Raw genomic sequence first — 56,421 nt, 5'->3', positions numbered from 1 at the left:
GAATTCCGCCAAGGCATCAGCGAGATCTGGCAATTTTGCCAGAGCCGCATCCGTCGACTGACGCGCCGTCACAAGCGGTTGCTTGTCCGTCCTGCCCTTTGATCCGATGTATCCAGCGCTGTGTCCCCGCTCTCCTTGAAGGACGTGGATCAGCTCGCCCATCGCCGCGATGTTCTCGCTCACTTTGACGACGGTCTGCATCTGCCGGTAGGAACCCCACAAGCTTAGAAACTCCATCGAGGCAAGGGTGAGTGCTGCAACCAGGGGGATCATGATCGCTAGCCAGAGGCGTTTGCTGATCGAAAAGTCGGTGATGCGCATCTTACAGGTTGTCCTGAGCTGGGGCATCATGCCGAATATCGTAACATCATGATACGATGTGATTTTAGCGAGAATTGAGGTGATGAGGTAAAAACCCGCCTAACGCATTCTGGCTCGGTTTGACGAATGCCAAGCGTCGAACAAATAAACCTCAGCGTGCGTCAATCCAACGCAGGTTTGATGGGGATTTGAAGCGCGAACTGCACATTTACGCGCAAACTCCAGGCGCAATTGAGCGGATGGCATGACGGGCCGATCATCGCCTGCCGCCTGTATATCGAGGATCAAGTGACAGCAGTCGTTCCATGAGATAGGCGACCGCCTCGGGTCCGGCGCAGCCACTGATTACGCATTCATGCATGTCGCAGATGGTGTCACAGGCTCGCTCACGCCGCGATCTAAAAACGACTGGAGAATGAAACCTGTCGCGGTCTATACCTCGGTCCGGCTTTCGGTTCTTCCGCATGATCCCTCATCCTCGATAGGTTTGTTTTAGAGGGTCCCGCCGGTAAAGCGTGGAAAGAGGACTTCATTTTCCAGATGCATGTGCTGGACCAGATCGTCGGCGAATTTCTTCGCCCCTGCGTAAAGCGCGCGCCATGAATTGCATGCGCCGTCCGGCAGATGAAATCCGCCTGTCACGTGCTCGAGTTCTGCCAGATGCCCGGCCTCTACGTCATGTTCGTGGCGCATCTGTTCGATGGGTCTCGTCAGAGCTTGATGGTCGCCGCGTTCCATGAGCGGGAAGAGCATGAGCTCCTCGCGATGCATGTGGCTGTGTAGGTCGCTCTGGATGCGCTCCAGCAGATTTGCCAGGCCGATCGGTGCATCGGGGTGGTCGCCATGCACCCGCTCGACCTTTGCCGCAAGCGGGATCAGCGAGATGAGTTCTGCGCGGTGGGTGTCGTGGTAGCGTGTCCTGAGGTGCTTGATCAGATCGGCAGTTCCATCCGGTGCTTCTGTCGAGGCGGCGTCGACAAGGCCCTGCAATTCGTCCACCAGGGTTTCCGGCGAGAGTCCTGCGGCTTCAGCCGCAACCTCGATGCTATCTGAGCCACCGCAGCAGAAACTGATGCCGTGACGGCGGAAAAGTGCGGCTGCACCGGGGAGGGAGGTCGCAATCTTTCCGACCGTCTGGCTTGCGTAAAGTTCCATCGAGTTCACCTTGCTTTGCGCTTCAATGCGTGATCGCTGTGGTGCCGACTATGGTGAGGAATGCCTATCTGGTCGTTGCGCTTTCGCAAACAAGATGTGCTCGCACTCCCTCGCGCGTTATGGCGCATGGGCATTGCTTTTCGCCTGCGATACCCAGCCAGCTCCCTCTCGCCCGTGATGAAAGCCGTTGGAGAACTTGGCTTTGGGATAAGTATGCCCGATCAGTTCGACGGCCTCTTGGGGTTCCATGCTGCCCGACAGCGTTTCGTGGAAGATGGCGGCGATGCGCGCCATGTCGCAGTCCTGTGGTGAGAGACGGAAGGCATTGACCCCGGCCTCTTGCAAGTCCTTAAGTTCGCTGAGCAGGAGTTGGCACGTATGCGACATTGTCTGCACGCCATTGAGCACCAGGAATGACTGGCGATCGAGTGTCCTGATTGACAGGCCGTCCGGCTCCTCGCCACAGACGAACTGGCAGTTGTCCTTGATCCTGCCCTTGGAACGGGCATGGGCGCAGCGAGCCGATATGGCAAGCGGCATGCGACCGAATACCATCACTTCGAGAGCCACATCCGGCGCGTCGGCGGCGATCCTGGCGATCGAGCTAAAGGGAAGTTCCGGCGGAAGACAGATACGGTCTGCCCCCCGTTGTGCTAGCAAGCGCGCGGTTGGGCCATTATAGACATTGACCAAGGGTCCGACGAGGTGCCGGCGGCCCTTGATCAGGCCGATGGCGGAGAGGTCGTTTACCTCGATGGGGTAGTCCGACGTCTCGATCAGCTCTTTCACGATCCGACTTTCTCGCTCCAAGGTGATTAGCGCCAGCGAGGAAAAGGCCACCGACTTTCCCGCCCGTTCCAGGCGCTCCACCACGTCTGCCAAGTATGGCTCGATGAAATGCTGCCGTTTGGAGCAGATAGTCTCGCCGAGGATAATGTGATCCACGGGCGCTTCGTCTGCGATCTGATAATAGAAATCCCGCCATTTCGGGCCGTCCCAGAGATAGTAGACGGGGCCCAGTGTCAGTTCAGTCATGCTCATCTCCAGCGCTTATCATAGGCGCCGACCGTGGTCTTCTGCCCTTCGCTCAGCGCCCTCAGCCGGGCCAACAACGGGCCACGCCCCGAGGGGGCGGTTGCGAGTACCTGGCGCAGCGTTGATACGACTTCGGCCACGTAGGCTTTGCCGCGCTGGCGTCCTTCGATTTTCAAGGCAGAGACGCCGGCATCCTTCAAGGCTTCGATTTCACCCATGACATCGAGGGACACGGGGTCTTCGAAGGCGTAGCCACGCGCATCGCCGATGTCGAAGCGTCCCTTGCACAGTGTGGGATAGCCGGCGGCCTCCCCATGGCTGAACCGGTTGATCGTATAAGTGCCGAGCTCCGACACCATGTCGGAGCCGTCCTGTCGGTACCGCACATGGCTCGCCGGGGAGCAGACGCCGTTCATGTTGGGCGATTTGCCGGTGGCGTAGGAGGAGAGCGAGCAGCGTCCCTCGGCCATGACGCAAAGCCCCCCGAAAACAAAGACCTCGATCTCGCATTTGACCTTGCGACCAATGCGGGCAATGTCGCCGATCGTCAGCGTTCTCGGCAAGACGACCCGTTTTGCGTCGAAGGCTTCGACGAGAAAATTGATCGCTTCGGGATTGGAAGCAGACGCCTGGACCGAAACATGCAAGCGCTGCTCTGGATAGTGTTCCCTGACATGGGCCATGAGGCCGAAATCGGCCAGGATCAGCGCATCGGCGCCGAGCCTTACCGCGTCGGCCGCCGCTCCATACCAGATCTCTTCGTCGCCAGCCCGCATGAAGGTGTTGAGTGCGACGAATGTCATGCAGCCTTTCTTGCGGGCATAGGCAATTGCGTCCTGCAGCTCGTCGCGGCTGAAATTGAGGCCGGGGAAATTGCGGGCATTGGTCTCGTCGCGGAAGCCGCAATAGACCGCGTCAGCGCCTGCATCGACGGCTTCACGAAAGGCGGCTGGCGTTCCTGCCGGACAGATCAGTTCCATCACTGGATCCCCTTAAGCGACTGGCGTCGGATTTCCTCGGCCAGCCTGTGAACGATGGGCGCGACCGGTCCTCCGATCCGCGCGAGATCACGCGGAAGGTCGATATCGCAGTCATCGAGTGCGTTTCTCATCGCAAGCATGGCCTCCATGTCCCCGATCACCTTCAGGTCGCGGGAAAAGAATAGCGCATCAGCATCACAACGCCCCTCAAGGAGTGCCAGCAGCATGACCAGCGGGGCCTCGACACCCGCATCCGCTGTGAAGGTATCGCCTTTGCGCACCACCTTGAGACGGAGGAGGTGAGGCTCGATCAGGAAGTTGAGTGGCAGATCAGTCGGAGCAAATGAGAAGCGGTTGCTCTTGTATGTGCCAAGGCGCTCGAACATGTCGCCATGAGCCGAGAGTAAGAGCTTGAAGAGGCGACTTGCCACGAGCTCAATTGACACGAGAGGCATGAGCGGCACGGCTTTCAGCGGGAGAGCCAGAATGGATGTTATCTGCATTGCGCCAATTTGAGTGGTTTGAACCGGCGCAAACCTATGGGAACGGCCGACAATCCAGATTGCTCCAGCGCAAAGACGCAACCGAATTCACAGGTCATAGCGGTCCGCATGACACAGAACGCACCGCCTCGTCGCTACGACGGTCTTCAAGCTTTCATGACCGAACTGGAAAAGCGGGGACGACTTCTCCGCGTCGCGCAGCCGGTGAGCCTTGTTCATGAGATTACCGAAATCCACAGGCGCGTCCTGGCAGAGGGAGGCCCGGCCTTGCTCTTTGAGCGCCCGGTCCGGTCGGATGGTGCAGTGTCAGAGATAGCGCTGCTTGCCAATCTGTTCGGCACGCGCGAGCGGATCGAACTTGGCTATGGCATTCCTAGCGGCAAGATCGGCGATCTCGCGGATCTTCTTGCCGAATTGCGCGAACCGAGGCCGCCGGCGTCGCTCCGGGATGCCCTGAAGAAACTGCCTGTGCTTCGCTCCGCCATGGCGCTGGGATGCCGCAGGGTTTCTCACGCCGAATGCCAGGATATCGTGTTCGAAGGCGAGGCCGTTGATCTCAACCGACTGCCGATCCAGTGGTGCTGGCCGGGCGAACCGGCACCGCTCATCACCTGGGGGCTTGTCGTCACCGCATCGCCCTCCGACCCCAGGGATGTCAATGTCGGCGTCTACCGGCTGCAAGCGCTGGATCGCAAGAGATTGATCACGCGCTGGCTTGCCCATCGTGGTGCTGCAAAACACTTTCGGCAGTGGCAGGCGGTGGGGCAGGATATGCCCATTGCGGTCGTGATCGGCGCTGATCCGCAGACAATCCTCTCCGCCGTCATGCCGCTGCCCGAGACAATGAGCGAGCTTTCGTTCGCCGGTGTGCTCAGAGGAAAGCGCGCCCATGTGGTGCGGGCGCTCACCCAGCCCCTTGATATTCCAGCCACTGCAGAAATCGTTCTGGAGGGGGCCGTTTCGATCGCGGACACCGCACTTGAGGGTCCCTATGGCGATCACACGGGCTACTATAATTCCGTAGAGCCGTTTCCCGTCATGACCTTGAGCGCGATGACGATGCGCCGAGATCCCGTGTATTTGTCGACCTTTACGGGGCGCCCCGCAGATGAACCTTCTGTGCTCGGAGAGGCAATGAATGCTCTCTTCCTTCCCCTCGTGAAGCGCCAGTTTCCAGAGATTGTCGATCTCTATCTGCCTCCAGAAGCCTGTTCCTACCGGGCGATCGTCGTCTCGATCGACAAGCGCTATCCGGGGCAAGCCCGCCGGATCATGCTCGGGCTTTGGTCGATGCTGCCGCAGTTCAGCTACACCAAGCTCATCATCGTGGTCGATGCCGATGTTGACGTCAGAAACTGGAGCGATGTCATCTGGGCGCTTTCCACGCGGTTCGACGCCTCCCGCGATCTGGTGGTGGTGGATAACACACCGATCGACTACCTCGATTTTGCCTCTCCCAAGCCTGGGCTAGGTGGAAAGCTCGGTCTCGATGCCACCAACAAGCTTGGCGCAGAAACCGATCGGGAATGGGGCCGCGTGCTGCAAATGACGCCGGAGGTCTCGGCGCGCGTCGATGCGATCTGGCGCGAACTTGGACTTGGATCCCTCAAGACAAGCGAAGTTGAGCCATGATGAGGCGTGTCATTCTCGGCATATCGGGTGCTTCGGGGGCGGCGATCGGTCTTCAGGTCGGCCGGCTCCTGGCGGCCATGGATGATGTGGAACTGCATCTAGTCGTCACGTCAGCAGCGCGCCGGACAATCGCACATGAGGCGGGCAACGAGGCGCTGGGGCGGCTGATCGGGCTCGCCACCCATTTCCATTCGGAAAGCGATATCGGTGCATCGATTGCCAGCGGATCGTTCCGCACGGCCGGTATGATCGTCGCCCCTTGTTCGATGCGGTCTCTTGCCGCGATCTCGACCGGGATCACAGACAATCTTCTCACTCGCGCCGCCGATGTGCAGCTCAAGGAGCGTCGCAGGCTGGTTCTCCTTGCCCGCGAAACGCCGCTTCACCTCGGGCACCTGCGCAACATGGTGGCGGTGACCGAGATGGGGGCCGTGGTGATGCCGCCAGTCCCCTCTTTCTACCGCAATCCAGCGAGCGTGGAGGATCTCGTCGCTCATATTGCGGCTCGTGCCGTGGATCTGCTCGGGTTGACGGACGCACCCTTGATACCGGAGTGGAGAGGGTGAGGGCGCTCATGGCTCCCTCCTATCCCCTTCGCGCTATCAACGGCATGTAGAAGACCACGTAACCCAGGAATGCCACGATCCAGGCAAGGCCTGCGATCGGCAATAGCAGCATGGTGTGCTGCGGCCAAATTGCGACCAGGATCCTCAGCAGTGCCGAGAGGATGATTGGTGCATAGATGAGCCAGGTTGTTGAGTGCGGGGACGTCAACGCCTGGCCCGTATGGCCTCTCGTGGCGCGGGTCATCACCGCCAGTGTCACGACCCCGACCCCACCTGTCGTCCAGGCGTGGATGCCTGCCGAAGCGGAGCCGGAGTGGTCCAACAGCATCGACAGGCCGGTCAGCAAAAAGCCTAAGGGAATGAAGAGATAGCCGACATGCAGGATGGTCACGAGGGGCTCCCCGAGCGTGCGCTCGGGGCACCATCTTGCCTGTCGCACGAGATGAGCAAGGCTGGCGACAAGCATCAGCAGTCCCGTGGGAAACCGGAGGCTTTCAAGACCGCCGCCGACAGCGATCCACATCGCCATTGAAAGGCTTCCAAGGATCATGACGGCGAGATCGAAAGGGGCGAAATTCTGCGGCAGCCGCCCTGGATTGTTCGCCTTCAGCCAGTTGCCGGTAAATGCCGGAATAATGCGCCCTGCAACCAGAGAGATGAGGATGAGGATCGCAGACAGCGCCAGACGGTCGGCCATTTCGACGCGACCGTAGCGCTCGATCTCGTGATGGAAAAGCATCTGAGCGGCGCTGAGGAGCGCGAGAACGGCGACGATCTTGTAGTTGCGTTGGTTCGAGGCAGCGACAAGTTCTTTCAGAACGAAGATGGCGAGCACTGGCAGGAAGGCCAGCGCAACGAGTGTCGCGCCGAGCATGCCGGTCCATTCTGAAAAACTGATCGTCAGCCGCCCGGCGACCCAGAGAAGAAACAACGCCAGAAGCGGTATGCCCTTCAAACCGGGCCTGCCGGTCCAGTTCGGCACGGCGGTGAGAAGAAACCCTGCTACCACGGCCGGGACAAAGCCGAAGAGGAGCTCGTGCTGGTGCCAGGCAACCGGGGGCAAGAGGGTCGGAACATGCATGAAGCCGAGGAACCACGGGACCCAGATAGCGATGGAGACGGCGGCCAAAAGCGCGCTGCCCGGAAAGAACAGGCGGAAGCCTCCAGACAGGAGACGCTGTGGGATGGACGGGCCTGGAAATTTGGTCATGTCAGCACCTTTCCTGATCGACCGTTTCCGGTGACCAGAGCAGAGGAATATAGGCCTTGGCCCAAAGGAGAAATGAGAGCGAAAACAGCGCAGAGGTCAGACCGTAAGCGCCGAAGGGCAGGGAGAGGGACGACGCGAATTCCGGGAGGATCCGGAGAAGCACCGACAGGACCAGAAGCTGGATCGCTATCCGGGTTGTCTTCGAAAAGCGCAGCGGTTGACCGGTATGGAGCAGGCCTGCAATCGACAACACCTGCAGGACGCCGAGACCCAGCCCCCCCATTAGCGCCAGATGCAGCCCACCCAGCCAGGGCAGAGGCAGGCCAATGAGGCTAAGGCCGCAGATGAGAAGGCCGGTGCCAGCCAGCGCACTCGACAGCCAAAGACCGCCAAGTTCGAACGAAAAGCCTTCGGGCCCCACAAACCCCTCGGCGACCCGATCGAGAAAGGCTGCACCGGCAGCCAACATCAGATAGCCGCGCACGGCGTCCGAGAGCGTGGCTGCCTCTGCCACGATCACCAGCATGGTCAACCCCGCTGAGAGATGGACCCGGCCCGGATGCGGTCTGTAAGGGGAGGTCTTTTCCGTCGGATCAAGGATCAGGTTGGTCACTGGGACGGTGATGCGGGCAAGGGCGAGACCCAGCAGGCCTAGAAGCGAGAGCCCAAGAATTCTGATTGCACTTTCAGACAGATCGTAAAGTTCAAAGGCCATTGCGATCCGCAGCGTGGCCGCAGCCGCAGCAAAGGTGGCGACAAACAGGATGAAGCCCAGGAGATCTGTGCTCTTCTTGTTCCAGGACAGGCGCAGCGCATAGGCGAGCAGGAACAGTATCCAGGCCTGATCGAACATCAGGCCGATCAGCCAGCCGTTCTCGACTGCAAGCAAGCCGAGCACTCGTGCGCCGGCCCAGAGGCCCGCAAACAGGAAGAGTGGACGACCGCTGATCCGCCGCATGTCCGTCCATTCTGGCAGTGCAGAGGTGAGGAAGCCTAAAAGCGCGCCTCCAAAGGAGCCGACCAGCATTTCCTGCGCGTGCCAGTGACCGCTAAGGGACGAGAAAGCAAAAGGCAGATCGAGAGACCAAACGACCACCCAGAGAAACGGCCACAGTGCCGCATGCAAGGCGGCAAGGGGAAACATCAACCTCAGACCTTCGGCGGACATGGCCCTGGCGAGATCGGCCGAGAAAAGTATCCGTATGACTGGAAGCACACTCATGCCAGCCTCCGCTCGTCATGTTCGTCCACGACAGCAAACAGCGGATGATCTGAGATGAGCCGTCGCGCCGTCTCGTAGATCATCTTTTCGCTGCGGTTTCCGGGCCTCTCGGGAACCGTGACGCAGTCAAGTATTCCTTGGCCGTGACGATCCAGAACCGCGATCCGGTGGCAGATCCGCAGCGCTTCATGGATGTCATGGGTAATGAAGAGCCCGCCCTTGCCGTTGTCTAGGACCGTGGCGACAACGAGATCTTGCATTCGTCGTCGCAAGGCGGCGTCGAGCGCAGTGAAGGGCTCGTCGAAATAGAGGAAATCGGGTTCACCGACGAGCGCGCGGGCAAGCGCCGTGCGCTGGCGCATGCCGCCCGACAACTGCGATGGAAACTTGTGCCAATCGCTTTCCTCCAGGGCCACCCGATGACAGGCCGCTGCAATTCTCGCCCTTCGCTCTGACCGCGCGAATGGGAGGCCAGATAGGCCGAGCGCCACGTTGGCCTCGACCGTCGCCCATGGGAGGAGGCGCGGTTCCTGAAAGACGAAAGCGCAGCGTGAATAACCTCGCGCTACTTCGCCGTGGCGGGGGATAATCAGCCCGGCGGCGATCTGGGCAAGCGTGCTCTTGCCGCAACCGGATGGTCCGACCAGCGCGACCATTTCCCCTTGTACGACATGAAAGCTGACCTGTTCGAGGACGGCGCGGCCGAGAAAGACGTGGCCCACGGCCTTGAGCTGGAGAAGGCTCATCGGCGCACGCCCCAGGGTTGGCCCGCTTCCCGCCATGCCTCGGCTTCAGCGCGCAAAGGTTGGACAATTCCATATTCGACCGTGAGAAGAGCGATGACCGACAGCAGGATCCAGGCAAGGGCTGCTTCCAGGTCGAGTGCGGATCGGGCATTGGCGAGCGCGCCTCCTATGCCGCCGGCATTGGCCAGAAGCTCGGCCATGACGGTTGCCTTGAAGGCCGTGCCGAGGGCCATGACCAGAGAAGGGAATAGGGAGTGCAGCATTTGGCGCAGCGATATTCTGAACAGACGGATGAGCGGCGACAGGCCGGCCATGCGAGCCATGTCTTCCAACGACCGGTCGCGTGTCTGGATGCCCTCGGCTGCCCCCACAAAGACAAGCGGCAAGGCGGCGATAGCTGCGGTGGCAATAACCGTTCCTGCCCCCATGCCGAACCAGATCATCAGAAGGACGATCCATGCGATCGGCGGGACGCCGATCAGCAAGGTCACCTGCGGACGCGCAAGGCGCATGATCGCCGGATGATATCCGGCCACCACGCCTGCCATCGTTCCAAACATGGCGGCGAGTGAAAAGCCGGCGAGCGCCCTCAGGCTCGTTGACAGCACCAACATACGGTTGTCGGGATCTGCCGCCAGCTTGAACAGGGTCTGGATCGTCTCTGCCGGTGCAGGCAACACGAAGCTGCCATAGGCTTCGGCTCCAAGCTGCCAAACGGCCGCAAAGACAGCAAGGCCGCCGAGACCCGCCCAGCCGGACCAGAGAAAGCGCGCCACCCTTCCCGTACGATAAGCCAGGCCCATATGATCCCACCTTACAGATAGAGTGACGCGTTAGGCATGCGACCGCCCACCATATTGGGATGCCTCTGTGCCACGGCTTTCAGCAATGTCTCGATCGATCCGCGCGCATCACGCGCGGCAATGGCGACAAGGTTCGAGTGAGGGATTGAGGCCTCGAGCACAGGCCATGGGAGTTCAAGTGCCGATGCGGCCTGGCTGGCAGCCGCTGCCGGACCGGCGTTCACCTCGACTGCTGCCCGTGCAAGTCCCGCAAGAAGCGCGGTCGTCTGTTCCGGATGATCGTCCAGGAAGCTTTGCGTCAGGGCGAGACCTGCCTGGGGCATGACCGGCGTACTTGCGGTGACCGTACCCCATTCCTTCTGCATGTCGATGGCGCGGTGAAGAACCATACCATCGGTACTGGCCTTGAAGATGGCGGCAGAGACTGCCGGTTCGGGTAGGAGCGCCGTGTCGATACGCCCTGCGAGCAGCATCTGCACGGCTTCGATCGGCGTGCCAGCCCGCTCCACCTTGACCTTGCCCGTCATCCGATGATGGGCAAGGGCCGCATCGAAGATGAGTTCCGGCGTGTCATTGGGGAAAGGTACGGTAACACTTTGACCTTCGAGATCGGCGAAAGCCACGATTCTATCGTTGCGTGACACGATATAGAGAAGGCCATTGGTCATGACGCTGGCCAGCTTCAGGCCAAGGCCGCGCGTATGGAGATTTGCCGCTGTCGTTGTCGGCATGACCAAGGCTTGCATCGTACCGGACGACAGGCCCGCCCGCATTTCATCGGGCGTGCGCCAGACTCTGAATTCCACCTTGTCGGCGACATCGCGCAGCAGGCCTTTGCCAACTGCATAGGCAAGCGTGATAGACGGTCCGGCAGGAGGGCCGTAGAGGACGAGGTGGTCAAGGGCAGCGCGTGCCCGCGTGTTGAGAAAAGGGAGGGCAAGGCTCGCTACGATGCCAGCGCATAAAGTGCGACGGGTTGTTGCATAGCCTGCCGCGTCGGCCTCAATGGTATTCGTCTCGCTGACCTGTTTCAGGGTTTTGGGCATCCCGCCTCCGAAAATTGATTAAGTTACTCATGTTATAACAGTCCGCGTGCGGATGTTTGACGTAGAGCAAGTAGTGTGTGGAATTACGGGCTGGAATCGTTCTCAAATGTCGAGCGCGAGGATCGGGTCTGCGCCAAACAGGGCGGCATGGCCTCCCGCGAGCAGCCAGAGTGTGACAAGCAGCGTCACGGCGAGTCCGGCTACCAGATGTCCATCCAGGCGCAGCTTGGCGCGTCCGGAGAGCAGGGCGATCAACGGAAATATGGATGTTGATCTCTCGACTGGTGACCAGTCTTCTCCCATCCTGCGTCTCGCGCGCTTTTCCGCGACAAGGATACCGACAGCAGAAAACAGACCGAGGCCACCGAAGACAAGGAGCGATCTGGTATCACCGTTTGCTGCGAGGTGGCCGAGAGACCAGAGGAAAAATCCCCACAAGACCGGATGGCGGGTGAGAGTTGTAATCGCGCCAGGTGTAGTGCCTGTCATGAAGCTGATAGATGCGGGATTGGGGCTGATCAGGCCTGCCGTGACCAGAAAAAGCCCGACTGGCGACAACACAAGATTGGCGAGGATGCTCCGGGAATCCGGCCGCCAGATCTCTGCATACTCGGTGTTCCAGGCGGCATGCAGGACCCATATAAGTAGTGCTACGGATGTTGTCGAATAGACTAGAAGGTAGAGCCGTAATCCAAGCGCTGCGGTCAGCCTTCCGCGGATGGTTGGTAAGGCAGGCACCGAATGCAACAACAAGAATGCTGCAAGCGCAAGAACGATCTGGGTCATGTTGGGAACAACTGCGTTTCGGGTTCCACGTTTAGAAGCTGCTGCAGCAGCATCTGCTCCGCAGTGATATGGCGCCGGACAGCTTCCTGAAAACCGCGAACCATATGGGCCACCGTTTCCAGGCTCAGTCTGCATCGTTTGCGAGCGACAGCGGCCAAAGTGAGAGATAGCTCACGGGCCGCGCGACGGTCGATGCGATGTTCGGACTTGACCTGATCGAGAAGAAGAGAGCCGAAGCAGGAGCCGGCATGCAGCTCGAGGTCGGGGTAGAACTTTTGCTCTTCCAGAGTGTGGGCGGCTGCCACCAACGGTTCGATGTGCTTGGCAACCTTCTGGATACCACGGGGAATCCCACCCGTGTCAAAGTCCGCGGCCAACTCCTCCAGCTTCAAGCAGAGAATGAGAAGATCGCGGTGCTTGTCCTCAAGCGCCCTGACCTCGGAGGCCGTCAGGCTGGATCCAGTCGTTTCCATGGTTTTTCCCTTATTGGCCGATGAACAGGATGACGCCGATGGCAAGCGAAGTCAGAACGGCGGCTAGAGTGCCTCCGCCCTGGAGTACCCCCATGCGTTTCAGCATCAGGGCAAAGCCCATGATGACAGGTGTCGCAACGACAAGGCCGATTTGTGCATCCGTCATTTCAGTCAATCCCTTCTGTTGTGGAAGCACTCTGCCTTGTCTTTCGTCAGTCTTCTTTGCGCTCCCACAAAGAGCGCTTCGGATTTTTCTCTAGAACCGATCCCGACCAACGGGAGATCTGACCATGGCCATGCAAACGAGCCTCCAGCAGGAGGCAAAGGACGACCACCTGCTGCTCTGGATCCTGGTGTGGAGCGAGTTGATCGCTTTCGGCATCCTGATCCTTGGCTTCCTCGTCGTCTCGACCTTCGATGCAGAAGCCTTCGAACTGGCGCGTCTGCATTTAAGGCCGGGGATCGCCGGCGCGAATACGCTTGTCCTGCTGGTTAGCGGGTACTTTGTCGCCGTGGCGATGCGAAATCGGCTTGAACTTCAGGCGGTGAAACGGCCGTTAACCATTGCAGCCCTGCTTGGCTTCTGCTTCGTGGCGGTCAAGCTCTTCGAATATTGGGGTGAGGTTCGCTACGCCCATGATGCGACGCTCGATACCTTCTTCGAGCTCTATTTCATCATTACCGGCTTTCATCTCCTGCATGTCTTCTTCGGCGCCATTGCGCTTCTTCTCGTCGCCTGGCGTCCGGCACGGGAGAACCTCGTTCTGATCGCCACACTCTGGCACGTGATCGACCTCGTCTGGCTGGTCATCTTTCCCATTCTCTATCTCGCGTGAGGCTTCCCATGACCCGCAGACAGCACGAGGAATTGGTGGGTGTGCTCGCCATGCTGATGACCTTCGCCATTGGCGGCGCAATTGTTACGACGCTCGCTGGTCCAACGATCGTACCGATTGCCGCCGTTCTTGGGATTGCCTTTGCCAAAGGACGGCTTGTGGTGCTCGACTTCCTCGAACTCAGGGGCGGAAATCATGCCATGCGAATCGCACTGATCTGCTGGTTAAGCATCATTCTGATCGCCGCACTCTCTCGGTCGCTGGTTGTCCTTCTGTTGGGATGAAGATTCGCGCGGTTGCTTGCCGAAACGCAAAGAACAACTCCGCTCACTCTCTATGAAAAGAACATCCCGCAGAGCCGGCGAGGGGATCGCCGGAGCCTTCGAGGCGGGGAAACCAGGTCGGGCCTTTTCAGCCCGGCAGACGGAAGGACAAGGGCATGGCAGAGCGCCTGACCAAGACCGGAGCGCGCAACGTCTTTTACGGCGGCTCCATATTCTTTTTTGCGATCTTCGTGGGGCTCACTGCCCACAGTCACTACTATATCCGCACCACTTCCACGGATGAATCGACGCTGACTGACAGCGTCGCACGCGGCAAGCATATCTGGGAAAAGCACTCCTGTATCAACTGCCACTCGATCCTGGGTGAAGGCGCCTATTTTGCGCCCGAACTTGGCAATGTCTGGACGCGCTGGGGTGGCCAGGACGATCGCGACGGTGCACGCGAGACGCTTCGTTCTTGGATGGCTGCACAGCCCTCTGGTGTCGAAGGTCGTCGCCAGATGCCGCAATTCAACCTGACCGACGAAGAGATCAACGATCTCGCCGACTTCCTCGAATGGACCAGCAAGATCAAGACACAGAACTGGCCGCCGAACGAGGCGGGCTGAGCCCTTCGTGACCCAAGGAGACAAACCTATGAAATATCAAAGCCAGAAGGTCGCGATGCTGTATTTCTACGGCGCGCTTGGCCTCTTTGTTGCCCAGGTCCTGTTCGGGGTCGTTGCGGGCACGATCTACGTCCTGCCCAATACGCTCTCCGAGCTCCTGCCGTTCAACATCGTGCGCATGATCCACACCAACGCCCTGATCGTCTGGTTGCTCATGGGCTTCATGGGCGCGACCTATTATCTGCTGCCGGAAGAGGCGGAGACGGAGCTTTACAGCCCAAAGCTTGCCATCGTGCAGTTCTGGATCTTTCTGATCGCCGCCGCCGCAGCCGTCGTCGGTTACCTCTTTGGCATCCATGAAGGCCGCGAGTTTCTTGAACAACCCTTCATCATCAAGATCGGCATCGTCATTGTCGCATTGATGCTGCTGTTCAACGTCACCATGACTTCGCTGAAGGGCCGCAAGACTGTCGTCACCAATATCCTGATCTTCGGCCTCTGGGGGGTGGCGATCTTCTTCCTCTTTGCCTTCTACAACCCGATCAATCTCGCGCTCGACAAGATGTACTGGTGGTATGTCGTCCACCTCTGGGTCGAAGGCGTCTGGGAACTGATCATGGCCTCGGTGCTCGCCTTCTTGATGATCAAGCTCAACGGCATCGACCGCGAAGTGGTCGAGAAGTGGCTCTATGTCATCATCGGCCTGGCGCTGTTTTCGGGCATTCTCGGCACGGGCCACCACTATTACTGGATCGGTGCCCCGGGCTACTGGCAGTGGATCGGCTCGCTCTTCTCTACCCTCGAAGTTGCCCCCTTCTTTACCATGGTCATCTTCACCTTCGTGATGACCTGGAAGGCCGGCCGCAAGCATCCGAACAAGGCAGCACTTCTGTGGTCGATCGGCTGCTCGGTCATGGCCTTCTTCGGTGCCGGCGTCTGGGGGTTCCTGCACACGCTATCCTCGGTCAACTATTACACCCACGGCACGCAGGTGACGGCAGCTCACGGACACCTCGCCTTCTTCGGCGCTTATGTCATGCTCAACCTTGCGATCATGGCCTACGCCATTCCGGAACTGCGCGGCCGCCAGCCCTATAATCAATGGCTGTCGATCGCGAGCTTCTGGATGATGTGCACGGCGATGTCGGTGATGACCTTTGCGCTCACCTTTGCCGGTGTCCTGCAGGTGCATCTGCAGCGCGTGCTCGGCGAAAGCTACATGGCTGTCCAGGACCAGTTGGCGCTGTTCTACTGGGTGCGCCTCGGCTCCGGTGCCGTCGTGCTGGTCTCGGCCCTGATGTTCGTCTGGGCCGTGTTGATGCCGGGCAAGGAAAAAGAGCCTGCCTTCGGCGGCTATGTCGAGCCCGCCGAGTGAAACAGCGGCCCCGCTGTTTCACAAGCGGCGGGGCTCTCCCCAATTTTGAGGATCAGCAACATGAATATCATCGCCCGCAACATTCAGCCGGATATCCCGGCCTATTCTCCAGCCGGCAACGAATGCACTCTCTTCGAGACAGCCTGGACGCGGCAGTTGCCGCTTCTCCTCAAAGGACCGACAGGCTGCGGAAAGACCCGGTTCGTCAGTCATATGGCGCAAAAGCTTGGCTTGCCGCTGACCACCGTCTCCTGCCACGACGATCTGGCGGCTGCCGATCTCACGGGCCGTTTTCTTTTGAAGGGAGGTGAGACGGTCTGGGTCGACGGACCGCTGACCCGGGCAGTCCGTGAGGGCGGCGTCTGCTATCTCGACGAGGTGGTCGAGGCGCGCAAGGATGTCGCCGTCGTGCTCCACCCGCTCACCGACGACCGGCGCATCCTGCCATTGGAGCGGACAGGCGAAGAGCTTGAAGCACCGCCGGCCTTCATGCTCGTTGTCTCCTACAATCCTGGCTATCAAAGCCTCCTCAAAGCGTTGAAGCCCTCGACTCGCCAGCGTTTTGTCGCCATCGAGTTCGACTTCCTGCCCAAGGCGAGGGAGATCGAGGTTGTCTCGGCAGAAAGTGGACTGCCTGCCACGGCTGTAGAGCCATTGGTCGAACTGGCGCGGCGGCTGCGGGCATTGAAAGGTCATGACCTGGAGGAGGGCGTCTCCACGCGTCTGCTGGTTTACTGCGCGAGCCTCGTCGATGCCGGTCTTGCGCCACGGGACGCCGTTCGTGCCGCCATGATCGAGCCGCTGACCGACGAACCTGACGTGCGTACCGCACTCCTCGAACTGGCACAGGCGGTCATCCGCTAGGAGCATGTCATGCTGGACTTTCTGGAGCTTGAGGAGACGGTCGGGCGCGCCTGGCACAGGTTGGCAGGTGATACCCGCACCTGGCCGCGTTACCCCGAAGCGGCTGTCCTGCTGGAGGACATGCTTCCGGTACTCTCTGTCTGCTTTCGTGGCTTCGGGGGTGAACGGACGGTTCAACTGGTACCGGCGCGGGGCAAGACCTCGCAACACCGGCTGAAGTTCCGGCAACGCATGGGGCTGGGCGAAGAAAAGCTCATTCATCCGGCGCGGGACGAAGCTAGCGTGATGTTGCCCCCAGTCTTGGATCTCATGCCGGAGCAGTCGCTCAATCTTGACCTTTATGTCTGGCTGGCCGCCGCCATGGCCGTGATGCCGCTTCAACCGATGACCGAGACAGATCCCCTCAAGGCAGATCTTGCACTTTTGGATGCGGCGTCGGCGCTTGAAGCGCAGGTCCTGGAGACCTTCCCCGGTCTGGTCGATCGTTATAGTCGGCTTTGCCGCGCCCTTCTGTCGGAGCGCCGCCGCGGCTCGCTGCCTCGGGTTGAGGGGCTGCTGGAGGACTGTATCATTGATCTCCTGCGCTGTGGCGCGGGGCTTGCCCCGCTCTCTGCAGGTAATGATATGCCGACGCAGGCACCTGCGGGCTATCTGCCGATGTTGCCCGTGCCACTGTGGCCGCAGGCGGTCGTTAGAGAAGAATGGGCCGGCCGCCAGGAAATCGATCAGCCAGTTGGCTCCAGCCAGGCGGATGCGCAGGCGGCCGGACGCCATGTGGCAATTCGCGAGAAGGATTCCGCCGCCAAGGGCGAGCGCAGCCCCTTCATCCTGAATCGCTTCGAGAAGATCCTCGCCATGGCCGAGATGGTTAATGTCGACCGTCCCGCCGACGACAGTGACGATCACGATGCGTCGGCCGCTGACGAACTCGATGAGATGGTGCTTGGAGAACGCAAGGGCCGGCCAGCCGCGAAATTTCGGTTCGACCTGGACCTGCCGCCCGAGGCGCTAATCCATTCCGAGATCGAAGCGGAACTGACCTATCCGGAATGGGACTACAGACAAGGGGTCTATCTGAAGGACCACTGCCGGGTCTTTGCCGGTCCGGCCTGCGAACAGGACAAGGCGCCGGTCCAGTCATCCGAGATGAAGGCGATGATTCGCCGGGTGCGGCGGCAGTTCGAAGCGATGCGTCCGCGCCATGAGCTGCTGCGTGCACAGGTCGACGGTGCCGATCTCGATCTCGATGCGGTCGTGCGCAGCCGCACCGAGCTTGCTGCGAGCGGTGAATGCTCCGACCGCATCCACCTGGCAAGTCGGCCGCAGGCCCATGATCTTGCGGTGACCCTGCTGGTCGACGTCTCGCTGTCGACCGACGCCTGGTTCAACGACCGACGGGTACTCGATGTCGAGAAGGAGGCGCTTCTGGTTCTGGCCGAAGGGCTTGCCGCCTGCGGCGACATGCATTCTATCTTGAGCTTCACGTCCAGACGGCGGGACTGGGTGCGCGTTGAGACGATCAAGGACTTTGATGAGCCGATGAGTGCGTTGGTGCGCCATCGCATCGCCGCGCTGAAGCCCGGTTACTATACCCGCATGGGAGCAGCCCTACGCCACGCGACGGCCAAACTTGCCGAGCGTCCCAATCGCAAGCACTTGCTTCTTGTCCTGACCGACGGAAAACCGAATGATGTCGATCACTATGAGGGACGTTTTGCGCTTGAAGACACACGTCGGGCAGTGAGCGAAGCAAGGCGGCGTGGCATCCATGTCTTCGGCGTCACGGTCGATCAGGACGCTAAAACCTATGTGCCGGCTGTATTCGGCCACCATGGCTATGCCGTCGTTCCCGACATTCGCCGCCTTCCAGCGGCCTTGCCACAGATCTATCGCGCGCTCGTCCGCTGATCCGCGAACGCGCAAAGGGAAAGCCCGGACCGAGCGATCGGACCGGGCTTTCTCTTATTTCGTCGCTTTGTCTCAGGCCGCCGTGGCGTGTGTTCTGCCCGTTTCGCCGAGATAGGCGTCAAAGCACGACGCCACCGTTCGAACGAGGAACCTGTGCTTTGTGTCCACGCTCAGCACATCGCCACGCCAGGTGACAATGCCTTCCTCCAACAAGGTCTTCAGCGGTAAATTGGCTTTTCCAAAGCCCTCGTCCGGAAGTTCAAAGCCATCCGGCATGGTTGAAAAATCCACCTGGAAGTCGCACATCAGCCGTTCGATGATCCAGGCTCGGACGCGGTCTTCTTGGGTAAGGCGATAGCCTTTCGACGTGGCCAGTTCACCGGATGAGATAAGACTTGCATAGCGTCCGATGGCAACGTCGTTTTGCGCGTAGCCTTCCGTTAGGCGTCCAATCGCCGAGGAACCGAACCCGATCAGCGTTGATGCAATGTCGGTCGTATATCCCTGGAAATTGCGGTGCAACGCCTGGCAATCGGCGGCGATCGAAAGTTGATCCTCAGGAAGCGCAAAATGGTCGAGACCGATCCGTCTATACCCGGCTTCGCACAGGGTTGCCGCGATGGCTTCCGCCTGCGCATGTCGTTCATGGGCATCGCCGAGCGCTGCCGTGTCGATCAGGCGTTGATGCTTCTTGAAGGCCGGGACATGGGCGTAGCCGAAGACGGCGAAGCGTTCAGGGCGCATGGCCGAGGCCAACCGGGCAGTTTCAATCGCAGAGTCGACATTCTGATGTGGCAAACCATAGATCAGGTCGAAGTTGACACTTCTGGCTCCTGCCTTGCGCAGGTTCGAAAGGGCTGTTTCGGTCTGTTCTGCTGACTGGATGCGATTGATCGCTTTCTGCACCTTGGGATCGAAACTCTGAACGCCAAGGCTAGCCCGAGTTATCCCCGCCTTCCCCAGTGCCTCCGACATTTCTACGGTCAGTGTTCTGGGATCTATTTCCACCGCAAATTCGGTCGCGCCGCTCATGCCAAAAGCTGCGGCGAGCGTCGCAGTGAGGTCGAGGAATTCCTCTGGCGTCATGATCGTCGGAGTGCCGCCGCCGAAGTGAATGTCGCTGACATCCTGTCGTCGCCCAATGGCTTTCGCCACCAATCTAATTTCCTGTTTGAGCACTGTCAGATAGTCGAGGATTGGCGCATCTTTCTGGGTGATGGTGGTGTGGCAGCCGCAATACCAGCACATGGATCGACAGAAGGGCACGTGAAGGTAGAGTGACACCGGATCGCTTTTCGGCACCGCGGCCAGCCAGTCCCGATAAGTGCCGGCTCCGATACTGGGCGAGAAGCGGGGGGCGGTCGGATAGCTCGTGTAACGGGGCAAGCGGCTTTCGCCGTAGCGGCGGATAATCTCTGCGTTCATGATATCGCTCCGGTTTCATGCCGCAACGATAGGCGCTCGCCGAAGGACTTCGTTGTCGAAAGGCAAAGAGGACAGGCTTTCGGGGATTTGCTTGTCACAGCACAACGAAGCCTAGGCGCGGGTGTTTCAGTATCCTGTGGTGCAGCCGAGCTGCATGCGACCCCGCAAACCCGCATCGAAGAAAGCCAGCGAATGACTGTTGTAGACGATCATATTCTCAAGCTCGACGTGCGCGAAATTCCGCGCGTGGAAAGGCACCCTCGTATTTTCGGAATGTTGAATTCGCTGCTTCCGGATTATCAGTTGATCTTGACCGTCGATCATGATCCGGTTCCGCTCTACTACCATCTCGAGATGCATTATGATGGGGTGTTCGGGTGGGAATACCTTTCCCGCGGTCCGGAGATATGGGAAGTCCGCATTCGCCGGAAGAAACACGAAGGCTGCAACTGCAACTGCGGTGGTGGTCATTGAACTGCATGGGAGCGACCTGTCGACAGCGGCCGCTCCCATGCACATTCATCGTGGTCGGACAGGTGAAGTCGAAAATTGGGAGGTCACGTGTCGAAAACAGCCAACTTCAAAGAACTCGACGTGCGGCCCATCCTTCGTGACGGAGGTGAGCCATTTCCTGCGATCATGCATGCGGTTCAGTCGTTGAAGCCAGGGGAAGGTTTGCGCCTGCTTGCAACCTTTCGCCCGATGCCGCTGTTGAGCGTCATGGCGCGCCGCGGCTATTCGGCCGAACTCAAGGAGTTGGATGGCGGCGAGTGGGAGGTTCTGTTCATCCCGGCGCCAGACATTTCTGCAGAAATTCTCCATTCGATCGGTGCAGAGGAAGCGGCGGCCTGGCCCGATCCATTGTGGCGGCTCGACCTGACAGAACAACAGCCACCGGCTCCCATGGAAAAAGTTCTCTCGCTGATCGAGCTCATGGAGCCGGGCGAAGTGCTCTTCGCGGTATTTTCTGAGGAATCGCGCTTTCTCGGCGCGGAGCTGGAAAAACGCGGTCACCAATGGGTCGGCAATCTCGATACGTCAAAGCGTGCCTATCGCATGTTGATCCGCGTGGGCGGTGAAGGTTGACGACCGGGTTGCCGCTGAACTTGGCAAAGTAGACCGGCATTGTCGGCGAGAAAGAAGACAAAGGCGGCAATCCAGAACAGTCCAGACGCAGACATCAACGGCGCATAGTATCCGGGAATGAAATCGGCTGTTATGCGCAAGCTTGCCGCGATGAGCAGGCATGGAACGGACAGCCGCTGGCACCAGGAGAATTTCTCATTTCGACCGGTATGAAGCCGGATCGAACGCATCATTATTGAAAGCATCATTCCCGTCACGGCACCGATGGCCAAAAGATGCATTGCAGCGAGCGGGCCCAGCATGCCGAGCGCTGTTGCTGCAATCCCCAACAGCCCGATAGCCAAAAAGCCGTAAGACACCTGCATCGCTGCGATCATGGACGATCGCAGAATGATTGGCCTGAACCATTGTGCTGCGCGCACGAGGTGTAAGCTGGCTGCGACAAGGGCCATGATGGCGGTGAGCGGGCCAAACGGTTCAAAGGTCCAGATCATCGCTGCAAGGATAGTGGCGATCAGGACAAAACGATCAATCATGCGACTGGTAGGCGCGAGGCGTGACCTGCCTGCCTGGGCAAGCCAGTTGTTTGTAAAGCTCGGGATGAGCTTGCTCGCGGTCGCCGTGATCAACAGGATATAGACGGAAAGGCCTGCCCGCGCGCAGACCCCCACATCCCCTCCGTCCATGGCAACGATGTGGAACCTGCCATTGATCAGGGCGAGACACGTGAGGCAAAGGATGGGCTTCGCATCCGCAATCCGCCTGGCGACCCAGACTTCTCTCACGCAGAAATAGGCGAAGAGTGGAAGGAAGATCCAGTCGATCAGGAGGGTGATGAGAGCCGATGTATCTGCGATCAACAGCATGGAAATGCGACCCGCGATCCAGATGAAGGCAAGTCCCGCAAGCGGGCTACCGGACAGTGGAAAGCGACCGGTCCAGTTTGGAACTGTTGTCATCAAGTATCCGACGAGGACCGCTGGCATGAAGCCGAATAGCAATTCATGCGCATGCCAGGCGGATTGGCCGTAGACTTGCGCCACCTCAAGCCAGCCGTTCATCGCGCAAATCCAGATTGTGATGGTCGCGATGGCCCATAGAGGCGCCCCGAGATAAAAAGGCCGGAACCCATAGGACAGCAGGACGAGGCCGTCGCGCCTCAGGCCCCGCGGGATCCCGCCACTCGTCGGTCGTTCCTTATCCTTCATAAAAACAGCTCTCCAAAATACTCGATCGTTCCTGCGCAATGATTTCCAAGCAAAGTAATTGATCTCGATCAAAGGGCGCCGACAATTCTATTGTTTGGTAGGCGGCTCAATGACGCACTCTCCCTCATGAGTTCTTTGTTCTGGAGCAAATAAAACTGGGCGTCTTGAAGTAAAACAGTCTCAACAGTTCGGGCGAAACGCTCACTGCACGACAAGGAGAGAAGATTATGACCCAGAGCCTGAATTTGACCAGAAGAACAATGCTTGCGGGGGCTGTTTTTGCAAGCGCGCTTATCCCTGTTCTGACAGGGACTGTGGCACGCGCCGAAGGTGGCGACATTAAAACGAATGCCGCCGCCGTTGCCGGTGACATCGCCAAGCTGGAGCGGGTGAAGGTCGATCTCGTCGCACCTCCCTTCGTCCATGCGCATAGCCAAAAGGCCGAAGGCGCGCCCAAGGTCGTTGAGTTCACGCTCACCATCGAGGAAAAGAAGATCGTCGTTGACGATGCAGGCACCGAGGTCCATGCCATGACCTTCAACGGCTCGGTCCCCGGTCCGATGATGGTCGTCCATGAGGGTGACTATGTCGAGGTGACGCTTATCAACCCCGATACCAACAGCCTTCAGCACAATATCGACTTCCATTCGGCAACTGGTGCGCTAGGCGGCGGTGCTCTGACCCTGGTTAATCCGGGCGAAACAGCCGTCTTGCGCTTCAAGGCTACCAAGGCTGGGGTCTTCGTCTACCATTGCGCACCTCCCGGAATGGTGCCGTGGCATGTGACCGCCGGCATGAATGGCGCGATCACGGTCTTGCCGCGCGACGGTCTCAAGGACCACAAGGGCAATGATCTGCCTTATGACAAGGTATATTATGTCGGCGAGCAGGACTTTTATGTCCCCAAGGATGCCGACGGCAATTACAAGAAATACGAGAGTGCCGGCGACGCCTATTCGGATGTGCTCGAAGTGATGAACACGCTGACCCCGAGCCACATTGTCTTCAATGGTGCGGTCGGAGCTCTGACGGGCGACAATGCGATGACGGCAGCAGTCGGCGACCGGGTCTTGATCCTGCATTCGCAGGCCAATCGTGACACCCGTCCGCACCTGATCGGTGGCCATGGCGACTATGTCTGGGCAACCGGCAAGTTCGCCAACCCGCCAGAGCTCGACCAGGAAACCTGGTTTATCCCTGGTGGTGCTGCGGGTGCTGCCTACTACACCTTCCAGCAGCCGGGCATCTACGCCTATGTCAACCACAACCTGATCGAAGCCTTCGAAAAGGGTGCGGCCGCCCACTTCAAGGTAACCGGCGACTGGAATGACGATCTGATGACCGCCGTGGTCAAGCCGGAAAGCTGATCCTTGCGAAAGCACGGGGTGCTCGATGAGCACCCCGTGGACTTTTCCTCTCAAACTCGTTGGAAATCGCCATGTCCGGCGCCGTTCTCACTCCCAGGCAGCCCAATTCGGTCGGCTCGGTGCTGCTGCCGCTTCTGCTCGTCAGCGCTCTGTCTACCGCCGTCGCGTTTCAATCGGGCATCGTGCAGATGAGTGGTGGCGCCGATCTGCCACCACCTCAAACTATTTCGGTGGCGGCGGGACGTTTCGCCTACCGTCAACCTGGCGAGTTTTACCGCGCCGGATACGCCGTCGATGGGCCGAAGGCAGAATACGTGATGACGGCTCCTCTCACGATTATGAAGTATCAAGTAAGCACCCAGGACTACGATGCCTGCGTCGCCGATAGAGCCTGCCCGGCTCGGGAATCGGCCACTCCATCGCGCTCTGACATGCCGGTAACCGGCGTCAGCCACGACGACGCGACAATGTTTGCCCGGTGGTTTTCGAAAAAGAGTGGTGGAATCTGGCGACTGCCAAGTGACATGGAATTGGCCTTTGCCGCTGGTCAGAAGTTTCCGGATGACGCCCTCGGAATCGACCCGGACAATCGCAACCCGGCATTGCGTTGGCTCGCCGACTATGAGCGCGAGGCGGCTCGCAAGAGATCCAAGGAACCGGCACCGCTTGCCCATGGAAGCTTCGGCGAGAACGAGCATGGACTTGCCGATTTTGCCGGCAACATCTGGGAGTGGACAACGACCTGCAATCGGCGTGTCGACCTCGTCAATGGAGGGCAGCCGGTCACAACCGAAGCCTGCGGCGTCTACATCACCGCTGGCAAACACAGATCGCCATTAAGCTCGTTTATCCGAGACCCGAAAAGCGGAGGCTGCTCTGTCGGAGTTCCCCCTGACCACGTCGGTTTCCGGCTGGTCGAAGATCGTCGCTGGTACGCTCCTTTGCTCTTTTCGATCGGTGCCTTGTGAGGTAGGCTGCCCCTCGAATGGCACACTCGCCATAATGGCCACTATTGGGCTCTTCGAGCCCTGAGAATGTGGGCTGGTGGCGGGAGAGGGATATATTTTGAAACTTGATCGGACGATCATCAAGTCTTTGTCTTTGTTCGACAAGATGACCGATGATGAGTTGGACGCGCTACTTGTTCCCGCTCAGACGAAGCGACTGCCGATCGGCGAGTCCGTGTTCGAGCAAGGCCAGCCTGCCGCCTATTTCTTTCTCCTCCTGCATGGCCGCCTAAAGGTCACGCAGGTCACCAGCGCCGGTCAACAGATCATCGTGCGCGTGGTGCATCCCGGTGACCTCTTCGGCTTCGCCAAGGCGCTGCAGCGACAAGACTATCCGGGAACAGCCCTTGCTGCTGCCGAAAGCATAGTTCTGTCCTGGCCCACAGAGATGTGGCCGAAATTCGTGGAGCGAAATCCAAGGCTCGCTGTCAGTGCAATGGAGACGATCGGACAAAGGCTCGAGGAAGCCCATGTCCGCATTCGCGAAATGTCGACGCAAGAAGTCGAAAAGAGAGTAGCACATACCGTATTGCGGCTGGCACAGAAGGCTGGTCGCCCAGAGGCTGCGGGAATACGGATCGATTTTCCAATCTCTAGGCAGGATATTGCCGAGATGACCGGAACGACAATTCATACGGTCTCGCGCATATTCAGTTCTTGGGAGAGCAAGGGCCTGATCGAAGGTGGTCGGCAGAAACTCCTTGTGCGGGATATGGCCGAATTGGCATCGCTGGCGGATTCTCTCCCCGAACGTCGCTAACTGGATGAAGCGTTCTCTTACTTGATATTGCGCAAAGAAGGCTCGCCCATCCTGGCCTATCTCTTTTGCAACGGAACGAGGTGTTCTGTCTAAGGAGATGAAAATGCAACTTCGTAGTGTAACCATGGCAGCCGTTCTCTTGCTTTCGGCCCCAGCCTTCTCAATCGCTGCTGATTTCGAAGTCAAGATGCTGAACAAGGGAACCGAGGGTGCCATGGTCTTTGAACCGGCCGGCCTGAAGATTGCCCCCGGCGATACCGTCACCTTCGTCGCTACCGACAAGAGCCACAACGCCGAAGCCATCAAGGGCATGATTCCGGACGGTGCGGCGGAGTTCAAGGGCAAGATGAACGAGACGATCAAGGTGACCTTTGACGTTCCCGGTCTCTACGGCGTGAAATGCGCGCCGCATGTCGGCATGGGCATGGTCGCCGCCATCCTCGTCGGTGATGCGCCCGCCGCCAATCTCGATGCTTTCAACTCCGCAAAGCTACCGAAGAAGGCGCGCGAGCGGATTGATGCAGCCGTCGCTGCGGCCCAGTAAATTTTCCCACTCGTTCATATTGCTTAGTCGACGCCGCCAGGGTGCTAACCCCGGTGGCGTCGCCAATTCTAGTGCGCTTCAAACGTCAATGATCGCAGGGATCAGATCCCGCCATCAACCAGCAGGCCGCTATGCGCTCGGTCGATGGCATTGCGCAGTTCATCGACCGGAGATGCGGTGGGAAGCTCTTCGCCTTCCAGTTCTTCCGGCATCCGCCAACCGGGATCAATTCCCTGCATGTTCGGTAGTTCGTGGGCGATGCCCTTGTGGCAATCAATGCACGTCGCCTTGCCGTTCAGGAGATAACGCGTGTGGATTTCAGCTGCACGTTCCGTCTGTTTCGAAAGGTCCATGGCGACCGAGGAGTGGCAGTTTCTGCACTCGAGACTGTCATTGGCTTTCAGTCTCGCCCATTCATGCTGTGCCAGCCGCAATCTCTCATCGAGGAATTTCTGACGTGTATTGATCGTGCCAAAGATCGTGCCCCAGACTTCCTTGGAAGCCTGCATCTTTCGGGCAATCTTATCCGTCCATTCGTGGGGTACATGACAGTCCGGACAGGATGCCCTGACACCGGAGCGGTTGGAGAAATGGACGGTCCTCGTCATCTCCTCATACACGTTGGTCTTCATTTCGTGACAGCTGACGCAGAACTCCTCCGTATTGGTCAGTTCAAGTGCTGTGTTGAACGCGCCCCAGAACATCACACCGCCGACAAAGCCGCCGAGCGTCAGGAAGGCGAGGCTGAGTGTCGCCGCTGGCGTCGTCAGAACGCGCCATGTCCATGAGAGCAGGTTGCGGAGCCTCTGCATTTCTAATGCTCCTCGCCCATCAGCTTGACCCCCATGTCGCTCATGTCGCGGAAGGTGTTGCCCACCAGAGGATTGGTCTGCGCCTGGGGAACGTGACAGGCAGTGCAGAAATATCGTCTCGGCGAGACGTCTGCCAGCATCTGCCCTTCACGTGTGATGTAGTGGGTTACGCTGATCATCGGCGCACCGGACCCCTCCGTGAACTCGCGCTTGTGGCAGGAGAGACATCGGTTGGTGTTGACCGACAGTTGGTAGCCTTCGATCGAGTGAGGAATGACTGGAGGCTGGTCCGGATAGGCGCGCATCTTGCGCACGTCATCCACATTCCATTTTGGCAGGGGCTTTGCCGGAACGCTTTCCATCTGCTGGGGCGGGCCGGACAATTGCGGAACCGATTGTGCGACCACGCCGCTACCGATGAGACAGGCTGCAAAAAGGGCACCAACACCAAGTCGGCCTCTTGTCAGGCCACGGGAACGATCTTGACTGCGCATTTTTTGAAATCCGTTTGTTTGGAGATCGGATCGGTGGCGTCAAGCGTCACCTTGTTGATCAACTGGCTGGCATCGAACCATGGAACGAAGATCACGCCGGGTGGCATGCGGTTGCGGCCGCGGGTCTCGACGCGCGTCCGCATCTCGCCGCGACGCGAAACGATGGTAATCTCTGCCCCTTGGTTGATCCCGCGTTTTCGCGCGTCGTCGGCGTTCATGAAGCAGCGGGCGCCGGGAAAGGCCTTGTAGAGTTCCGGCACTCTCATGGTCATCGAACCGGAATGCCAGTGTTCCAGCACGCGACCCGTCACGAGCCAGAAATCGTATTCTTCGTCAGGTGACTCTGCCGGCGGTTCATAGGGCACCGCAAGGATGACCGCCCGCCCATCGGGCTTGCCGTAGAAACGCACCCCCTCGCCGGGCTTGACATAGGGGTCATAGCCCTCTCGGTAGCGCCACTTCGTCTCCTTGCCGTCAACGACCGGCCAACGAAGGCCCCGTTCCTGATGATAGACGTCGTAGGGCGCCAAATCATGGCCATGTCCACGCCCAAACTCCGCATATTCCTCAAAGAGGCCCTTCTGGAGATAAAAGCCAAATGCTTCGGCTTCGCGATTGGCATAATCGGCGTCCACCTCGGAGAGGGGGTATCGGTCCACTTTGCCATTGGCGAAAAGCACCTCGAAAAGTGTCTTGCCGCGATAATCAGGGTTTTGCGCCAAGATCTCCTCAGTCCAGACTTCATCCGTCGTGAACCGTTTGGAAAACTCCACCAATTGCCATAGGTCCGAGCGTGCATCTCCTGGCGCATTGACCAGTTGATGCCAAACATGTGTTCGGCGCTCTGCATTGCCATAGGCTCCTTCCTTCTCGACCCACATGGCGGCTGGAAGAATGAGGTCGGCAGACATGGCGGTGATCGTGGGATAGGCATCGGAGACGACAATGAAGTTGTTCGGGTTCCTGTAGCCGAGATAGGTCTCGTTGCTGGTATTGGGAGCTGCCTGGACGTTGTTGTTGACCTGAACCCAATAGAAGTTCAGCTTGCCGTCCTTCAGCATCCTGTCCTGTTCTACGGCATGGTATCCCGGTTTGTCTGGAAGAAGGCCGTCCGGTAGTTTCCAGATTTCCTCTGCATGATGCCGGTGCTCCGGGTTGGTTACCACCATGTCTGCCGGCAGGCGATGCGCGAAGGTGCCGACTTCGCGCGCCGTTCCACAGGCCGATGGTTGGCCTGTCAGAGAGAAGGGGCCGTTGCCTGGCTCAGAAATCTTCCCGGTCAGCAGATGCAGATTGTAGATCATGTGGTTTGCCCAGACACCGCGCGTGTGCTGGTTGAAACCCATGGTCCAAAGAGACATGACCTTGGTGTCGGGGTTGGCATAGAGTTCGGCGAGTTGCTCCAGAAAGCCGGGATCGGATCCAGTCAGCTCGGCGACTTTTTCTAAGGTGTAATCTGCGACAAAGGCTTTGAAACTGTCGAAGTCTATCGGCTCCATCTTGGTCGGATCACCGGCGTTCTTCGCCTTCATCTCCAGCGGATCGTCGGCGCGAAGACCATAACCAATATCGTCCACCCCCTTCATGAAGGTCGTATGCGCGCGGACAAAGTCCTCGTTCACCCGACCGGTCGAGATGATATGATTGGCGATATAGTTCATGATCGCCAGATCCGTGCTCGGCTTGAAGATGATCGGAACGTCGGCAAGATCCATGCTGCGATGGGTGAAGGTCGAGAGCACCGCGACTTTCACATGCTCGTGGCCCAGGCGCCGGTCTGCAAGGCGTGTCCAAAGGATTGGGTGCATTTCCGCCATGTTCGAGCCCCAGAGCACGAAGGCATCGGCGTGCTCGAAATCGTCGTAGCAGCCCATGGGTTCATCCATGCCGAAGGTGCGCATGAAGGCGTAGGCAGCGGATGCCATGCAATGGCGGGCATTGGGGTCGAGGTTGTTGGACCGGAAGCCGGCACGCATCAGCTTGGTCGCGGCATAGCCTTCGAAAATCGTCCACTGGCCGGAACCGAACATGCCGACCGCTGTCGGTCCCTTTTCCCGCAGAACCTTCTTGCACTGCTCGGCCATGATGTCGAAAGCTTCGTCCCAGCTTATCGGTTCGAACTCGCCGTCCTTGGCATATTGTCCGCCACGCTTGCGCAGGAGCGGTGTGCTCAGGCGATCCTCGCCATACATGATCTTTGAGAGGAAATAGCCCTTTATGCAGTTGAGGCCTCGGTTCACCTCGGCTTGCATGTCGCCGTGTGTGGCGACGACCTGCCCTTCCTTGACGCCGACCATGACGCCACAGCCGGTGCCGCAGAACCGACATGGCGCCTTGGACCATTTGATCTCAAGTGCTTCCACGCCACCGGGAACGGTTTGAGCATGGGCCGGCAAGCTGATGCCGGCGGTGGCTGCGGCAATCGCGGCAGCATGGGCCTTGAGCAGACTACGCCGCGTCAGGTCTGTGTCCATTGATTAAACCCTCCTCCAAATTCTCTGCATGCTCAAAAACCATGTTGGCGGCCATGACACCCTCAAGGCTCGAGATAGCCGCGAGGATCGCGCCCATTTCTCCACTGGAGCTGCCCTCGATCACGATGACGATCTTGCCGTGTTCGGCAGCATGAACTTCGAGGTTCGGGATCTCTGACAATGCTGCAAGGACACCATTTGCTGCTGCCGGTGAGGTCAGGACGACGGCGCTGGAAACATGGAAGCGTTCAGGGTTGCGCGTCGACATGCGAGCCACTCCTCACCGATAGGGAAATTGCGTCCGTTGGGCAGTGGCTGATGCAGGCGCCGCAACCCGTACAGTCGTCGTCCACAATCTGCGGGTGCCATGGTCCGCCGGCGCGTGGACGAAAAAGGATTGCGTCGCTCGGACAATGGTCACGGCATGACTGACAGTCGATACTGTTGAGCGCTAGGCAGTGCGACTGCACCTGTGCCATGTGAGGGAAGGAGAGGTCGGCGTCGAAGAAGACAACCGCGTGCGGACAGCTCTCGTGACATTTGCCGCAGAAATCGCATCCGCTGGCTGAGAAATCGAGCGCCGGTATGCCGGACTGCATCGAGATGATCGACTGCGGACAGTGATCAACGCATGCCCTGCATTGCTCACAGATCTCTGCGACGGGACGTGAGAGACCCGGTGGGAGGATACGGAACTCTTCCCTGATTTGTCCGCGAAGGAGGGCTCGCCGCGAAAGTAAGGTCACCGTGGTCTCCTCACTCAAGCTGGAGGACCGGGGGGACCGGCGATGATCTGATACATCCAGACCATGAAGCCGAAACCTCCGACAGCCGCTACAGCAAGGATCGGCCAGATGCCGAATGCGAGGATGAAAAATGTTGTTAATTCGGATCGACGCCGCATGCGGCGGTCGGAGGCAGACGGTGTGGTGGTGTTTTCGGTGCTGTTACGCACGGGCGTTCCTCCTCTTCCTCACGGCTGATGGTAAGGGAGATCACAGGCCTGTCAATCAAAGTGATATTTCGTGATATCGCAATGGTTGTGTAAACCGTCGGGCGCCTCGGTGTCGCCGGAGGCAAAAAGCCGATGGAAAGTATTGAAAAAAGCCGTGCTCAAAGTCCCCATTCGTCCAATCGTTTGCCCCGCTCAATTGCTCAGCATGCGCAGCTTTTCCGGCTTTATGATCTCGATGCAGCGTGCATTGCGAAGCGTGATGATGCCCATCTCCCGCAGTTTCGAAATCGTGCGCGAGACTGTTTCGATGGTGAGGCCGAGATAATCGCCGATGTCGATACGGCTCATGGGCAGGTCGATTAAGTCAGTGCCACCTTGGCGATCAGCCAGATCGACCAGGAAAACGGCGATCTTCTCGAGGGAACTCTGACGGCCGACGACGAGCAGGTGCTCTTGGGCGCGTATCATTGCCTTCAAGGCAACACCAACCAGACGCTCGTTGAGCAGGCCGCCCGCCGTGCGTTCGATAGTGGTCAGACCGGTATTCACCATGGCCTCGGCATAGAAACTGTGGGTTTCGTTGATCTCGAAACCGAAGGTCTCGCCGACGAGATGAAAGGCGACGATCTGCCTGCGACCATCAGCGAGAAGACGGTAAATGCGCACCGCCCCGTATTCGATCTGGTAGAGCGATCGCGTGCGCTCGCCCTGCGCATAGATCACGCAGTCGGGCGCATGAAAGGTCACCGGCCTGATATGCGATTGGCTGCGTGCACTCGGCGGGGAAGAGAGGTGTGAATTCAGTGTGATGGAAGCGGCGGTTTGCATTGGCATGTCCCCGTTGGTTGCAGGGATCATGTTGGATGAGAGGCTTTGCCGCTATTGAGTTCTTCCACTACGGGTTCTTACGTAGGGCTGATACGGCATTGGCAATATCAGGCCCGTTGAGGGGTTTTGACAGCACGCATATGTCTTTCCTGTTCCCGCCGCCGTAGTCCCTGTCGTCCTCCGCCAGGACGACGAGCTTTATGCCGCGGTTGGCCAGACTGAGGCCGGCCGTCAGATCGGCAGGCGGCAGGCAGGTGTCGAGGATGACGCATTCCGCACGACTGATCGCCTCCGTTGCCATCTTCCAGTCGTTGAACTGTTCCACCGGCTGGCCATGCGTGTTGAGCGCAAAGCTGATCGACCGCAGCAAAGCCGGGTCTTTGACAACAGCAACAATTGCAGACGGCGTGGACAATGGGATCCCAGAAGCTCGGTCGTGATCTTTCACCAAGCTTGCAGATCGCATCTTGGCCGACGCGCCACCTTGTCATGGATCAAGCGTTACGTCGGATTGCGCGACATATTGGCTAGACGCTGACGGTCAGTGACATGCGCACCAGTTCGGGTAGGCTGCGCGCCCTCATCTTCGTCATGACATTTGCGCGATGGACTTCGACGGTTCGCGGGCTGATGTCGAGATTGAACGCGATGGCCTTGTTTGGCTGGCCGGCGACGACGGCCGCCAGAATTTGCCGCTCGCGTTCGCTCAGGCTGCCAATGCGCGAGCGGATGTCATCGACGCTGAGCGTGCCCGCCGACGAGTCTGCCAGCCTCTCGGCCGCGCGCCGCACAGCCTCGATGATGACGGCCTCCTCAAACGGCTTCTCGATAAAGTCCACGGCACCCGCCTTCATCGCTTCGACAGCCATGGGAATATCGCCATGCCCCGTGACGATGATCGAGGGTATCGGCGGCGATATGCTCGAGATTTTGCGCACCAGATCGAGGCCGCTCATGTCCGGCATGCGCATGTCGGTGACCAGCACGGCGTTGCGAAGGCTCGGGGCGATTTCCGAAAAGGCGGTTGCGGACACATGAAGCCTCACGCCGAAACCGTTCACCGTGAGCATGAAGCCCAGCGATTTGCGAAGTGCCTCTTCGTCGTCAACGATATGGACGGTGAAGTCATCAGGCTGCATTCTGGTCCTCGTCGTGCTGGATAAGGGTGAAACAGAAGGAGGCACCGCCAAGCTCACTCTTGGAAACGGTCATCTCGCCGCCATGGGCCTCGACGATGCGCCTGGAAATCGACAACCCGATCCCCATGCCTCCTGCCTTTGTCGTCGTGAACGGCTTGAAGATATCCTGGGCAACCTCTGGAGCAATTCCGGGACCGGAATCCTCGACCGTCACGGTCAGGAGCCCCATCTTGTCGGAACAGACTTTGACCCGGATTTCCTTTTTCTCGGTTTGCTTCATCGCCTCGATCGCATTGCGCATGAGGTTGGTCAGCACCTGCTGAATCTGGATCCGGTCGACGAAGACCTGGTCGTTGTCCGAGGTGAAATCGAACACGGTGCGCACGCCCTTTTCCCGCGAGCCGACGAGAGCGAGCGCTCCGGCCTCTTCGACGAGTTGGCGCAGGCTCTCCGTCCGCTTTTCCGTCTCGCCTTTGGTGACGAACTCGCGCAAGTGTCGAATGATCTGCCCGGCGCGAATGCTCTGTTCGCCCGCTTCCACCAATGCGTCGCGGACCTGGATGTCGCGGTCGCCAACCGCGTTTTGCAGCAGGCGCGCGCAGCCATGTACGTAGTTGGCGATGGCGGACAATGGCTGGTTCAACTCGTGCGCCAGCGTCGACGCCATCTCTCCCATCTCGTTCAATCGGCCGAGCCTTGCGAGCTCGGTCTGGATCTCCTGCAGGCGGGCAGCGGATTCTTCTCGCTCCGTGAGGTCGCGAACGAAGCCGGTGAAGAACCGCTTTCCGCCACGTTTGATCTCGCCGACCGCGAGCTTCATCGGAAAGGTCGAGCCATCCTTACGCTGGCCGACCACAACACGGTCGACGCCGATGATCCTCTTTTCGCCCGTTGCCATGTAGCGACGCATGTAGCCATCGTGCTCGACGCGGTAGGGCTGAGGCATCAGCAGCTTCAGGTTCTGACCGATTGCTTCGGCTTCGGAATAGCCAAACTGGCGGACGGCTGCGGAGTTGAACGAGATGATGATTCCGTTTTCGTCACTGACGATGGTGGCATCGAGAACCGTGTCGAGGATAGACCCCATCCGGGCCTCGCGATCATCCAGCGCTTCCCTGAGCTCTGCCAGGGTCTCCCGATCCTGGTCTCTTCGTTTGGCAAACCAGACGATCAACGTCGCCAGGACGGCGAACGCGACTGCTTGGGCAATGACGATTTCTGAGCCGGATGAATGCACATTGAGAAGCCAAAGGGCGAGGCCGAAGACAGCTGCGAGCAAAGCCGGACCCGCGCCCCCGATCATAGCTGTGGCGATGACCGGGATCGGCACGAGCAGGGAGAGCGCTTGCGAAGCGGCGGCGCCCATCACGAAAAGCGGCACGCCGACGATCGCGACCGTTCCGAGAACAGCAACGACATAACCCCAGGAATTGGGGAGAGATCGTCTTTCATTTCGTTGCACGTCGTCCATTTCGCCCCTGATTTCGCACCCGATCAGCCAAAACAATGCAGAGGGCGCAATGATCTGCGCTAATTCCGCTCGATTCGACATACGTACATGGGAAGCTAGCCCTTGTGTCCAATTGATAGAAGTCAAAAAGCTCCGAGGTCGAGTTCGTCTCCACAGATGGTCTGTTTCTTCGGCATCAGATCGCCCGCGCTGTGATACTGGCTAGGGGCAACCGGCCTTGCTTGACTTCCGTGTCCGAGCCGGCCATCTTTCGTGCATGTTGATCGAACGCTTCCATAACATCCGCACACGGATGTGCCTCATCGCAGGCATCTGACCCCCGGCCCAATCGCGTCGCGATAAGGTCGTGGGGCATGGGTAGCGGTCCCCGCTTGGGGGCAATGGGCTACGAAGCGACACTCAATCCCAGTTTTTGTTTCAGAGCGGTGCGCCGAATGCGCGGCCGCGCGTCTTGTACAGGAGGCCCGAGCATGGCTCTCGAAAAGAAGCGGCAGCGTAAGCCGGCAATCGTTCTCACCCGGACCGATCACGAGAGGCTTTACCGCCTTGCGGAGGCCCATGGCGGCCGGAACCCCGTTGTTTCCGAGGAGCTTCTCATCGAGCTCGACCGAGCGCGTATCGTTCAGGACGCCAAGATCGGCGCCAATGTCGCACGCATGGGATCCAGGATCCGCTTCACCAGCGATCTCGGGGAAGATCGCAGCGTCACGCTGGTCTTCCCGGCTGAAGCGGATATTGCGGCGAACAAGATCTCCATCCTGACGCCAATCGGCGCGGCCCTGATCGGTCTTTCGACTGGTCAGTCCATCGATTGGGTTGCACGCGACGGGCGTTTGCACCGCCTCCATGTCGAAGAGGTCGCATCTCCTGAAGTGGCCGATCCGGCATGATGTTGCCCGCATTTTCCCGTCTCGCAATCCGGGGAGGTTGTCTCATCGCAGGATAGCCTCCCCTGCGCGATGTTAGCGCAGGGGTATGTGCCGCTCATGTCGATGGACGCTGGCGACAGCGCGATGGAGAACTGCGAAATGTCGAACGACACTTACATTCTGACTACAAAGGATTTCACCATACTCGAAGCGTTGTGCGACAACTGGCGGGGCCGCAATGATCGGCTCGTCGCGCTTTGCCGGCACAAGATCCAAAAGGCCATCGTCGTGTTCCGCGACGATCTTCCGGGGGACGTCACCAGCATCAACAGCCGTGTGCGCTTTCGCGCCAATGCCGGCGAGAGCGATATCCGCGTGATCTCGACCGGCCAGGCAACTGGCCCAGTCGGCCTGTTCCTGCCTATCACGACACTACGTGGCCTTGCTCTGCTCGGGCTTCGCGAAGGCCAGGAGATCGAGTGTGAAAATACGAACGGTGTCGCAGAGACCATGTTGCTGGAAGCCGTGGAATACCAGCCCGAGGCATCGCGGCGGGAACTGCAGATGATTGGCCAGGAGGCGGTCACGAGCCTGCAGAGACCGCACTTGCGTCTCGTGTCGGGCGGCATGGATGGACGCCACGGTCAGCTGACCGGTGCCTCGGACGGTTTCGACGATCCTGGTCCTTCAGCGGCCTGACTCCATTCGATCACTCTTTCGGACGCGTGCTCTTCCCGGGCACGCTTCCGACCGGAAGGAACCGAACATGCAGAAAATCAAGCAGTTTCAAGATTCCGATTTCATCCAGGGGCTCATCTGGATGGCTCTGGGCATGATCTCTTTCGTAGGTATGTCCGTCGGATCGCGAGAGCTTGCCAGCACACTGTCGATCGAACAGGTGCTTTTCTTTCGCGCGCTGATCGGCCTTTGTGTAATCGTCGCCTTCGGCCGGATGCTGCTGCCGGAACTGCGTCATGCAAAGCTCTTCAAACTGCATATCGCGCGCAACCTCGTGCATTTCATGGCCCAGTATCTCTGGACGATCGGCGTCGTCATGCTGCCGCTCGCTTCCGTGTTTGCGCTGGAATTCACCATGCCGATCTGGGTTGCCCTATTTGCCTTCTTGTTTCTGCGCGAGAAGATGACGAGGCCAAGGATCTTCGCAACGATCAGCGGCTTCATCGGGGTGCTTGTCATCATCCGTCCCGGTGTCGCGATGGCCGACCCGGCTGCAGGTCTCGTGCTGATTGCCGCCGCCGGTTATGGGCTCTCTCTGATTTTCGTCAAAAGACTGACGCGCGACGTCTCGCCGGCGGCGATCGTAGTCTGGATGATCGTCATCCAGTTGCCACTCGGCCTCGTGGCTTCGCTGACCGACTGGCGGCCGGTGCATGTGGCGGATATCCCCTGGATGGTGGTTGCCGGCCTTGGAGCTCTCTGTGCCCATTACTGCCAGGCGCAAGCGCTGAAGCGCCTCGATGCGTCCGTTGCCATGCCGATTGATTTTCTGCGCGTGCCGATGGCCGCCGTCGTCGGCTCCTATGCCTATGGCGAGGCGATCGACCTCTGGGTTTTCCTTGGCGGTGCCATCATCGTGCTGGCCAACTATCGAACCGTCATGACGGAACGACGCGCCGGATCAGGATCGCTTTCCGCCGGCCCGACTCCTCCAGGATCAGCGTGAATGCCTGCTCTTGGCACCCTGTGAAGGGACCGCCGACACCATGGCGGACCTTTTCCCTGCGAGCCAAAGAAACTGAATGTAGTGACGTGAAACCAGCCAGTGTGTAGAATAGCCGGTGGAGCAAACTCGCTTCTTTTTTTCCGTAATTCTGCTTACCTGACAAATGGTCGGATTCAGCGCTCTAGACCCGGGTTTTGTACAAGTCTCCGCGCAATCAGGCCCCCGCAACCAAAAAACATTCAAAAAAAATCGGCAACCGCCTCCAACAAATGGGGGCCGTTTCTGCGTTGACAGCAGGGCGATTGAGCAGAAAAGCCGATGGAACGAAAACTGAGGCCGACTTCACCCGTGAATGTTTGTGCCTGGTTACCGATACATTACTGTCGGGGCAAGGGTTGCCCGCGAGCTAGGTGGTGTCATCGCCAAACGCGGAAAACCGAGGACGATTGTCTCGTACAACGGCACGGAGATGACCAGCATGCCCATCCTCAAATGGTGCCAGGAGACAAAGCTCGAATGGCACTACATCGCCCCCGGCAATCCGATGCAGAACGGCTTCGTCGAGAGCTTCAATGTCAGCTTCCGTGACGAATGCCTGAACGAGACGCTGTTCTCGTCGCCCGCCCAGTCCAGCACCGCTATCACTGCATGGAAGGAGGACTACGACAGAAACAGACCGCACTCGTCGCTGGGCAATATCACTCCCAGCGAGTTCGCAATGAAGATGACTATAGAAAAACAGGGCGCATGAGGCCAGATTGAAAACCCAACACTCTCCCGAAAATTGGAGGCAAGTCGGGTCTCAGGTCAGTGACTCCTGCGGCAACGCGACCTTCACATGAGCGAGTTGTCTTCATGGTCTGACGAGAGGCCCGTTGCATGTAACCCTGCGGTCTTTTGCAAATGCTCTGTTGATTGAGCTCAGGCATCATACGCCCGATCGCCCAGAGGTTTTGCTCATTCAGCAATTACGACCAGTCTGCTGTCGCCTAGTTGGAGCTCTTTTCCGAGTGACAACGGCACAAATTCCCGAGTCCCAATGCGTTGTCCGCCCACGTATGTCCCATTACTGGAGGGGTTGGTCGAGTTCGCGCCATCTGCGACGTATACTTGGCCCGACTTGTACTTCAAGCGGCAATGCCTCTGTGAAACCTTTTTGTCGCGGGACAAAGCCAGATCACCCCACCCAGCGAGGCGGCCAATTTTGAATATTCCATCCACAGCAAATGTAGAAGCATCGGTGAGGCGCACTGCCGTTCCCACGTGCGGCCCGGCCACAACACGAACAACTAGCCGCCCGCCTGTCGATGTCGTAACAGATGCAGACTTCTCGGGGGCGCGCACGGAGACTTTGCCTTGTGTGGACTTCGACCGCGTCGGAGCGACCCCGGCAAGATCAGAACGGAAAATGATCCATTCGGAGCAATTGTGGGACGGAAGCCTGTTTGGGTTCAGCGAACGCAATCCGAACCCAGATACAATCGCCAAAAAGCGTCTTATTCGCTGGCCGAACGATAGTCTCTCTCCACCTCCACAGGGTGCGACGGACAATCCAAGGCACACGCGTCCAATCGACCGACCGTTGAGCAGCACCTCGAACAGGAATACATAAAGCGCGCAGACAGCCAAGAACAAGACGATTCCGGTCAGCGCAACGGATTGGAGTACGATGTCTCCTGCAGTTGCCCGCAGGGACTGCCATACGGACACACAGATCAGCAAGTCCAGGAACATTGCAGCAAGCGAAAGCTTCGCCAGCGATTTTTCCTGATAGCTCATTGACCAGCCTTCGATGCGATCACGTCCGCGAGAGAAACTAGAGTAACCCCGACGGCAGCCAGTGTGAATAAAACAAGAGTTGTGGCTCGTTGTTCGATGACGTCCAGAGCACTTTCGTGGGTGAGTCGATACTTGGTCTTGGCGACGAGAGTTGCAGCGCAAATGCAGAACGTGACCAGGATTAGTGTCATATCGGTCTGAAGCCCGACGCGGTTGATATCCGTCTTGAGCAGGAAACTCGTAGACCAGGCACTCACGAACGCACCAGAAAAGATCGCCAGCGCCACCGCAACAACGGTGGACCCATCACTTTTGCGACTGGTCAGCCATGACGAGACGACAGCGCAAGTCCATCCGATCGAACACGAAAAGACCAGACTCGTCAGTACCTTCATGGGAACCGAAGCCGAAAGCAAAGCTTCGACGCCGTCAAGCATGCTTCCGCTTCCAGAAGACCTGGAATCGGAATCCTTGGTCAACATCTCGATGATGGATGCAATACTGGCCAAGAACGCAACAAAACCTACGATAGCCTGGATTGGTGTCTCGACAAGATGACGCCAATATCGGCCGATGTCTCCCGCGACGTTTTCCATGAGCGTGCGGAAACGACCTTCCGGAATATCGAATTTCGCGCCGACGCCCGACTTCGAAACCGCCGCCCTTCTTTTGCGTTGCGTCATGACTTCACTGCGCCTGTTCGCCCGTTCGGTCCCTTATCATTGGATCGGTTCAGTAGCATTGAAGGGTGGCTGAACCATTTGGATCGTCCAGGTTCACTTCACACTGTCCCGCAAGGCTCGCCAGTTCGAACGTGCCTTCATGAACCGACGATTCCCACTTTTTCTGCTTTTCATCATGCGTAACGACAACATATTTGTAGCCGTACTGACCCTGTACGCAATTGCCGGTGAAGTATGCGGTGGAGTCGCCATTGTCCATCATCAAAGTCCCTTCCGGAGGGATGATGTTGTAGTGGTTGATCGACTTGTCCCCTTTTGGAAAATTGAACGAGACATATACGTCACTGCCACACTGGGCTGGGATCGACTTAGCTTGAGCATTAACCTCTGACGTTGTTGCAACCGCCACTTTCGTGGTATCGCCGACAGGCTGAGCGTGCTGATTTGCCACAGTGGGGCTCGATGGCGTTTTGACATCCAACGCCGTATTTGGCGCTCCCGGATCAACTTTAGCCATTTCTACATTCGGCATCTGTGGAGGCTTTTCTGCTTCGACGACCATTGTCGCGGCCGGAGCAGTCTCATCCAGTCCCACAAGCTTTTTCAGCAGGTCCAGCTTTTTCAATGCCCCGTCGAGCCATGTTGTCGCTTCAGCGGCAGATCCGAAACTATCTACTGTGTTCAGCACTGCTTGCTCTTCGGAGCCAGCATTGGCCATCAGGATCTGTATCCAGCTCTCCGACAGGTCATGCTTCTTGAGTTCAATCGATCCGACGGAGTTGGAAAGGACAGCCCCGGTATCCATGACAACTTCCACTTTTCCGTCTGGCAGCAGGCGGGCTCCCTTAACCGCAGTGAGACTGCCAAATTGAAGGGCGTCTTTGGCAAACTGATTGAATTGAGATTCAGCAAGTTTGAATTCCTTGATGGTGGCGACCGCCGGAGCCAAAGCCAGATTCTGCAGTGAGCCAGAGGAAACCGCCAGAGCTGGATCCGGCAACGAAGCCACCACCGGCATCAGCGCGGCCTTGGCTACACCTGACGTTGGCTCATACCCCTTTTCACGCGCGAGGACGAAAAGCTCCCGACGCTGTGCCGCAGTTAGTTTCCCTGTCGGTTCGTCAAAAAGAGATTGTTGAAAGAGCGAGACCGCCTTTCGAGTTCCCGGACCGTAGTCGCCATCAATCTTCTTGTCATAATAGCCAAGCTGCGCCAAACCACCCTGAATGTCACGGACATCGTCCTTGATACGGGCGGTGATCGCTGCCTGCTCGGCGCTGGTCACAGAGGCACCAGGACGAACCAAGAGCCGCTTCTGGTTGCAACTCACACAACCGGCCCAACCCTGATCGCGACCATATTTCCTCTCCATATCTTTCTGGAAAACTACGGGAGCTGCAACCAGAATCGTACCGACAATGAGAGGTCCTGCTTCGCCCTTGATAACGCCTCCGGCAACCAACCCCATGCCGACGCCCTGGAGTACCGTGTCCAGGCCGATATTCGGCGTGTTGCTCTTCTTTCGTTTTTTGTTCTTGTTGTTGTCGAGCCCAAGGTTCTTTTCGACTTGCTTGAAAAATCCATCGAGACCCTGAGCCTGGGCGGTCCCGGCTAATGAATGTGCCCCAGTTCCGAGCTGAACTCCTGGAGATGCCACGAGCATCGCCAAAGACAGTGCTACAGAAACGGAACCGAGCCCGAGTTTGTTTGCCATATTGACCCCCAAAAATTACCCGCCCCCTCAGGACGCCAGAGATAGTGATGCAGATATTCCGCCGAATTGCAATTTCTGACCCGGCACAACCCGCACGAATCCTGAAGCAACTTTGCGACCTTCAACAAAAGTGCCGTTCGATGACTGCAGATCTTCAAGAAAGACTTGTCCATTTCGCATGACAAGCTGAGCGTGACGCCGAGAAACGGAGGTATCATCAATGACGACATCGTTCTCGTCAGAGCGCCCGATACGCACCAGAACAAAAGGCATCTCGGAGATAGGCATCGGCCCCGAAACGGAAAACTCATGCTGGAACAGGTGGCCCCGTGCATCGAACCCGGACAGCAGCCAGAAAACGGAAGGCGATTTTTGAGACCTGCTATTGGTATAGACCGTGAATCGGCTGGCCCCGAACGCGATTTGGGAACCGTTTCGGATTGGACGTGATTGTTCGCCTGCCGCCACGGCACCATCAACAAGCGTACCATTTGTCGATCCCAGATCGCTGATGACGAGTCCGCCATTGGGGTGTCTTCGCAAAATTGCGTGCCTGCGCGAGACAGCCGGGTCATCCAGCAGGATATTGGCGCCACCTCCTCGGCGGCCGATGGTGAAACCTCGTTCTTCGAACGCCGCGCCAACCGTCGACACCACATAGGGTGCGGACGTGCCCTCGGGAACGAATTCAACAAATTCGGCCCATTCCTCGGAAGCAATCTCAGTGTGCGAAGTCGGATCATCGACGGCAACCAGGTCCGAAGGCGGAGCGGAATGGCGGCGCCAAGGCCTTTCCCGCGCAGCCATCGCCGAAAAACCGGCCAATGCCGATCCGGCGAAAGACAGCACAAAGGAGAGGCCTATCCCTGTCAATTCCGATCGATCGATCCCAAAGTGGCAGCGCCCTGAAGAAAGCATCGGGGTAATTTCAGTATTGCGGAGGCCGTTGATGATCTCCCGAATGTGCACCGCACTTTCCAAAGCTCCAGGTGTCTGAAAGCTTACGATACCTGTCTCGAGGGCGCGGACCATATCACCGGTCCGCATCGTCGCGGTCATGCTCAACGTATTCACACCAATAACCCGCTGGCACGCGTCAAACAGAGGCCCGCCACTGTTTCCAGGATTGACGTTTGCACTATGCTGAATTGTCAGGCGAACGGCACTTGCCACTTGGCGCTGCACTGTCCCTGTCGACACAGTTGCATCAAGATAACTTGCCTCCGCGACTTCCGAAACCGAAGAAACCCTCGCGAGATCGTCGGCGGCGCCCGGAAAACCAACCGCTTCGACATCATCTTTCTTCAAGAGATCGCCTTCGCTGATGTCAGCCAAGGTTAAGACCGCACCTGGCAGTGCATCCTCAGAGGACAGAATTGCCAGGTCGCGGTCCCTGTCGAACCAGACGACCTTTGCCTGCATGGCTTTCATTGCACCGTCCACCCCATGGAGGATCCGGAGCGATTCGGCACCAGCGATCACGTGATAGTTCGTCACCACCGCGCCAGGGGCCGCAATTTTGAAGCCGGTGCCCGAGCTTTGTGGTCTCGATCCAGGCCCGCCCAGATTCAGAATGCGAAACACACCGCTTTCGACATCCTTGTCCTGCAGGGCGGCAACGAAGAGAATGATGCCGAGCAAGAAACTCAGGAAGGCCCCCAGCAGAAAACATGCTGGTCCGATTGCCGCAAATCTCTGCCAGATATTTTGCGCCAAGATGCCCCCCTGACGTCATTACGACGGTTTTTAGCCACAACGCCCCCGCGCAGCATCCAATTTATGCTTTAAAACGCGGTACCGACACAACAAGGTTTCATCTGCCATCCTTGATTTCTTTGCCGGCGTGCTTCTATCATTTGTTGCGGGCCATCTGGGTTGGGATCGATGGAATACAAAAACACGCTGCCAGCAAACACGATGCTGCGGCAGTACCGGATCGAGAAGGTGATAGGCCAAGGGGGCTTCGGCATCACCTATCTGGCCTATGATACCGAGTTGCAGCGCCAGGTTGCCATCAAGGAGTGCTATCCCCGCGATTTCGTAATGCGCGAGGGGACGGCCGTGACCCCGGCCACCCCTCAAAGCGAAGTTGATTACAAGTGGGCACTGGGCAAATTCATGGACGAAGCGACCACTCTCGCCAAGTTCCGACATCCCGGCATCGTCCAGGTCCTGCAGATACTCAAGGAAGAGAACAATACCGCTTACATGGTGCTTGAGTTTGTCAGAGGCCAGTCCCTTGACGCGTGGCTGAAGACGCTTCCCGGCCGGCCGAGCCAGGCACAACTCGACACGATCCTCCAGCCCATTCTCGACGCTCTGTCATCGGTGCATCGAGAGAACATCGCACATCGTGACATAGCGCCGGACAACATCTACATCCGGCCGTCAGGCGAAGCTCTCCTTCTAGATTTCGGTGCTGCGCGCCTGACACTTGGACAGCACAGCAAGACTCTCAATCTCGTTGTCAAGGACGGCTATTCGGCACCCGAACAATATTACTCGGAGGGGCGCCAAGGCCCCTGGACGGATATTTATGCGCTTTCTGCCACCTTGTATCGCTGTATTGCCGGCAAGAAGCCACCTGATGCGATGGCGCGGCTGGACGCGATAAACAACGGTGAGCCCGATCCAATGACGTCGCTTGAGGCGATGGGGGGCGAAGGCTACAGCAGTGAATATCTTGCCGCCATCCAGAAGGGCCTCGCCCCCCAGACAAAGTCTCGCCCGCAAAGTATCCAGGCGTGGCGCAAGGATCTGATGGGGGGGGCTATCTCCGCCGAGCCGGCCATCTCGCATGTTGAGACCTCGACGCAAACAAAACCGGATCGAGGTGGCCTTTCAACGTCAAAGCCAGCAAAGCCTAGGGGCTCACACTTGGTCGCATACGTTTCGGCCGTGGTTGTGATGATTGCCGCAGGCGCCGGATACTTGCTCTACCAGGGACATCTCCATGCGGAGGAAGCCCAGGCATGGGATACGGCCTCGGTGCTTGACAATGAGAGCACCTATGCCTCCTTCATCAGGGACTATCCTGACAGTCCGAACATTGACCAGGCGCGCCAAAACGTGGCCGCATTGTCTTCCGCTTGGGATGTGACCCTCGGAGACGGTCGCAAGGGTGAAGCTCTGGCATCTGCAACGCGGGATAATCTCATCACCGTGGCAGGCTACGAAGTTTTCGATACGCCGCTCAAGCAGCAGGCGGTCGTGTATCGCCTGTCCAGAAGCGGCAAAACTGTCTGGACGGCCGCATTTGGTGAGACCGGTGAGGATGTCTTCCACGCTGTCACACAATTGGCGGACGGGAGCGTGATCGCGGTAGGCGAAGCAACCGCATCAGGGGATACACGATCTGATGCGATCGTCGCGCGTTTCACGCCAAAGGGTGAGGTCGCATGGGCCCGCCGTTTCGGTGGGCCCGGTTCAGACCGTCTATTGTCTGTCGTACAACGTGCATCCGGAAACTTTGTCAGCGTCGGCACGACGACCAAGAACATCAACAGCCTGCCCCAAGGATGGATGCTTGAGATATCCCCACAGGGAGAACTCATCGACGATCGTAATTTTGACCACCCCGACGGTGGGATGTTCACGAGTGTGGTCGAGACCGTAGGGGGAGGGTTGGTGGCCGCGGGCCAGACCGGGGATCTGGCCGGTTCTGATCCCAATTTCTGGATCATACGACTTTCGTCAGACGGAGCTGTACTTCTCGACCGCCAGCCGGGCGGGAGCGGTGTCGATCGCATCAATGGAATGACGGTGGGGGCGAATGGCGACATTTTGCTCGCGGGCGAAACCACAAGCTTTGGCACAAGCACGGCAGATGGCATCATCCTGCGCCTGACTCCAGACAACAAGATGCCGCCAAAAGTGCTGGCTAAACAAGGCCAAGACCGCCTCGCAAGCATTGCCACCGACTCAGGTGGCTATGTTTATGCTGCCGGATCAAGCGATTCTGCGGGAATTGAGTATTCTTCCGCTTGGATCGTCAAGCTCTCTCCAGACCTCAGAACCACCGTGTGGGAGAGTACCGGCACCGACAGTTCGGAAACTATGTCTCGGACCCTCTCACTGATGGACGACGGATCCATTATTGTTGCCGGAAGAACGACAGATCTTGACACCAATCGGCCGAGTTTTCGAATTCACCGCATCTTTCCGGATCGTGACGAAAGCGGAAGCTGAATATTGCCCTTTCCTGTTCCTTTACACCACGGGTTGATGCCTCTAGTGTTTTCGCGGGGTAAGAAGCGGAATAGTTCGGGTATGGGGGCCCTTGTATGCGTCTAAGCTTGTCTGTATTTGCTGCCGCGTTCATCCTGTCGGGCGTCGCCTATGGCGCTGATCAAGGCGTTGTTTCCACGTGTACGGTCACGGGAGAAAAAACGGATCCCAGAGCGAGTTGCGACGTTCGCCTCCTCAACCCGGTACAGGTGAAAAAAGCGACAATCCTGGCCGGTGACAAGCCGCTGGCTGACTCAACCTTCAACTCCTTTGAAGATGGTGACGGAAAGGCAGCTTGGTTCTTCCTGATCGACAGGTCCAATCCTGCCCGTTCCGCCACAGTGAAGCGCAGTATCGCCCTCGTCAAAAGCCTCTATGCACAGGCCAATGCACGAAACATTATGGCAGTGGGAACATTTGCCGAAGATCTCCGCGTCATCATATCGCCAGGAGATCCCTATGCGGATTTTGACAGCCGTTTTGCAAGCGTGAAGGCTGACGGCGCGGCGACGGCCTTCTATTTCACCGCGATAAAAGCAATTGATATTCTCAAAAAGGTCCCAGCCGAACGGCGTGCACTTGTGTTGATTTCCGACGGCAAGGCGGAAGACACAGCCTACAGCCGCGAAGATGTCGTCAAGCATGCGAAAGAGGCGGGCGTTGTCATCTATGGAATAGGCATCGCTGAGAAACGCTCCGAGACCGTATATCTTCAAGAGGTTGAACGACTTGCATCCGAAACAGACGGCCCGTTTGTTTCCAGCGTCGGAAACCAGGACCTTCCGGCTGAATTCATCGCCAACTTCACTCGATATCTGACGAACGGCGGCCAAATCACGGCACCTCTCGGCACTCTATCCGGCGAAATGACGATTGCGCCCCGTTTGGCCCTTGTGGATGGAGCGACCATCGAGGGAGAAAAAGCGAATGCCTTCGTTGCGCCACAGCCAGCCCCAGAGCGGGCGCCGATAAAGGCTGCGCCAGTTCCGCCTCCACCCGAACCGCGTCCTCTCATCGCCGAAATATATGCTGCCTTTGACCCGATCTTGCCCGGAAGTCGTGATTGGGCTGCGGACAATGAGACTTTTGCGTGGATCCTGTTGCTGGGCATTCCGCTTTTTATCGTCGGAATCTTGGCTATCCTGGTGCTCCGCAATGCCAAACAGGCTGCCAAGCCGGATATTGTTGCGGTCGGAGATGGAGCCGACAACCATGAAACTTTCTACACACAGCCGATGCGAGCGGATGAAAATCCCAGTCCGTTGCTCGCGTCCGGCGAACCCTTCGGCTTTTTTGAATCGATGGACGGCAGTGATTTGCGATTCGAGATCCGAGAGCGAAACATCACCATTGGACGGCATTCCGAGAATGATTTTCAACTTGAAGATGACAGCGTACACCGCCACCACGCGGTGTTTCACATACTCCCCGGCCAGTCTCCCGTCATCACCGATCTGGACACGGTGAATGGCGTCGTCGTGAATGGCCAAAGAGTTGCGAAGGCGGAACTGCTCTCCGGCGACGTTATCAGCCTGGGAGAAACAAGCTTCCGCTTTGTCGCGATTGAGAATTGAAATGACCGTCAAACCACATACTCGAAAGAAGGCCTGCCATGAGCGATGACGAGCGCACACGCCTCCTGAAACCTGCATCCCAACCAAATGAAGCCGAACAGGCCACGCGGGTTATAGGCGGTTCAAGTCTAGCAGCCGACAGGCCGCGCCCGCAGGAACCCAATGATGCCGTAACCCGTCTGGCATCGTCATCGCCGCGCCCCCGGACGCCGAGCGGTCCGGAACAAGAGCACGAGTTGGTTGCCGGTTGGCTGGTTGTCGTTTCCGGCCCGGGCAGAGGTCATTCGCTGGAAATCTACTTCGGCATGAACAGTCTCGGCCGCGCGACTAACCAGCGTATCCCTCTCGATTTTGGCGATGAGAGCATTTCGCGCGAGGCGCATGCTTTTGTCGTGTTCGACGACATGCAGCAAGACTTCTACATTCAGCATGGTGGCAAGACGAACCTAGTCCGTCTGAATGGCAAACCGGTCCTGGCACCAATGGAACTAGCCCACGGGGATATGATCGACATTGGCTCGACACGGCTCATGTTCGTTCCGCTTTGCTCGGAAAACTTCAACTGGTCCAGTTTAGAAGACAAATGACGGTAGAGTGGGAGTTTGCAGCAAGCCAGATTTTAGGTCGCCGTGAAGAGCAAGAGGATTACTGCGAAGTCCATGGTAACGATGGTCAATTCCTATGCGTGCTAGCAGATGGCATGGGAGGGCATGCTGCCGGGGCGACGGCCGCTAAACTCGCTGTGACCAAATTCATACAGACGGTCACTGGAACATCTGGACTAGCCTCAGACGAATTTCTGCCGGCACTCAACGCAGCAAATAAAGCCATTGCTCGACACGTCTCCGACAACCCGCACGATCAAGGAATGGGATGCACTCTGATAGCCGTGGAACTCGGTCATCGAGGCTTTAGATGGCTGAGCGTCGGCGATTCCATAGTGCTTCTGAAGACGCAGTCCGGACTTTCGCGTATCAACGCAGATCATTCAATGGCGGGGCGATTGGCCATTGCGGTCAAGAATGGCGAAATGAGCGCCGAGGAAGCGCGCAACAGTCCATCACGTCATCTCCTTCTCTCAGCCGTGACTGGTGATCCGATCCACAGATTGGACTACAGTGCAACGGGAAGGAGCGTGGCCGTAGGCGATATCCTGATCATTGCGAGCGACGGCCTGGACAGTCTGGACAGTCGAGAGATCGACGAAATCCTGGAGGCGCAAAGTGGTGTTGAGATCGGTGCACTCAGCCAACATCTGCTGGAGGCTGTGGCAGCAAAGGACCGCCCCCGTCAGGACAACGCGACCGTTATAGTTGCACGGGCCATAAAATTGCCCGATAATGGAAATCGAGCGCCGTGATATCGGCGGTCAACGCCGCATCGTGAAGCCGAGTCTTAGCGATCTTTCGCTGGGTGGGACGATGCTGCTCCCGGCCATAGCGATGCCGTTGAAGCTGAGAGTTCCATAATTCTGCTTACCTGACAAATGGTCGGATTCAGCGCTCTAGACCCGGGTTTTGTACAAGTCTCCGTGCAATCAGGCCCCTGCAACCAAATACATCCAAAGCAAATCTTCAACCGGCTCCAACAAATGGGGGCTGTCTTTGCGTTTGCGGCTTCCGCAAGCTTCCCGAGACCATCTCGACTGACCTTGACCCGGTGGATCCTCCAAACTGGAAGGCATTGGCTCAAGTCACCCATGTTCGACTAGCACTTGCCTTCGGTGCCGGATTCACGGAATGGGGGAGGTGGGCGGACCGGTTCTGGTTTAGATGGTTCGCGCGAAGCGGAGCAGGTCACGCAGTCGCTGAAGCTTCGCGCGAACATAACCCATGGCTTCGCGGTGATAGGTCTTCTCGATGTAGCCAGTGTAGTGGGCGATGAAGGCCCAACCGACCGTCCTGGGGCATCCCTCCCCGAAGGTCGGTTCAGAACGGCGGTAGTCGGCAATGAAGTTTGCCGCGAAACGCTTCAAGGTCTTTGCCTGTTCAGCCGGGATGTTGTGCGGGTGATCCTCAGACGGCAAATCGCCATAAAGAGCGTTCGTGGTGACGGCGGCCACGAAGTAGCTTCCCAGTGGTGTCAGATGCACCGTGTCAGAGAAGAGGGCATCAGTCAGTTGGCGCCCTTTCAGGCCTTCAAATCCTGGCTGATCCGGGTTTTGCTCCAGGTTTTCCATCAGCGCAGCCAGCGCCAGCGATGCCGGGATTATCCGTATCGGTCGACTGCCATCCTCCCGCTCAAAGCCTCGATTGACATCGGCGACCGTGCACTGCCACATAGGCCACGCTGCGCGCTCGTAGGAAATCCAGTCCCTGGGGTCATCCTTGTCAGAGAGGCTGATCCAAGGGGTGAAGAACAGGATTTCCGCCTGCGGGTTGGAGCTGATGAAGCGGTCGCGATAGGCACGGAGATATTGTTTCGTATCCTGCCAGAGCAGGGCGTCCAGGAGGCGATGCTGTTCCGTGATCAGCAGGACATCATACGGCTTGCCATCAACCGCTGCTGCTTTCAGCATTGACAGGACATTCGCGGGATTGCCGCTTGCATCCTGTCCGACCGCAAAACCTGACCAGGGCTGTAAGGCATCCTGACCGAAGGAGCGGTCCTTGATCGAAGAGCCGTCAGCGTGCTGTCCGTCCCAGGAAATCGCCAAACCGGAAGCTGCGGTGATTTCCTGGAGGAAATCCGGCATCGGGCGTGCGGTCAGACTGTGGCCGGACACGAAGATCCGGCGCTTGCCGATCATCTCCTGAGGATCAGGCAAAGACACGTCCATACGACTGTCCCCTTCTGTATGGTTGTGAGAAATCTGCGCCGGGTCGATCAATGCGATCCCGAGACCGCTCCCGACAACGGCGGCGCAGGCAAGCATCGTGACGGCGCGAGGTCGTCTCATGTGAAGGCCTTCAGCAGTTCTGCACGGCGGAGATAGAGCGTGGCTTCATCGAAGCACATTCCTGACAGAGCGGCGTTCTGGATATCTTTTGCAAGCGTTTGCCGGTTCTGATCCAGTTCGGCGATCTTCAGGCCGAGTTCTGCGGGATCATCGAGCGGCGTCAGCGTGCCGCCGCCGTGGAGCGAGAGCAGATCTTGCGGGTAGGGCGAGGCATAGCCAACGATCGGGCAACCGCTGACGAGAGATTCGATCAGGCAGCGTGGGGATTCCGGTGTCTTGTGGCAGAACAGGAACAGATCGCTCTCGCGCATGGCCTGCAAGACGGTCTCGCGATCGGCGACGTGCCCCATCAGCTTCACCCTATCCGTCAGGCCTGTTTTTTCCAGCAATGCCTGCATGCGTGGAAGCAGGGGTCCGTCTCCGAGCCAGCGGGCCTTGAACTTGACCCCTCTCGTGGCCGCCTCAGCGAGGCTCGCAATCCAGTCTTCGGGTCCCTTCATCTCCGCTGCCCTGCCTGCGTAGAGGATGCGCAGCGGTGCGCCCGACATGGCCCTCGCCGTTTTGATCCGCAGATCTTCCGGGCTGATTTTGTCGCCTTCATCCGTGTGCACGTCATACATACAGACCGGATTGGACGAAGCTTCGGCATAGGCGTTGAACGTGTCGCGTCCCTGGAACAGTCCCAGAGCGCTGCGGCCGATCAGGTAGCGATGATATCGCTTCATGATCGGCAGTGTTGCCCGTTCCTTGATCCGACGGCGGAAATTCAGCGTCGGCAGCGTTCGGGCAATCACGTCGTGCTCCACCCTATCGAACCAGACTGCGAACTTGCGGCCCTGAGCATCGGCTTCAAGTGCGGCTACCGCTCCCCAATCCCCGAACAGATAGCCGAGGGTGAAGCAGAGATGGTCGACCTGACGAATATGATCACCCAGGACAGAGCGGGTGCGTTTGTAGCATCGAAGAAAGCTGCTGATCCGGTAGGCGTGTGGCAGAGCGATGAATTCGATGCGGTCCGCATGGGGGTGATCAATGACGTCTAGCCATGTGACCGATGTTTCCTCCTCTTTCTCCGAGTCGAGTGCGATGCCGGCAAATTTGACCCACCGGAAATTCTCGGCATAGCGCGCAAGACCTGCAAAAGTCTGGTCATCGATTTGCAGCCCGCGGGGCCCGCGTCTCAATCGCACAGCGGTGGCCAGGAGGACGCTTCCCTGCTGGAGCGTCTCGGATGCATCTCGGCGCGAGAGCGGCGCAGTGTCCAAGGCTTGGTCTTCCGTCGCGGCATTCATGCGGTCAGGCCCCCAGCCCGGCGAGTGGAACGGTGACTCCGGTAACGATGCAACCGTGGGCGAAGGTAACCCGCCCTTCGAGGATCGAACCCTTGCCGAACATGCCGGCTTGACGTTGCAACTTCGCCTGGAAACAGGTGTCGGCGAGGGTGACCTCCATATCCTGGAAATCGAGCATGGTCCCGGTCAGAGGATACTGGCATTTGTAGACAGCTTCTTTGGCGCTGAAGAGGATGCGTGCCCAGAGGAGCCGGTGTTCAGGCGGTTTCTCGTCCAGTGCCGCCATTTCGCGTGGCGAGCAGATCGCATCGATAAGTTCGACCGGCAGATCCTCGGCCGGTTCGACATCAACGCCGATGGCAGCATAGTTTTCGCCCTTGCGAGCGACCACAGCCAAGCAGAAGGTCGCGCAATGGCTGATGCTTCCAATCAGATGTGGCGGCCAGACGGGAGATCTGTCCGATGCTGCTGGTATCGCGACCGGCGGCTCCCCCAGAAGCCCCATCGCCTGCCTTGCACAGGCGCGAGCGGCGTGAAACTCGCGCTTGCGGCTGTCAACGGCCTGTTGAACATATTTCAGCTCCTCAGGGTGGGCGTCGATGCATGCGAGGCGCGGGTCTGCGTGAGCCAGCGCCACGCCTTGACCGAGGAAGTCCCCTAAGATGTCATGCGCAGCCGTCATGTCCTCGGTCGGCTGAGCGCCGCGCGTCTGTCACCCAATGCTGCACGTCTGGTCGCCGCCCGGTCCGCGACCTGGCTCAGCCGCTCGTCCGCTTTCCCTCGATCGGCAAGATGTGCCGCCAGGGTTCCGACCGTCGGAAAGCGAAACACGTCCGTGATCGTCAGGTCAGGTGCGATGCTTGCCTTGAGGTCGCGATGCAGTTGCACAGCGAGAAGTGAATGGCCGCCGATCGCGAAGAAGTTGTCGTTCAAGCTGACGCGATCGAGGCCCAGTGTGCGTCGGTAAGCTTCGGCAAGATCCCGTTCCAGCGTGTTTTCCGGCGCGACAAAGATTTCGTTTGCCAAAGGTTTCGTCGTCACTTCGGGCTTCGGGAGCGCCTTGCGGTCCACCTTGGCATTCGGTGTCATCGGAAAAGCATCAAGAACCACGAAATGGGCAGGGACCATATAGTCAGGCAAGACATCGGAGAGATGTCGACGCAGGCTCTCCTCATCGAGCAGCGGCTGGTTCATGCGCAGGTAAGCGACAATCCTGACATCGTCAGCTCGATCCTCCCGCGCAACCACGACAGCTTCGGCGACGCCTGGATAGGCCGATATCACGGCTTCGATCTCGCCAAGTTCAATACGGTAGCCGCGGACTTTAACCTGGTGATCGGTGCGGCCGAGAAACCGCAGCTTCCCGTTTTGGGAACGACAGACCAGATCGCCCGTCCGGTATATGCGGCCAGGTGCGAATGGGTTGGGCAGGAAGCGCTCGCGTGTGAGATCCTCGCGGTGCAGATATCCCCGTGTCACCCCGTCCCCACCGATGTAGAGTTCGCCAGGCTGGCCGGGAACCGTCAGCCGTCCGGAGGGATCGAGCACGTAAAGCTGGGTGTTGGCGATCGGAAGACCGAGTGGAACAACGCTTTCCGACATGTCAGCGGTCATCGTCGAAGACCAGATCGTTGTCTCCGTCGGGCCATACATGTTTTCGACGCTGGCATCGGTGACAGCCCTGATCTCTTGCAGAAGCGAACTGGTCAAGGCCTCTCCGCCGACGAACAGATGGGCTATCTCGGAGAACGCAGCTCTGTCAGCCCCGTTGATAAGGAACATGCGGATCATCGAAGGCGTACATTGAAGATGGGTGACACCATGGCGACGCACGTCTTCGTGGAAACTGGCAGCTTGGCTTTCAATCTCTACCTCGGGCAGACGTGTACGCGCCTGCGCGACGACTTTGGCCAGAGGCACAAGACGCTCAAGAACGAGCGGCGAGGGGACGCCGAAATCGATCAGGCAGGCAACCTCGTCAACACCGATTTCTTCGAGCTGCCTAACGCGGGCCATTGCGTCATCGATCGTGCCGAACAGGCCACTGTCTTCGAAGTAGCGCAGAAAGGCGAATTCCAGAATGCTGTCCAACTCATCGGCGTTTAGTGACTGAAGATCGATGTCGTGGGCGGCTGTGGCACCGGCTGGCTTCTTGAAGGCTGGGAAAGCCCAGGCATACTGTTTGATCAATGCGGCCGCACTCTTCAGGTAAGCCTTCATTGGCCCACGTGCTGCCTCCCTGACCTCTTCAAGGTTGTCGCCGAGAAGCGTGTGGAGCATCAGTGTCACTTTGAAGTCGCTCGGTGAGCGACCGCATTCGACCAGGGTTTCGCGGTAGATCTTGATCTTCGAAGCAAGCTCGTCGATCGATTGGCCCAGCAAGTGGGTGAGAACATGGGTGCCTGCACGTGCGGCTTCACGGTATGTCTCGGGATTTCCAGCCGTCGTCAGCCATACGGGAAGCTCCGACTGGACTGGTCGCGGCTGTGTCAGAACATCAGCCATTCCGTGACCGAAATCGAACTCCATCCGTTCGCCTCTCCACAATCGGCGGACGGTTTCGATGCCTTGCATCATCGCCGTTTTGTTGTTCGGCGGCGCATTCTCCGGACGAAGCACGAAGTCTTCAGGCATCCATCCCGAGGCAAAGGCGAGTGCCACCCGTCCATTGCTCAGATTGTCGATCACGGCCCATTCTTCGGCAATCCGTATCGGATGATGGAGCGGCAGGACGCAACTGCCGGCTCGGATCGACAGGTTTTTTGTGATCGCGGCGACGGCGGCTCCGGTAACCGCCGGATTTGGATAAGGGCCGCCAAAGGCGTGGAAGTGCCGTTCCGGTGTCCAGATGGACTGGAAGCCATTGTTGTCGGCGAATTTGGCGCCTTCCAGAAGCAAGTGATATTTGGCAGGTCCGGCACCGTCGTCATTGCCCCAGTAGAAGAGACCGAAGTCCATCGGCCCTGCGCCGGACGGCCGGTTTCCAGCCACCTTGCTCTTGCCAGCTTGCGGCTGCGAGGCGTGTATGACGACCTTGAAGCCGCGCGCGAGTGTCCAGAACAACTCCAGCACGGAAATGTCAAAGGACAGGCTTGTGACAGCGAGCCAGACCGGCTGCCTATCGCGATCATAGCTGATGCGTTCGTCCATGCCGACGAAGAAATTCGTGACGTTTCGATGCTCGACCATCACGCCCTTGGGCCGCCCGGTCGAACCCGAGGTGTAAATCACATATGCGAGGTTTTCACCTGAGACGGGTACCTCTGGCTTGCCGGCTGAAAGGTTTGCCGCAAGAATGTCCTCAACGAACACGGTGCGCGTGCCCGGCTCATCAAGGGCATCAGCCGTCATACGACTGGAAAGGATGATCTCCAGGCGGCTATCCTTGACCATGTAGGATAGTCGGTCCGTCGGAAAATTCGGATCCAGAGGCAGATAGGCACCGCCTGCCTTCTGAATGGCCAGAGCTGCCACCACCAGGTTGGTGCAGCGTGGGATGTTGAGCCCGACCATGGTGTCAGGACCGACCCCCATTGCAATGAGCGTCTGGGCAATGCGGTTGGCGCGTTCGTCTATGTCCCGGTAGCTGATCTGCTCGTCCCGCCATGCGATCGCAATTGCATCCGGCGTCTTTGCGACCTGCTGTTCGATCAGGGTATGCATGCACGTCGTCGGATCGAAGGGCCTCGAGCTGTCGTTCCAGCCATTCTGGACCATGTCCAGTTCGACATCCGTCATCAGCGGCATTTCCGCGACCAAAGCGTCGTCGGTCGTAAACGCCGCTGCGAGCATTTTTATGCGCCGCGCATATTGAGAGGCCACGTCAGATGGGAGCCGAGCGTCATCAAAAATCATGGAGACGCCAGCATCTGCCTCATCGATAACGAAGGTCAGCGCGCAACCTGCCAAGCCTTTGCCGTCGCTTGGCGTTCTTCCATCCACGAGCCCGACACTGTAGTGCGGCGGCGCCAGATCAGGGTGTCGCCAAAAGAGGTCTGCCAGATGACTTCCGCGCTCGCGCAGGCGTGCAATGTTTTCGGCAACTGCGTCTCGAAGTGTTGCTGCTGTGCAAGCAGCATCCACTTGGAGGTGGAGCGGTACAGCCTCTGCGAAATAGCCCAGGAAACGGCTGGCGAGATCAAGGGTCTTCGGACCGGCATAGGCGATGTCGAACTCGTCCTGTGTCGACAGCCGCGCCAGGAATGCGACAATCGCCGCAACGCGGGTGTTGCGAGCGAGATCGGCTGGAAATTCCAGCTCGATTGTCTTGAAGCGCGTTTCGCCAGCCGACTGGTCCGCGACGTCGACAAGCTTGACGTCTTCCACCGACCTCAAGGCGTGAACGAAATGATCTTCATGCCTGACCAGATCGCCAACGGCGGACGTCAGCGCGTTGATTTCCTCTTCTGAAAGAAGCGGGAGGCGGTCACCCGGACGCACACAGTCGTTAAGCTTGGTTTCCGTGTGCCGATCCTGCTTTACGGCCTCGAGCAGCACGCTACCGCGCCCGGTGGCAACGACCACGCCTTCTGCCTCAACCGCGAGAACGACGCCGGGCTCTGTGTGACCCTCGGCTGTGTCACGTACCGTAAGGCGGCGAACAATGAATATCCCGTCCTCGTGCCGCAGCTTTGGGCAGACGAGGCGATTGACGTAGCCTGATCCAAAATTCAAGCCGCGAAAGAGGCTGGAGAGTTGCTCAGCTGGCCGATCGAGAAGAAGAGTACCCGCCGCATCCGGCCGCTTGGTCTTCGCATAGTAAGTGCGAACCGACAGGTCCTGAGCGACCCGCGGCAATGAGGATTTCGCGATCGCGTCAAGCAGGGCTGCGAAGGAATCAATGCCGGCAGCAAAGCACTTGGTGTTGAGGCTCAGGCTCGTATCGTCGGCGCTCAGATCGAAATCGGCCTGCATATGGATGCAGCCTCCGTCGACGCCATCGGTGATCTCGTGCCACGTGACGCCGAAGCGGGTCTCGCCCTGCATAACAGCCCAGGCCGGTACGTTGAGGCCGGCATACCTAGGTAGGGGGCCGTCATGAAAATTGATCGCTCCGAGCCGGGCTTTGCGCCATACCGGCGAGGGGATGATGCGAAGGTTTGCGATGCTGAAGAGGTAATCATAGTCGATCGACTCTACCGCATGCTCTAGACTGCCCCTCCAATCAACCGACGGTATGCCGTTTTGGCCGGCCCAGCTTTTTACCGCATCGTTGGAGGTGACAATCGCGGCGATCGAGTTCCCGCGATCAAGAATGAGTTGTCCGCATTGGACCAGAAGGGATTCATTGCCGATCAAAAGGCACTTAAACATCCAAAAATTACTCCAACACTCTATCAGCGGCGCAAATGAGCCTACGCGCACCTGTAGGAATGGGAGATCCAACATTATCTGCGAAAGAGCTGGCGATAATGTTGAATATGACCCACTATCCTTAGATTGGCTGAAAAAACCTGCTAAATCAATTCTTAACTGTCGGTCGGCGACCTTGTGTGCGCATGGAACATGGACGTTTTAATTATCTGCTATGTAATCCTGTCTAGAGATTAAAGCCGGCGTTAGTCCTGATGAATACCGTTTTGCTATACGCGTATCGAAAAAGGAAGTTTTTGGCTGCAGCCTTCTTGTGATCTCTCGATCAGAGGCAGCCGGTATGGTCAGTTTTGCGATGCTTTTGTTCGTGTAGGGAATTTTATGAAGATCGGTTATTTCTTGAACACCTACCCTGTGCCGAGTGCTACATTCATCAGGCGCGAGATTGAGGCGCTTGAGGCGCG

55 protein-coding genes and 1 pseudogene (2 of these 56 cut by a window edge) are annotated in these 56,421 nt (G+C 58.4%); 23 read left to right on the top strand and 33 right to left on the bottom strand.

Going from position 1 to position 56,421, the window contains the following annotated elements; genetic code table 11:
• The 5 genes from C0V73_RS21010 to C0V73_RS20990 form a co-directional block, all read right to left on the bottom strand.
• A protein-coding gene (locus tag C0V73_RS21010; protein WP_172450253.1) for a methyl-accepting chemotaxis protein crosses the window boundary here: on the bottom strand, positions 1-321 show its 5' portion. It extends 1,872 nt beyond the left edge of the window; 321 of the gene's 2,193 nt are visible here — the first part of the coding sequence; the start codon lies at positions 319-321; its stop codon lies beyond the left edge, outside the window.
• 492 nt (positions 322-813) lie between these two features.
• The gene (gene ric, locus C0V73_RS21005; protein WP_102021962.1) at positions 814-1,476 is read right to left on the bottom strand and encodes an iron-sulfur cluster repair di-iron protein; all 663 of its coding nucleotides are present in this window, start codon (positions 1,474-1,476) and stop codon (positions 814-816) included.
• A gap of 117 nt (positions 1,477-1,593) precedes the next feature.
• On the bottom strand, positions 1,594-2,517 hold the full coding sequence (locus C0V73_RS21000) for a U32 family peptidase (RefSeq protein WP_102021961.1): 924 nt from the start codon (positions 2,515-2,517) through the stop codon (positions 1,594-1,596).
• Entirely contained in the window at positions 2,514-3,491 is a 978-nt protein-coding gene (locus tag C0V73_RS20995) for a peptidase U32 family protein (RefSeq protein ID WP_102021960.1), read from the bottom strand. The genes C0V73_RS21000 and C0V73_RS20995 overlap by 4 nt, the downstream gene beginning before the upstream one ends.
• Positions 3,491-3,994 carry an SCP2 sterol-binding domain-containing protein gene (locus C0V73_RS20990; RefSeq protein WP_102021959.1) on the bottom strand — a complete coding sequence of 168 codons (504 nt, stop codon included), beginning with the start codon at positions 3,992-3,994 and terminating at the stop codon, positions 3,491-3,493. Before C0V73_RS20990 ends, C0V73_RS20995 begins: the two co-directional genes overlap by 1 nt.
• Positions 3,995-4,102: 108 nt before the next feature.
• Here C0V73_RS20990 and C0V73_RS20985 point away from each other — a divergent pair, with 108 nt between their 5' ends.
• On the top strand, positions 4,103-5,626 hold the full coding sequence (locus tag C0V73_RS20985) for a UbiD family decarboxylase (RefSeq protein WP_102021999.1): 1,524 nt from the start codon (positions 4,103-4,105) through the stop codon (positions 5,624-5,626).
• Positions 5,623-6,192, top strand: coding sequence for a UbiX family flavin prenyltransferase (locus tag C0V73_RS20980; protein ID WP_102021958.1), 570 nt, complete (start codon positions 5,623-5,625; stop codon positions 6,190-6,192). The genes C0V73_RS20985 and C0V73_RS20980 overlap by 4 nt, the downstream gene beginning before the upstream one ends.
• A gap of 19 nt (positions 6,193-6,211) precedes the next feature.
• Here C0V73_RS20980 and C0V73_RS20975 read toward each other — a convergent pair whose 3' ends face one another.
• From C0V73_RS20975 to C0V73_RS23150, 8 genes are all read right to left on the bottom strand, one after another.
• Positions 6,212-7,402, bottom strand: a complete 1,191-nt coding sequence (locus C0V73_RS20975; RefSeq protein ID WP_102021957.1) for an NnrS family protein — start codon at positions 7,400-7,402, stop codon at positions 6,212-6,214.
• A 1-nt stretch (position 7,403) separates the two neighbouring features.
• Positions 7,404-8,624, bottom strand: a complete 1,221-nt coding sequence (locus C0V73_RS20970) for an NnrS family protein (RefSeq protein ID WP_102021956.1) — start codon at positions 8,622-8,624, stop codon at positions 7,404-7,406.
• Entirely contained in the window at positions 8,621-9,370 is a 750-nt protein-coding gene (locus C0V73_RS20965) for an ATP-binding cassette domain-containing protein (protein WP_102021955.1), read from the bottom strand. Before C0V73_RS20965 ends, C0V73_RS20970 begins: the two co-directional genes overlap by 4 nt.
• On the bottom strand, positions 9,367-10,173 hold the full coding sequence (locus tag C0V73_RS20960; RefSeq protein ID WP_102021954.1) for an ABC transporter permease subunit: 807 nt from the start codon (positions 10,171-10,173) through the stop codon (positions 9,367-9,369). The genes C0V73_RS20965 and C0V73_RS20960 overlap by 4 nt, the downstream gene beginning before the upstream one ends.
• An 11-nt stretch (positions 10,174-10,184) precedes the next feature.
• Entirely contained in the window at positions 10,185-11,219 is a 1,035-nt protein-coding gene (locus C0V73_RS20955; protein WP_143708359.1) for an ABC transporter substrate-binding protein, read from the bottom strand.
• A 102-nt stretch (positions 11,220-11,321) separates the two neighbouring features.
• Positions 11,322-12,005, bottom strand: a complete 684-nt coding sequence (locus C0V73_RS20950) for an NnrU family protein (RefSeq protein ID WP_102021953.1) — start codon at positions 12,003-12,005, stop codon at positions 11,322-11,324.
• Complete coding sequence (locus C0V73_RS20945) at positions 12,002-12,478, bottom strand: hemerythrin domain-containing protein (RefSeq protein ID WP_102021952.1); 477 nt, start codon at positions 12,476-12,478, stop codon at positions 12,002-12,004. Before C0V73_RS20945 ends, C0V73_RS20950 begins: the two co-directional genes overlap by 4 nt.
• Before the next feature lie 10 nt (positions 12,479-12,488).
• The gene (locus C0V73_RS23150) at positions 12,489-12,644 is read right to left on the bottom strand and encodes a hypothetical protein (RefSeq protein ID WP_165222442.1); all 156 of its coding nucleotides are present in this window, start codon (positions 12,642-12,644) and stop codon (positions 12,489-12,491) included.
• A gap of 124 nt (positions 12,645-12,768) precedes the next feature.
• Here C0V73_RS23150 and C0V73_RS20940 point away from each other — a divergent pair, with 124 nt between their 5' ends.
• From C0V73_RS20940 to C0V73_RS20915, 6 genes are all read left to right on the top strand, one after another.
• Positions 12,769-13,314, top strand: coding sequence for a cytochrome c oxidase subunit 3 (locus C0V73_RS20940; RefSeq protein ID WP_102021951.1), 546 nt, complete (start codon positions 12,769-12,771; stop codon positions 13,312-13,314).
• A gap of 8 nt (positions 13,315-13,322) precedes the next feature.
• Complete coding sequence (locus C0V73_RS20935; protein WP_102021950.1) at positions 13,323-13,598, top strand: cytochrome C oxidase subunit IV family protein; 276 nt, start codon at positions 13,323-13,325, stop codon at positions 13,596-13,598.
• Positions 13,599-13,753: 155 nt separating this feature from the next.
• Positions 13,754-14,206, top strand: coding sequence for a cytochrome c (locus tag C0V73_RS20930; RefSeq protein ID WP_102021949.1), 453 nt, complete (start codon positions 13,754-13,756; stop codon positions 14,204-14,206).
• Between the two features lie 28 nt (positions 14,207-14,234).
• Positions 14,235-15,581 (top strand): nitric-oxide reductase large subunit, encoded by a 1,347-nt coding sequence (locus C0V73_RS20925; RefSeq protein WP_076397187.1) that lies wholly within the window; start codon positions 14,235-14,237, stop codon positions 15,579-15,581.
• Positions 15,582-15,641: 60 nt separating this feature from the next.
• Positions 15,642-16,445 carry a CbbQ/NirQ/NorQ/GpvN family protein gene (locus C0V73_RS20920; RefSeq protein WP_102021948.1) on the top strand — a complete coding sequence of 268 codons (804 nt, stop codon included), beginning with the start codon at positions 15,642-15,644 and terminating at the stop codon, positions 16,443-16,445.
• Between the two features lie 9 nt (positions 16,446-16,454).
• Positions 16,455-18,353, top strand: a complete 1,899-nt coding sequence (locus C0V73_RS20915; protein ID WP_102021947.1) for a VWA domain-containing protein — start codon at positions 16,455-16,457, stop codon at positions 18,351-18,353.
• A 72-nt stretch (positions 18,354-18,425) separates the two neighbouring features.
• Here the strand turns inward: C0V73_RS20915 and hemN are convergent, their stop codons facing one another.
• On the bottom strand, positions 18,426-19,778 hold the full coding sequence (hemN, locus tag C0V73_RS20910) for an oxygen-independent coproporphyrinogen III oxidase (RefSeq protein ID WP_102021946.1): 1,353 nt from the start codon (positions 19,776-19,778) through the stop codon (positions 18,426-18,428).
• 192 nt (positions 19,779-19,970) lie between these two features.
• On the opposite strand from hemN, the gene C0V73_RS20905 reads away from it, so the two are divergent.
• Both C0V73_RS20905 and C0V73_RS20900 read left to right on the top strand, forming a co-directional pair.
• Positions 19,971-20,252, top strand: coding sequence for a DUF2249 domain-containing protein (locus C0V73_RS20905; protein WP_083229525.1), 282 nt, complete (start codon positions 19,971-19,973; stop codon positions 20,250-20,252).
• A gap of 87 nt (positions 20,253-20,339) precedes the next feature.
• On the top strand, positions 20,340-20,864 hold the full coding sequence (locus tag C0V73_RS20900; protein ID WP_245408053.1) for a DUF2249 domain-containing protein: 525 nt from the start codon (positions 20,340-20,342) through the stop codon (positions 20,862-20,864).
• Here C0V73_RS20900 and C0V73_RS20895 read toward each other — a convergent pair.
• Complete coding sequence (locus C0V73_RS20895; RefSeq protein ID WP_102021945.1) at positions 20,828-22,072, bottom strand: NnrS family protein; 1,245 nt, start codon at positions 22,070-22,072, stop codon at positions 20,828-20,830. The genes C0V73_RS20900 and C0V73_RS20895 overlap by 37 nt on opposite strands.
• 227 nt (positions 22,073-22,299) lie before the next feature.
• On the opposite strand from C0V73_RS20895, the gene nirK reads away from it, so the two are divergent.
• From nirK to C0V73_RS20875, 4 genes are all read left to right on the top strand, one after another.
• Entirely contained in the window at positions 22,300-23,439 is a 1,140-nt protein-coding gene (gene nirK / locus C0V73_RS20890) for a copper-containing nitrite reductase (protein WP_102021944.1), read from the top strand.
• Positions 23,440-23,510: 71 nt separating this feature from the next.
• Positions 23,511-24,407, top strand: a complete 897-nt coding sequence (locus C0V73_RS20885) for an SUMF1/EgtB/PvdO family nonheme iron enzyme (protein WP_102021943.1) — start codon at positions 23,511-23,513, stop codon at positions 24,405-24,407.
• Between the two features lie 97 nt (positions 24,408-24,504).
• Complete coding sequence (locus C0V73_RS20880; RefSeq protein WP_069041055.1) at positions 24,505-25,206, top strand: Crp/Fnr family transcriptional regulator; 702 nt, start codon at positions 24,505-24,507, stop codon at positions 25,204-25,206.
• A gap of 97 nt (positions 25,207-25,303) precedes the next feature.
• Positions 25,304-25,750 (top strand): pseudoazurin, encoded by a 447-nt coding sequence (locus C0V73_RS20875; RefSeq protein WP_102021942.1) that lies wholly within the window; start codon positions 25,304-25,306, stop codon positions 25,748-25,750.
• A 101-nt stretch (positions 25,751-25,851) separates the two neighbouring features.
• On the opposite strand, the gene C0V73_RS20870 is transcribed toward C0V73_RS20875, so the two are convergent.
• The 10 genes from C0V73_RS20870 to C0V73_RS20825 all read right to left on the bottom strand — a co-directional run bounded on the left by C0V73_RS20870 (position 25,852) and on the right by C0V73_RS20825 (position 33,923).
• The gene (locus tag C0V73_RS20870; RefSeq protein WP_102021941.1) at positions 25,852-26,562 is read right to left on the bottom strand and encodes a NapC/NirT family cytochrome c; all 711 of its coding nucleotides are present in this window, start codon (positions 26,560-26,562) and stop codon (positions 25,852-25,854) included.
• A 2-nt stretch (positions 26,563-26,564) separates the two neighbouring features.
• Positions 26,565-27,056 (bottom strand): nitrate reductase cytochrome c-type subunit, encoded by a 492-nt coding sequence (locus C0V73_RS20865; protein ID WP_102021940.1) that lies wholly within the window; start codon positions 27,054-27,056, stop codon positions 26,565-26,567.
• Positions 27,026-29,530: a periplasmic nitrate reductase subunit alpha gene (gene napA, locus C0V73_RS20860; protein WP_102021939.1), complete on the bottom strand. Its 2,505-nt coding sequence runs from the start codon at positions 29,528-29,530 to the stop codon at positions 27,026-27,028. The genes C0V73_RS20865 and napA overlap by 31 nt, the downstream gene beginning before the upstream one ends.
• Complete coding sequence (locus C0V73_RS20855) at positions 29,505-29,798, bottom strand: chaperone NapD (RefSeq protein WP_102021938.1); 294 nt, start codon at positions 29,796-29,798, stop codon at positions 29,505-29,507. Before C0V73_RS20855 ends, napA begins: the two co-directional genes overlap by 26 nt.
• On the bottom strand, positions 29,779-30,276 hold the full coding sequence (locus C0V73_RS20850) for a ferredoxin-type protein NapF (RefSeq protein WP_102021997.1): 498 nt from the start codon (positions 30,274-30,276) through the stop codon (positions 29,779-29,781). Before C0V73_RS20850 ends, C0V73_RS20855 begins: the two co-directional genes overlap by 20 nt.
• A gap of 14 nt (positions 30,277-30,290) precedes the next feature.
• Positions 30,291-30,485 carry a periplasmic nitrate reductase, NapE protein gene (gene napE / locus C0V73_RS20845; RefSeq protein WP_280951018.1) on the bottom strand — a complete coding sequence of 65 codons (195 nt, stop codon included), beginning with the start codon at positions 30,483-30,485 and terminating at the stop codon, positions 30,291-30,293.
• A gap of 192 nt (positions 30,486-30,677) precedes the next feature.
• Positions 30,678-31,313 (bottom strand): helix-turn-helix domain-containing protein, encoded by a 636-nt coding sequence (locus tag C0V73_RS20840; RefSeq protein ID WP_102021996.1) that lies wholly within the window; start codon positions 31,311-31,313, stop codon positions 30,678-30,680.
• Between the two features lie 67 nt (positions 31,314-31,380).
• Positions 31,381-31,683 (bottom strand): hypothetical protein, encoded by a 303-nt coding sequence (locus C0V73_RS20835; protein WP_102021937.1) that lies wholly within the window; start codon positions 31,681-31,683, stop codon positions 31,381-31,383.
• A 157-nt stretch (positions 31,684-31,840) separates the two neighbouring features.
• A complete protein-coding gene (gene fixJ / locus C0V73_RS20830) occupies positions 31,841-32,452 on the bottom strand; it encodes a response regulator FixJ (protein WP_069041063.1) in 612 nt (203 codons plus the stop codon).
• On the bottom strand, positions 32,442-33,923 hold the full coding sequence (locus C0V73_RS20825; protein WP_102021936.1) for a PAS domain S-box protein: 1,482 nt from the start codon (positions 33,921-33,923) through the stop codon (positions 32,442-32,444). Before C0V73_RS20825 ends, fixJ begins: the two co-directional genes overlap by 11 nt.
• Positions 33,924-34,393: 470 nt before the next feature.
• Between C0V73_RS20825 and rnk the strand changes: the two genes are divergently transcribed.
• From rnk to C0V73_RS20805, 4 genes and pseudogenes are all read left to right on the top strand, one after another.
• Positions 34,394-34,813, top strand: a complete 420-nt coding sequence (rnk, locus tag C0V73_RS20820; protein WP_102021935.1) for a nucleoside diphosphate kinase regulator — start codon at positions 34,394-34,396, stop codon at positions 34,811-34,813.
• A 96-nt stretch (positions 34,814-34,909) separates the two neighbouring features.
• Positions 34,910-35,491 carry a nucleoside-diphosphate kinase gene (locus C0V73_RS20815; protein WP_245408052.1) on the top strand — a complete coding sequence of 194 codons (582 nt, stop codon included), beginning with the start codon at positions 34,910-34,912 and terminating at the stop codon, positions 35,489-35,491.
• Between the two features lie 67 nt (positions 35,492-35,558).
• Positions 35,559-36,476, top strand: coding sequence for a DMT family transporter (locus C0V73_RS20810; RefSeq protein WP_102021934.1), 918 nt, complete (start codon positions 35,559-35,561; stop codon positions 36,474-36,476).
• A 338-nt stretch (positions 36,477-36,814) separates the two neighbouring features.
• A pseudogene (locus tag C0V73_RS20805) lies at positions 36,815-37,227 on the top strand (integrase core domain-containing protein); the annotation flags it as partial.
• A gap of 206 nt (positions 37,228-37,433) precedes the next feature.
• Here C0V73_RS20805 and C0V73_RS20800 read toward each other — a convergent pair.
• The 4 genes from C0V73_RS20800 to C0V73_RS20785 are packed head-to-tail and all read right to left on the bottom strand — an operon-like array spanning position 37,434 to position 42,368.
• Positions 37,434-38,255, bottom strand: coding sequence for an FHA domain-containing protein (locus C0V73_RS20800; RefSeq protein ID WP_102021932.1), 822 nt, complete (start codon positions 38,253-38,255; stop codon positions 37,434-37,436).
• A complete protein-coding gene (locus C0V73_RS20795) occupies positions 38,252-38,938 on the bottom strand; it encodes a hypothetical protein (RefSeq protein WP_102021931.1) in 687 nt (228 codons plus the stop codon). The genes C0V73_RS20800 and C0V73_RS20795 overlap by 4 nt, the downstream gene beginning before the upstream one ends.
• A 49-nt stretch (positions 38,939-38,987) precedes the next feature.
• Positions 38,988-40,652 carry a peptidoglycan-binding domain-containing protein gene (locus tag C0V73_RS20790; protein WP_102021930.1) on the bottom strand — a complete coding sequence of 555 codons (1,665 nt, stop codon included), beginning with the start codon at positions 40,650-40,652 and terminating at the stop codon, positions 38,988-38,990.
• A gap of 27 nt (positions 40,653-40,679) precedes the next feature.
• A complete protein-coding gene (locus C0V73_RS20785) occupies positions 40,680-42,368 on the bottom strand; it encodes an FHA domain-containing protein (protein ID WP_102021929.1) in 1,689 nt (562 codons plus the stop codon).
• A 168-nt stretch (positions 42,369-42,536) separates the two neighbouring features.
• On the opposite strand from C0V73_RS20785, the gene C0V73_RS20780 reads away from it, so the two are divergent.
• From C0V73_RS20780 to C0V73_RS20765, 4 genes are all read left to right on the top strand, one after another.
• Positions 42,537-44,840 carry a serine/threonine-protein kinase gene (locus C0V73_RS20780; RefSeq protein WP_102021928.1) on the top strand — a complete coding sequence of 768 codons (2,304 nt, stop codon included), beginning with the start codon at positions 42,537-42,539 and terminating at the stop codon, positions 44,838-44,840.
• Between the two features lie 95 nt (positions 44,841-44,935).
• A complete protein-coding gene (locus tag C0V73_RS20775) occupies positions 44,936-46,453 on the top strand; it encodes an FHA domain-containing protein (protein WP_102021927.1) in 1,518 nt (505 codons plus the stop codon).
• Between the two features lie 38 nt (positions 46,454-46,491).
• Positions 46,492-47,040: an FHA domain-containing protein gene (locus tag C0V73_RS20770; RefSeq protein ID WP_102021926.1), complete on the top strand. Its 549-nt coding sequence runs from the start codon at positions 46,492-46,494 to the stop codon at positions 47,038-47,040.
• Complete coding sequence (locus C0V73_RS20765; protein WP_102021925.1) at positions 47,037-47,813, top strand: protein phosphatase 2C domain-containing protein; 777 nt, start codon at positions 47,037-47,039, stop codon at positions 47,811-47,813. Before C0V73_RS20770 ends, C0V73_RS20765 begins: the two co-directional genes overlap by 4 nt.
• A 408-nt stretch (positions 47,814-48,221) precedes the next feature.
• Here the strand turns inward: C0V73_RS20765 and C0V73_RS20760 are convergent, their stop codons facing one another.
• The 4 genes from C0V73_RS20760 to C0V73_RS20745 are packed head-to-tail and all read right to left on the bottom strand — an operon-like array spanning position 48,222 to position 55,957.
• Positions 48,222-49,352, bottom strand: a complete 1,131-nt coding sequence (locus C0V73_RS20760; RefSeq protein WP_143708358.1) for a hypothetical protein — start codon at positions 49,350-49,352, stop codon at positions 48,222-48,224.
• Positions 49,349-50,617 (bottom strand): glycosyltransferase, encoded by a 1,269-nt coding sequence (locus C0V73_RS20755; RefSeq protein WP_172450251.1) that lies wholly within the window; start codon positions 50,615-50,617, stop codon positions 49,349-49,351. Before C0V73_RS20755 ends, C0V73_RS20760 begins: the two co-directional genes overlap by 4 nt.
• Positions 50,618-50,648: 31 nt before the next feature.
• Positions 50,649-51,326, bottom strand: a complete 678-nt coding sequence (locus tag C0V73_RS20750) for a 4'-phosphopantetheinyl transferase superfamily protein (protein ID WP_102021922.1) — start codon at positions 51,324-51,326, stop codon at positions 50,649-50,651.
• Positions 51,323-55,957 carry a MupA/Atu3671 family FMN-dependent luciferase-like monooxygenase gene (locus C0V73_RS20745; protein ID WP_102021921.1) on the bottom strand — a complete coding sequence of 1,545 codons (4,635 nt, stop codon included), beginning with the start codon at positions 55,955-55,957 and terminating at the stop codon, positions 51,323-51,325. Before C0V73_RS20745 ends, C0V73_RS20750 begins: the two co-directional genes overlap by 4 nt.
• A 381-nt stretch (positions 55,958-56,338) precedes the next feature.
• On the opposite strand from C0V73_RS20745, the gene C0V73_RS20740 reads away from it, so the two are divergent.
• Positions 56,339-56,421, top strand: partial view of a glycosyltransferase gene (locus C0V73_RS20740; RefSeq protein WP_102021920.1) — the beginning only. It continues 1,126 nt past the right edge of the window; 83 of the gene's 1,209 nt are visible here — the first part of the coding sequence; its start codon is at positions 56,339-56,341; its stop codon lies beyond the right edge, outside the window.

This window comes from Rhizobium sp. TH135, from assembly GCF_002855515.1.
In the GTDB taxonomy this organism is placed as follows: domain Bacteria; phylum Pseudomonadota; class Alphaproteobacteria; order Rhizobiales; family Rhizobiaceae; genus Allorhizobium.
Note: the sequence above shows the minus strand (reverse complement) of the source record. Positions and strands in the feature narration are given on the sequence as shown.

Excerpts from the sequence above, each read along its gene's own strand:
- ric (WP_102021962.1), bottom strand. The coding sequence starts at position 1,476 with ATGGAACTTTACGCAAGCCAGACGGTCGGAAAGATTGCGACCTCCCTC.
- C0V73_RS21000 (WP_102021961.1), bottom strand. The coding sequence starts at position 2,517 with ATGAGCATGACTGAACTGACACTGGGCCCCGTCTACTATCTCTGGGAC.
- C0V73_RS20995 (WP_102021960.1), bottom strand. The coding sequence starts at position 3,491 with ATGGAACTGATCTGTCCGGCAGGAACGCCAGCCGCCTTTCGTGAAGCC.
- C0V73_RS20990 (WP_102021959.1), bottom strand. The coding sequence starts at position 3,994 with ATGCAGATAACATCCATTCTGGCTCTCCCGCTGAAAGCCGTGCCGCTC.
- C0V73_RS20985 (WP_102021999.1), top strand. The coding sequence starts at position 4,103 with ATGACACAGAACGCACCGCCTCGTCGCTACGACGGTCTTCAAGCTTTC.
- C0V73_RS20980 (WP_102021958.1), top strand. The coding sequence starts at position 5,623 with ATGATGAGGCGTGTCATTCTCGGCATATCGGGTGCTTCGGGGGCGGCG.
- C0V73_RS20975 (WP_102021957.1), bottom strand. The coding sequence starts at position 7,402 with ATGACCAAATTTCCAGGCCCGTCCATCCCACAGCGTCTCCTGTCTGGA.
- C0V73_RS20970 (WP_102021956.1), bottom strand. The coding sequence starts at position 8,624 with ATGAGTGTGCTTCCAGTCATACGGATACTTTTCTCGGCCGATCTCGCC.
- C0V73_RS20965 (WP_102021955.1), bottom strand. The coding sequence starts at position 9,370 with ATGAGCCTTCTCCAGCTCAAGGCCGTGGGCCACGTCTTTCTCGGCCGC.
- C0V73_RS20960 (WP_102021954.1), bottom strand. The coding sequence starts at position 10,173 with ATGGGCCTGGCTTATCGTACGGGAAGGGTGGCGCGCTTTCTCTGGTCC.
- C0V73_RS20955 (WP_143708359.1), bottom strand. The coding sequence starts at position 11,219 with ATGCCCAAAACCCTGAAACAGGTCAGCGAGACGAATACCATTGAGGCC.
- C0V73_RS20950 (WP_102021953.1), bottom strand. The coding sequence starts at position 12,005 with ATGACCCAGATCGTTCTTGCGCTTGCAGCATTCTTGTTGTTGCATTCG.
- C0V73_RS20945 (WP_102021952.1), bottom strand. The coding sequence starts at position 12,478 with ATGGAAACGACTGGATCCAGCCTGACGGCCTCCGAGGTCAGGGCGCTT.
- C0V73_RS23150 (WP_165222442.1), bottom strand. The coding sequence starts at position 12,644 with ATGACGGATGCACAAATCGGCCTTGTCGTTGCGACACCTGTCATCATG.
- C0V73_RS20940 (WP_102021951.1), top strand. The coding sequence starts at position 12,769 with ATGGCCATGCAAACGAGCCTCCAGCAGGAGGCAAAGGACGACCACCTG.
- C0V73_RS20935 (WP_102021950.1), top strand. The coding sequence starts at position 13,323 with ATGACCCGCAGACAGCACGAGGAATTGGTGGGTGTGCTCGCCATGCTG.
- C0V73_RS20930 (WP_102021949.1), top strand. The coding sequence starts at position 13,754 with ATGGCAGAGCGCCTGACCAAGACCGGAGCGCGCAACGTCTTTTACGGC.
- C0V73_RS20925 (WP_076397187.1), top strand. The coding sequence starts at position 14,235 with ATGAAATATCAAAGCCAGAAGGTCGCGATGCTGTATTTCTACGGCGCG.
- C0V73_RS20920 (WP_102021948.1), top strand. The coding sequence starts at position 15,642 with ATGAATATCATCGCCCGCAACATTCAGCCGGATATCCCGGCCTATTCT.
- C0V73_RS20915 (WP_102021947.1), top strand. The coding sequence starts at position 16,455 with ATGCTGGACTTTCTGGAGCTTGAGGAGACGGTCGGGCGCGCCTGGCAC.
- hemN (WP_102021946.1), bottom strand. The coding sequence starts at position 19,778 with ATGAACGCAGAGATTATCCGCCGCTACGGCGAAAGCCGCTTGCCCCGT.
- C0V73_RS20905 (WP_083229525.1), top strand. The coding sequence starts at position 19,971 with ATGACTGTTGTAGACGATCATATTCTCAAGCTCGACGTGCGCGAAATT.
- C0V73_RS20895 (WP_102021945.1), bottom strand. The coding sequence starts at position 22,072 with ATGAAGGATAAGGAACGACCGACGAGTGGCGGGATCCCGCGGGGCCTG.
- nirK (WP_102021944.1), top strand. The coding sequence starts at position 22,300 with ATGACCCAGAGCCTGAATTTGACCAGAAGAACAATGCTTGCGGGGGCT.
- C0V73_RS20885 (WP_102021943.1), top strand. The coding sequence starts at position 23,511 with ATGTCCGGCGCCGTTCTCACTCCCAGGCAGCCCAATTCGGTCGGCTCG.
- C0V73_RS20875 (WP_102021942.1), top strand. The coding sequence starts at position 25,304 with ATGAAAATGCAACTTCGTAGTGTAACCATGGCAGCCGTTCTCTTGCTT.
- C0V73_RS20870 (WP_102021941.1), bottom strand. The coding sequence starts at position 26,562 with ATGCAGAGGCTCCGCAACCTGCTCTCATGGACATGGCGCGTTCTGACG.
- C0V73_RS20865 (WP_102021940.1), bottom strand. The coding sequence starts at position 27,056 with ATGCGCAGTCAAGATCGTTCCCGTGGCCTGACAAGAGGCCGACTTGGT.
- napA (WP_102021939.1), bottom strand. The coding sequence starts at position 29,530 with ATGGACACAGACCTGACGCGGCGTAGTCTGCTCAAGGCCCATGCTGCC.
- C0V73_RS20855 (WP_102021938.1), bottom strand. The coding sequence starts at position 29,798 with ATGTCGACGCGCAACCCTGAACGCTTCCATGTTTCCAGCGCCGTCGTC.
- C0V73_RS20840 (WP_102021996.1), bottom strand. The coding sequence starts at position 31,313 with ATGCAAACCGCCGCTTCCATCACACTGAATTCACACCTCTCTTCCCCG.
- fixJ (WP_069041063.1), bottom strand. The coding sequence starts at position 32,452 with ATGCAGCCTGATGACTTCACCGTCCATATCGTTGACGACGAAGAGGCA.
- C0V73_RS20825 (WP_102021936.1), bottom strand. The coding sequence starts at position 33,923 with ATGGACGACGTGCAACGAAATGAAAGACGATCTCTCCCCAATTCCTGG.
- rnk (WP_102021935.1), top strand. The coding sequence starts at position 34,394 with ATGGCTCTCGAAAAGAAGCGGCAGCGTAAGCCGGCAATCGTTCTCACC.
- C0V73_RS20815 (WP_245408052.1), top strand. The coding sequence starts at position 34,910 with ATGTCGATGGACGCTGGCGACAGCGCGATGGAGAACTGCGAAATGTCG.
- C0V73_RS20810 (WP_102021934.1), top strand. The coding sequence starts at position 35,559 with ATGCAGAAAATCAAGCAGTTTCAAGATTCCGATTTCATCCAGGGGCTC.
- C0V73_RS20800 (WP_102021932.1), bottom strand. The coding sequence starts at position 38,255 with ATGAGCTATCAGGAAAAATCGCTGGCGAAGCTTTCGCTTGCTGCAATG.
- C0V73_RS20795 (WP_102021931.1), bottom strand. The coding sequence starts at position 38,938 with ATGACGCAACGCAAAAGAAGGGCGGCGGTTTCGAAGTCGGGCGTCGGC.
- C0V73_RS20790 (WP_102021930.1), bottom strand. The coding sequence starts at position 40,652 with ATGGCAAACAAACTCGGGCTCGGTTCCGTTTCTGTAGCACTGTCTTTG.
- C0V73_RS20780 (WP_102021928.1), top strand. The coding sequence starts at position 42,537 with ATGGAATACAAAAACACGCTGCCAGCAAACACGATGCTGCGGCAGTAC.
- C0V73_RS20775 (WP_102021927.1), top strand. The coding sequence starts at position 44,936 with ATGCGTCTAAGCTTGTCTGTATTTGCTGCCGCGTTCATCCTGTCGGGC.
- C0V73_RS20770 (WP_102021926.1), top strand. The coding sequence starts at position 46,492 with ATGAGCGATGACGAGCGCACACGCCTCCTGAAACCTGCATCCCAACCA.
- C0V73_RS20765 (WP_102021925.1), top strand. The coding sequence starts at position 47,037 with ATGACGGTAGAGTGGGAGTTTGCAGCAAGCCAGATTTTAGGTCGCCGT.
- C0V73_RS20760 (WP_143708358.1), bottom strand. The coding sequence starts at position 49,352 with ATGAGACGACCTCGCGCCGTCACGATGCTTGCCTGCGCCGCCGTTGTC.
- C0V73_RS20750 (WP_102021922.1), bottom strand. The coding sequence starts at position 51,326 with ATGACGGCTGCGCATGACATCTTAGGGGACTTCCTCGGTCAAGGCGTG.
- C0V73_RS20745 (WP_102021921.1), bottom strand. The coding sequence starts at position 55,957 with ATGTTTAAGTGCCTTTTGATCGGCAATGAATCCCTTCTGGTCCAATGC.